The sequence below is a fragment of the Paenibacillus whitsoniae genome (assembly GCF_003955665.1).
GTDB classification, from domain to species: Bacteria; Bacillota; Bacilli; order Paenibacillales; family NBRC-103111; genus Paenibacillus_E; species Paenibacillus_E whitsoniae.
Map to the genome: position 1 here is coordinate 1 of NZ_RXHU01000013.1, position 57,671 is coordinate 57,671.

The following is a 57,671-nucleotide window of genomic DNA, read 5'->3' on the forward strand; positions in this document are numbered from 1 at the left end:
CGGCGAGTATCGATACGGACACAGAGCTGAAAATCCAGGAAGCGCTCAAAACGCTGCTTGCGGGACGCACGTCCTTCATCGTCGCGCACCGTCTCTCGACGATCCGCGGAGCCGACAAAATCGTCGTGCTGGACCACGGCCGGATGATGGAAATCGGCAATCACGAAGAGCTGATGCGCGAAAAAGGCATCTATTACGGCCTGATTCAGGCGCAATATAAATTTTTGCAGGATGCGGTGTAAGCCGCAGATTGCCCAGGGAAGCTGCCCGGCCGCTGTTGCGGTTGGGCAGCTTTTTTATGTATACTCGCCGCCATCATTCGCACGGTTTGCAAATTCCGACAAGAAGCTATACTCTTAAAATGAAAAGTTTGACAACGAACGCAGGAGGGATCGGCTTGAAATCATCTCGCTTCATCTGGGGAGCTGTCGGGATTACGGCTTCTCTATCGACATTGCTGTTTGCGGCGGGCTTCGTATATGCGGCCAATCAGATCTGGTTCCCGAAAGCGTCCGGCGACTTTCAGCTTGCTACGCCGGCCCCGAAGAAGGAATCGATGATTGAGAGCGCGAGCAAGCTGCAAATCGTGGCGCTAGGCGACTCGCTGACGGCCGGCACCGGCGATAACACAGGGCAAGGGTACGTTGGCCGCGTGCGCGAGAAGCTGGAGAAGGACACGGGCAAGCCCGTCTTCGTACTGAACAATCTGGCTGTTCCCGGCTACAAAACGGATCAGCTCCTCACGCTGCTTACGCAGCAGAAAACGAAAGACGCACTGTCACAGGCGAATTTAATCTTGCTGACGATCGGCGGTAACGATATTTTTCAACGGGGCGAAGGGCTGTTCTCCGATGAGAATCAGACCGAATTTAACCCGGCTGCAGCCGCGTCGCGCGTAGCGCCGGCACTCAAGAAAGTGGAGCAAATTTTGGCGGCCATCGGGCAAGCGAATCCGAAGGCAACCGTGCTGTACCTCGGGCTGTATCATCCGTTTCTGGATCTGGACCCGTCCCGTGAGGGATCGGTGATTGTCCAACGCTGGAACGACGGTATTTTCCAACTGGTCAATAAGTATCCGAACATGCTGGTCGTCCCGACTTATGATTTATTCGAGCAAAATTTGATCAAATATTTGTCTTCCGCGGACCATTTCCACCCCAACGGTGATGGATATGAGCGCATTGCCGACCGCATCGAGCAAATTTTACAATAGGAGGGCTTGCGCCCATGACTGTTACCTCTCCGCCTCAGGTCGTCTTATCCGTGCATAATTTGAAAAAACGTATCAAAAATAAGGAAATTATCAAAGGCATTTCTTTCGAGGTGTATGCCGGCGAAATTTTCGGGTTTCTGGGACCGAACGGGTCGGGTAAAACGACGACCATTCGCATGCTGGTCGACCTGATCAGGCCGACGGAAGGCACGATTCACATTTGCGGCCACGATGTCCAGAAGGAGCATAACGAGGCGATGCGACATGTAGGCTGCATCGTCGAAAATCCCGAACTCTACGGCTATTTGACCGGCTGGGAAAATCTTGAGCACTTTGCCCGCATGCTGCCGGATGTCGGCGACGATCGCATCGAGGAAGTGGTGCGCATCGTTGGCATGGATCAACGCATTCACGATAAAGTGCGGACGTATTCGCTCGGCATGCGACAGCGACTCGGCATCGCGCAAGCGCTGCTCGGCCGCCCGTCTCTCTTGATCTTGGACGAGCCGACGAACGGGCTGGATCCGCAAGGGATCAAGGAAATGCGCGATTTTATCAAGCGCTTGGCGGCAGAAGGACTGAGCTTGTTCGTCTCCAGCCATCTGCTGAGTGAATTGCAGCAAATGTGCGACCGCGTCGCGATTATCGCGCACGGGCAGGTGATTCAGGTCGGAGCGGTCGATGAACTGGTCGCACAGGGCGGCAGCGTCGTATGGACCGTGTCTCCGGCAGGACGTGCCGAGGAGGTGCTTCGCACTGCCAAACTGGTCGACAGTCTGCTCCCAACGCTTTTGGAACCGGCGCCTAATGTGCCCGCCGAAGCCAAAGTTATCGCGACGCAGATGGACGCAGCACATATCCCGGACGTTAGTCAACTTTTGATCGAAGCAGGAATTCGCCTTTGGGCTGTAGAAATCAAAAATCCGACGCTGGAGGATCTGTTCTTGCGCCTGACGGAAGGCGAGAGAATCCAGTAGAAAAGGTGAACGATATGGCAGGCTTGTACGCACTGGTTAAAAACGAATGTATCAAAATGATCAAGAAGAAGCGGTTTTACGTCATTCTGCTCATTCTGCTCGCCTTGATTCCCATGTTCACATACGCGCAAATGCGCGTGGCGCAGCATACGCAGAAGCAATTCGGCACCTCGGACTGGCGGGCGGACCAAAGGCAGAAGGTCACCGATTGGGAGAAGCGTCTGAGCTCGGCTAGAACGCCGGACGAGTGGAAGCAGCAGCTTCGCGTGCAGATTCAAATTGCGAACTATTATTTGGACAAAAACGTCGATCCGAGCTCGCCAAATGCGGTGACCTTTACCCGTGAATTTGTGAAAAATGCCGTCGGACTTTTTATCCCTCTTATCGTGATGGTCATTTCTGCCGATATCGTATCATCGGAGCATTCTACGGGGACTATTAAATTATTGTTGACAAGACCCGTGAAGCGGTGGAAAATCCTATTGAGCAAATTAATTACCGTTATTTTCTTCACTTCCCTGACGGTTTTGTCGACAGGCGCGCTCTGTTACTTGATTTCAGGTGCCGTTTTTGGTTATAACGGATGGGAGATGCCGGTGTTTGTAGGGATCCAATTAAGCGGTTCCGATGTGGACTTTTCGTTGGTCCGCGCTGTGGATCAATGGTTTTACCTGTTGATGGAATTCGGCTTGGTGTGGTTCGCAGCCGTCGTTGTGGCCATCATGTCGTTGATGCTTTCCGTGCTGATTCGTTCCACCGCAGCAGGGATGGGCGTGATGCTTGCCGTATTAATATCAGGTACCATTTTATCGAATATGGTTTCTTCTTGGGAGACGGCAAAATATTTATTCATGGTCAACCTCGATTTGACAAAATATTTGACCGGAGGCATGCCGCCGATCCAAGGCATGGATCTAACGTTTTCCTTGAGCGTTCTAAGTGTTTGGGCGCTGGGTGCGTTATTCGTATCATTCGCGGCTTTCTCGCGTAAAGATATTTTAAATTAAGATTTGCAAGTATGTTAAGCGCATGCTTCCGAAGTCAGTTTTTTAGCAAAAACTTGAAGGAGGGCTCCAATGGCTGAGCAACTAGAATTTGCTAGTGGGAGTGCCGCAAACCCTGTTTCCAATTACGAAGCGGACGACATTCAAGTCCTTGAAGGGCTGGTGGCTGTTCGCAAAAGACCTGGGATGTACATCGGCAGCACGTCGTCAGCAGGTCTGCATCATTTGATTTGGGAAATTGTCGACAACGCTGTCGATGAGCACTTGGCGAAGCACTGTTCCAAAATTAGTGTCACCATACATAAAGATCAATCGATCACTGTTCAAGACAACGGCCGCGGCATCCCGACGGGGATGCACAAAACCGGAGTACCGACGCCGCAAGTCGTGTATACGATTCTTCATGCGGGCGGGAAGTTTGGCGGATCCGGCTACAAAAAATCAGGCGGTCTGCACGGCGTAGGCGCGTCTGTGACGAATGCGCTCTCCGAGTGGCTGGAGGTTGAGATTTACCGCGAAGGCAAAATCCATCGGATGCGCTTCGAATACTGGATGGACGATGCGGGCGTCGAGCACGTAGGGGAGCCGGTCACAGGGCTTGAAGTGCTTGGCAACACGAACCGCACGGGCACGAAGGTTACGTTCAAGCCGGATAAGCGCGTGTTCCAGGGGGGCACGACGATCAATTATGATACGCTGGCTGAGCGCCTGCAGGAGATTGCATTTTTGAACTCAGGTCTTCAAGTTCTCTTGAAAGACGAGCGCACGGATAAGCAGGACGAATTCCTATATGAGGGCGGCGCGAGCCAGTTTGTCGAGTTTTTGAACGAGGAAAAAACGGTGCTTCATCCTGTCATTCACTTCGCGGCGGAGCGGGACGAGATTGAAGTTGAGGTCGCTCTGCAATATAATGACGGATACACCGAGACGATCGCCTCGTTCGTGAACTCGATTCCGACACGTGGCGGCGGTACGCATGAGACCGGTTTTAAAACCGCATATACGCGCGTCATGAATGAATATGCCCGCAAAGGGGGCATTCTCAAGGAAAAGGATAAAAACCTTGACGGCACTGACCTGCGTGAAGGCATGATGGCGGTTATTAACGTGAAAATGGGCGAAGTGGAATTCGTCGGCCAAACGAAGGATCAGCTCGGCAGCGCGATTGCGCGAAGTGCCGTTGATGCGGTGGTGTCCGACAAAATGACCGTCTTCCTCGAGGAAAATCCGCAAATCGCGCAGATGATGCTGAAAAAAGCGGTGCAAGCGGCGCGAGCGCGCGAAGCGGCCCGGAAGGCGCGGGAAGAAATCCGCACCGGGAAGAAAGGGAAGAGCGAAAGCTCGAACCTGAACGGGAAGCTGACGCCTGCCCAGTCCAAGGACTTGCAGCGCAACGAGCTGTTCATCGTGGAAGGCGATTCCGCCGGAGGCTCTGCGAAGCAGGGACGCGACTCCAAGCATCAGGCGATTTTGCCGCTGAAGGGCAAGCCGATGAACCCGGAGAAAGCGAAGCTGCTCGACATCATGAAAAATGACGAGTACAAGGCGATTATTTCCGCTATCGGCGCCGGTGTCGGCTCAGAGTTTGAGCCGGATGAAATGAATTACGGTAAAATAATTATCATGACCGACGCGGATACGGACGGCGCGCACATTCAAGTGCTGCTCCTGACGTTCTTTTACCGGTACATGAAGCCCCTGATTGACAGCGGAAAGGTGTATATCGCGCAGCCGCCGCTTTACAAAGTGACGCGGAAGGGGAAGAACGCGACGTATAAATACGCGTGGACGGACGATCAACTCCAAGCCGTCGTTAAAGAGCTTGGTAAAAATTCCGAGCTGCAGCGTTACAAAGGACTAGGCGAGATGAATCCGGAACAGCTGTGGGAGACAACAATGAATCCGGAATCTCGTACACTGCTGCAAGTGCAGATCGAGGATGCAGCGAAAGCCGAACGGCGTGTCACGACCTTGATGGGCGATAAAGTGGATCCACGCAAAAGGTGGATTATCGAGAACGTGGATTTTACGGAATATGTAGAGTAGACCAAAAAAAGTGGTGATGTAAGGTTGAGTATTCTAGAAGAATTTTTGCCTGCCTATCTGGAGGAGATCGTTGGCGATCGCTTCGGGCGTTATTCCAAATATATTATTCAGGATCGCGCGATCCCCGATGTGAGGGATGGGCTTAAGCCGGTGCAGCGCCGCGTCCTGTACGCGATGTATGACTCAGGCAATACCCCAGATAAACCATATCGGAAATCGGCGAAAACGGTCGGAGACGTTATGGGGAACTACCATCCGCATGGCGACTCTTCGATTTATGACGGCATGGTGCGGATGGCGCAGCCGTGGAAAATGGGACATACCCTCATCGACGGACACGGGAACTGGGGTTCCTTGGACGACGATCCGCCGGCGGCGATGCGGTATACCGAGGCAAGGCTCTCGGAAATCGCGATGGAGCTGCTTCGGGATATTGAGAAGCGGACCGTGCTTTTTAAAGATAACTTTGATAACTCCACGAAGGAACCGGTCGTGCTGCCTGCCCGTTACCCGAATTTGCTGGTGAACGGGGTCAGCGGGATCTCGGCGGGCTTTGCAACGGAGATTCCGCCGCATAATCTGCGCGAAATCATTGACGCCTGCACGGCGATGATCGATAAACCGGATATAACGATTGAAGAGTTAATGACGATTGTGAAAGGACCGGATTTTCCGACCTCTGGCATCATTATGGGCGAAGAGGGCATACGCGATGCGTATCGCACAGGGAAAGGGCGCATCTATATCCGCTCCAAAACAGCGATTGAAGATTTGCGCGGCGGCCGCCAGCAAATCGTAATTACGGAAATTCCGTATCAAGTGGTCAAATCGCGCTTGGTGACCTCCATCGAGAACATTCGTCTGGAGAAAAAAGTTGAAGGCATTGCCGAAGTTCGCGACGAGAGCGGACGGAACGGCCTTCGCATCGTGATTGAGCTGAAGAAGGAAGCGGATGCGCAGGGGATTTTGGCGTATTTGCTCAAGAAAACCGATCTGCAAGTAACCTACAACTTCAATATGGTTGCCATCGTCAATAAAGCGCCGCGCCAGCTCGGCATTCGCGAGATTCTGGAAGCGTATATCGAGCACCAGAAGGAAGTTGTTACGTTCCGCTCGCAGTATGAATTGGAGAAGGCAGAGGACCGCGCGCACGTGCTCGAAGGGCTTGTCAAAGCGCTAAACATTCTGGATGAGGTCATCGCGACGATCAAAGCGTCCAAGAACCGCCAGGATGCGCAGAACAATCTCGTGGAGAAATTCCATTTTTCCGACCGTCAAGCCGATGCGATTCTCGTGCTCCAGTTGTACCGTCTCACGAATCTTGAAATTACAACTCTCGAAAAAGAGCTCAAAGATGTCGAGAAAACGATCGCCTACTTGCGCGGCATTCTCGGCAGCTTGAAAAAGTTGCTTGGCGTCATCAAAGACGAGATGGGCGAAATTCGCAAAAAATACGGCATTGACCGCCGTTCATCCATCCAAGGCGAAGTCGAGGAGCTAAAAGTCAATCTTGAGGTACTTGTCACGCCGGAGGATGTGCTGGTGACGCTGTCGAACGAAGGCTATTTGAAGCGGACGAGCAAGCTCAGCTTTACCCGATCGGGCGGCGAGCTGGAAAACACCGGGTTGAAAGAAGGCGACTACCTCCGCTATTTGCTGGACGTCAATACGATTGAAAGTCTGCTGATCTTTACGAAGAGAGGCCAGTACTATTTGCTGCCTGTCCATCAAATTCCCGAGTACAAGTGGAAAGAAAACGGCACGGCGATCGTCAACGTTATTCCGATTGCGAAGGAAGACCGCATCGTGAGCGTCATACCGCTCAAGAGCTTCGACGATCCTGGCAAGTCGCTCGTGTTCGTGACGCGCAAAGGGCAAGTGAAACGGACGGAGCTTAAGGAGTACATGACGAACCGCTCGAACGGGATTGTCGCTTGCAAAGTCGGAGAGAATGACGATGTCATTCACGTCCAGCTCAGCGATAATACGAAGGAAATCCTGCTGGTCACAAAGCTCGGTATGAGCATTCGCTTCCGGGAGGAGGAAGTGAACCCGATGGGACGTGCGGCCGCAGGCGTTCGCGGCATCCAGCTGCGAGAAGACGATGAAGTCGTCTCCGCCGAGTGGATTTATGGGGATGAAGGGGAAGTACTCGTTGTCACGGACCTCGGGTATGCGAAGCGATCTCTCGTCGTCGATTATCCGATTCAAGGTCGCGGCGGCAAGGGGATTATCACCTTCGAATTCAAGGAAGGCAAACGTGTCAAACCGAACGGCTCCGCGCTCATTCGTTCGTTCATCGTGAAGATGGACTATGTGATTACGGCTGTCATGAGTCATGGCGAGAAGGCGAAATTCTCAACAGAGACAGCGCCCCTTGAAGACCGCAAATCGCAGGGCAAGCCGCTGATTCCTGTAACCAAAACCGATACGATTCTGGAGCTCCTCCGTTTCCCTCAGTCGTAACTGACGGTCGGCGGGTCCAGCTTTTCCATCAAATTCAAAGCAAGCTCAAGCAAGACCCACAACGGCATCGGTTCATCCAACCGATCCAGCCATTGTGGGTCTTTTAGCATGCCGGCGTCCAGTGCCCTTTGACCAAGCTCGAGTTTCCATGATTCCACGTGGATCACTCCCTTCTGATTCAGGTGTCACCCCAACAGTATATGTAAGAGGTGGGCGGGATGTTCGAAGAAGTCGAACGGCTTGGCTGTTTCCGGCACGGACTGACAGCGGTGCGAAGGAATCGACAGCATGCCGCAGCATGCGGCAGGGAAACGGGCGGCATCGCGTTTTTTGTAGGAAAATATTAATGGCGTTAACCTTTAAATGGGCGATTGTCCATGCTATACTGACACTATCTAGGAGAAAATGGAAGCGAGTTGATGAGGATTGTATTCCGACGAATTTGGCAAGCTGTGGCTGAAATTAACCAAGGAATTGAAGAGTCAGATGGAGGAACGCTTGGCCCCGACGATTACGGAAGGACAGCTCAATGTTCTGGAACTGCTGCTCGGTCATGACCGAATGAAGCCGTCCGATTTGATCGAATATTTGTCCACGACGCCTGCTGCTGTGACGACCTTGCTTGACCGGATGGAGAAAGCGGAGCTGATTGTCAGGGAACGCGACGAGAAAGACCGCCGCATTGTCTGGATTCATGTGACGGACAAAGGAAAAGCGGAATGCGACCGAGGCAGAGGTATCCGGGAGCATGTCCTGAATACATACCTGAGCCGCGTATCCGCTCATAATCAGAAGCTTTTTATTTACTTGCTCGGCAAGGTGACGAACGAAGCAAGCCCGTCTGGGGCTGCCGTCATGGCTACAGCGACGGGATCGTAAATGCGTTCCACGGCCGCTCCACGGGCGGCAGTGAACGGAAATGCATCGGCTCTTTGAGCGTCGGATGCTCAAAGGCCAAGGCCGTCGCCCAGAGCGCGAGCTGCTGGCCGGGCTTGTTGACCGCGCTGCCGTAGCGCTGGTCGCCGTAGAGCGGGCAGCCGATGGTCGCCAGCTGCACGCGAATCTGGTGAGGCCGCCCGGTGTGCAGCTTGATCTGGATCAAGCTGAAGCCGCCTTGGCTGCCGAGCAGCTTATAGTCCAGCACCGCCTCCTTGGCGTCCTGCTGGCCGGGTTTCACCACGCTGACGGTATTCGTCCGCGTGTCTTTCCAGAGCCAGTGGCGCAGCGTGCCTTGCGGCTGCGCAGGCTGGCCATGCACGACAGCGACGTACGTCTTGTCGAGCTGGCGGGTCCGTACGGCGTCCGACAGCCGGGACGCGGCTTTTGACGTTTTGGCGAATACCATAACGCCGCCAACGGGCCGGTCAAGCCGGTGTACGAGCCCAAGGTAGACGTTTCCCGGCTTGTTATGCCGAACCTTGAGATCTGCCTTCAAGGCGTTCAGCAGATCGGGATCGCGGGAGTCATCCTCCTGCGTCGGCATGTTGACCGGCTTCTCGACCACCAGGATGTGGTTGTCTTCAAACAAAACCGGGATTTGCGAAGCTGCGCCATCCTTCATCGAGGTTACGCCTCCCAGCGGCCGAGAATGCCGCACGGGAGCATGAGCCCGGAATGCGTGATCGGCAGGCCGATTTCACCGCTGGAGATCGTGCCGCCATGCTTCTTCTTGAGCGTCATGGCCAGGATATTGCTGAGCACCGTTGACGAGATACCGGTCGTGTAGGAATTGATCAAAAGAAACAGCGGGTTGTCCGTCAGAATTGTCTGGCACGTCTGGATAAACGGAAAGAGGTCATCTTCCAGCTTCCACGTCTCGCCGTTCGGTCCGCGCCCGTAGGACGGCGGATCCATAATGATCGCATCGTACTTGCTGCCGCGTCGCTGTTCGCGCTGTACGAACTTGAACACGTCGTCCGTAATGAAACGGACAGGGCGGGAGCCGAGGCCGCTCAGGTGCAGATTTTCTTTCGCCCATTGCACAACGCCTTTGGAAGCGTCCACGTGGCACACTTCGGCGCCAGCGTATGCGCAAGCAACGGAAGCGCCGCCGGTGTAGGCGAACAAATTCAACACTTTGATCGGGCGGCCGGCATTCTGGATTTTCTCGATCATCCATTTCCAGTTCACCGCTTGTTCAGGGAACAGGCCCGTATGCTTGAAGCCTGTCGGCTTAATGTAAAACGACAGCTTCTCATCATAAGTGATGGTCCAGCGTTCCGGAATCTCGGAGTGATTTTGCCACTTGCCGCCGCCGCTGGAGCTGCGGTGATAGTGGGCGTCTGCCTGGCGCCAAGCTTGCGTTTCACGTTCTAATGGCCAAATGATTTGCGGGTCGGGTCTGCGAAGGACAATCGTCCCCCAGCGCTCCAACTTCTCGCCGGCGCCTGTATCGAGCAGTTCATAATCGACCCAATCTGTTGCATAAAACATGGTTCATTCCATCCTTCAACTGATTACTTTTCTAAACATCCATTGTACACCATGTAGGCGCAATCAAACAAATGGGTCTATGATTGCGGGTGGTGCACACGCCTTATTCGCCTAAATCGATCTTTTCAATCAAACTAGGCAGTTCTTTGTCCATAAACTGCTGGAGCTGCGCTTGCTCTAAGCTTCCGCGCAGCTGCTCTTTGACATCGGCGAGCGGCTTCACCGTGCGGGATTCGACTTTGATCACGTGGTAGCCGAACTGCGTTTCAACCGGATCGCCGATCGCACCAACCGTTTGCTTGACAGCAGCGTCTTTGAATTCTTCGACCCACTGACCCACTTCCGCGTTCTCGTACAGGCCGCCGTTCTCTTTGGAGCCCGGATCGTCCGAATACTGCTTCGCCAGCGCTGTCCAATCGCCGCCGCTAGCCAGTTTTGCCTTCACATCCTTGGCGAGCGTCAGCGCTTCGTCCTTCGTGCGAATGGTTTTGCCCTGCTCATCGGTCAGGCCGATCAAAATGTGACGCACGGATGCCGTTACAAATGCGCTCGCATCTGCTTTGCGCAATTCGTCATACTTGGCGGCAAGCTGCGCATCGGTGATGCTGGAAGCGATGGCATTTTGCGCGGCGAACGTACCGACGAGATAATATTGAATCGCGCTTTCGGTGGAATTCACACCTTTCAGATCGCTCTGAAATTTGGCATCGCCCATCGTCTGTTTCCATTGAGACACCTGCTGTGCTGCGCCTTGTTTGGCAGCCTCAATATCCGCTTCAGACGCGCGTCCGTAGAGAATGCGATTCTGGATCAACTGCTTCAGCACCTTTTCCTGATAGCTGGCATCGTCTTTAGAGGCCGCGTGGTTGCTGCCGTTAAACAGACCTTGCAGATTAAAAAACGCATCGAATTCGCCGCGGGTTACCGTGCCGCCTTGGTAAGTCGCCACGACCTGGTTCGGATTGCCGCCGATAAAGACCGTGCTCGTTGCGTCGTCCCAGCTTACTTTTTTCCCGAGCGCATCGCCGACGAAACGAAGCGGCACATACGTCGTGCCTTCGTAGATGAAACCTTTGCCTTGCTCCGGCGCAGGCGCTTTTTCGACACCGTCGAACATATACGTCAAATTGCGAAAAGTGACTTCAATTTGCGTGCTGTTCGCGGCAAATGCGACAGTTCCGCTCAATACGGAACCGATGGTTAAACCTACGATTAGACCTTTTACTTTATCTTTCATCTTCAATATCCACCTTTCATGGTTGGGTCCTATGAGTAATTCACCAAAGGTTCAGTATTTTCCTTTTTTTATTCAACTGGAAAGGAAGGAATTCATTGCCTGTTTGTTGTATTTGTAGAGGTAGAAAGCGATTTTGCACATCCGACACCGGATGACAACATGTCGAAATAAGGGGGGATAGCGTGAGAGCAAATGCCCAAATGCCGAGACCGGAAGATCTGTATCTTTTTCATGAAGGATCCTTGTTCCACAGTTATCACATCTTAGGGGCGCATGTTACCAGCAACGATGAAGGGCAGGAAGGTGTCCGCTTTGCGGTATGGGCGCCGAATGCCACACGCGTCGATGTGCTCGGCGATTTCAACGATTGGCAGTCCGGCAAGCACCGGATGGAGCGAATCAGTACGCTTGGCATTTGGCTGGTTAACGTGCCGGAAGCCGCAGAAGGCGACTACTACAAGTATGAAATTCACAGCCAGAACGGACAAATATTACTTAAATCGGATCCTTATGCGTTCTATTCCGAAGTTCGGCCCGGGACAGCCTCGCGCGTCGTGAATCTGCACGGCTACACCTGGCAGGATCAGGCATGGCAGATGCGCAAGAAGGAAGCGCCGATCTACAACAAGCCGATGTCTATTTATGAAGTCCATTTGGGAACCTGGCGCAAGGCGGACAAGAACAGCGAGGAGCTGTACACGTACGACCAGCTGTCAGACGAATTAATTGACTACGCCGTCGGCATGGGCTATACCCATATCGAAGTGATGCCGCTGGCGGAGCACCCGTTCGACCGTTCCTGGGGCTATCAGGCGACAGGCTATTTTTCCGTTACCAGCCGTTATGGCACGCCGAAGCAGTTCATGCGCTTTGTGGACCGCTGCCATCAGATGGGCATCGGCGTCATCATGGACTGGGTGCCGGGCCATTTCTGCAAAGACAGCCACGGCCTGCGGCAATTTGACGGGAAGCCGCTTTACGAATACCAGGATCCTCGCAAAGCGGAAAAGCTCGAGTGGGGCACACTGACGTTCGATTTCGGTCGACCGGAGGTGCAGAGCTTCCTGATCTCCAACGCGATCTTTTGGATGGAGATGTACCATATTGACGGTATCCGCGTCGATGCGGTAGCTTCCATGCTGCAGCTGAATTTCGGCCGCTGGAACGAAGCACCGGTAAAAAATCAGTACGGCGGGGAGGATAATCCGGAAGCCGTTGCCTTTTTGCGCAAGCTGAACAAGACGGTGTTCGCGTATTACCCCGAAGCGCTGATGATGGCGGAGGATTCGACGGATTGGCCGAAAGTGACCGCACCGATCCATGAAGGCGGGCTTGGCTTCAACTATAAGTGGAACATGGGCTGGATGAACGATATGCTGAAGTACATGAAGCTGGATCCTGTACATCGGAAATATCATCATAAGCTAATTACCTTTTCGTTTATGTACGCTTTTAGCGAGAATTACGTGCTGCCGCTCTCCCATGACGAAGTGGTGCATGGCAAGCGCTCGCTGCTGAATAAAATGCCGGGCGACTACTGGCAGAAGTTTGCGAATCTCCGTGTTTTCTACGGTTACATGACCGGGCATCCCGGGAAGAAACTGCTGTTCATGGGCAGTGAATTTGGTCAGTTCGATGAATGGAAGGATCTTGAAGAATTGGATTGGTTTCTTCTTGAGGGGTACGAGAAACACGAGCAGATGCACGCTTATGTTCAAGCGCTCAACCACTTCTACCTCAGGGAGCCTGCCTTGTGGCAGCTCGATCATCATCCCGAAGGCTTCGAGTGGATCAACCCGCATGACGAAAGCCAGAGCGTAGTTACGTTTATGCGCAAAGGCAATCTGCCTGAAGACGACCTTATCCTGGTGTGCAATTTTACGCCGGTGGTGCATCCCGATTATCGGATCGGCGTCCCGAAGGCAGGCGTGTACGAGCTCGTCTTCAACAGCGATGACAAGGCGTTCGGCGGTTCGGGCCAAGGAAACAAGCTGCCGATCACAACGACCAAACAACCGATGCACGGCCATCCGAATACGCTAGCTCTTTGTATTCCGCCGCTTGCGGCTGTATATATCAAATGTGTGAGTGAAAGCAAGACAGATGACGCTATTGAAGGGGGAAATCAAACATGCGCAGCAAAGAATGTGTCGCTATGCTCCTCGCAGGAGGAGAAGGCCGAAGACTAGGCGTTCTTACGAAAAACTTGGCCAAGCCAGCCGTTCATTTCGGCGGCAAATACCGCATCATTGATTTTACCCTCAGCAACTGCACAAATTCCGGCATCGATACCGTAGGGGTGTTGACGCAGTACCAACCGCTTGTCCTGAATTCGTATATCGGCATTGGCAGCTCCTGGGATCTCGACCGCAAATACGGCGGTGTGACCGTCCTGCCGCCATTTATGGAGCAAAAAGGCGGGGATTGGTATAAAGGCACGGCCAATGCCATATATCGCAATATCGGTTTTATCGAGCAATATGATCCCGAATATGTGCTGGTCATCTCGGGTGACCATATTTATAAAATGGACTACGATCTCATGCTTAATTATCATAAGGAGAAAAAAGCAGACGCCACGATCGCGGTTATCGAGGTTAAATGGGAAGAGACGAGCCGTTTCGGCATCATGAGCGTCGGCGGCAATCAGGAAATTACCGAGTTCGCTGAAAAGCCGAAGCAAGCCAACAGTAACCTGGCTTCGATGGGCATTTATATATTTAACTGGAGCGTGTTGAAATCTTATTTGCTGGAAGATGAAGCGAATCCGGAGTCTTCCAAGGATTTCGGCAAAGACATCATTCCGATGATGCTGAATGACAAGGCCCGCATGTTTGCGTATCCGTTCCAAGGCTATTGGAAGGACGTCGGCACGATCGACAGCCTGTGGGAAGCGAATATGGATTTGCTTGACGATGAGAATGAGCTGAATTTGAACGATAAGGACTGGCGTGTATATTCCCAAAATCCGTATCAACCCGCGCAATATGTCGCCCCGACGGCAAATGTTAAACGATCGCTGGTGAATGAAGGCTGTGCGATCTTCGGAGATGTGGACCATTCCGTGCTGTTCTTCGGTGTGCAGGTCGGTGAAGGTTCGCTGATCAAAGATTCAGTCATTATGCCGAATGCCAAAATCGGCAATAACGTGAAGATTACGAAGGCGATTATTGGAGAAAATACCGTCGTCGAGGACGGCGCAGTGATAGATGGCAACGGCGAGATTATATTGATCGGCGGCAATGAGCACGTGGCAGGTTATGCTAATCAGAAGGGATGATTCAGATGAAACATGTGATGGGTGTCATTAATTTAGTCAATGAACCGGACGATCTCGAGGAGCTCACGTATTTCCGCTGTCCGGCCTCCGTGCCGTTCGGCGGCCGCTATCGCCTCATCGATTTCACGCTGTCGAACATGGTAAATTCGGGCATCGACAACGTCGCCGTTTTTACCCAACATAAATATCGTTCCCTGATGGACCATCTCGGTTCCGGCAAGGAATGGGATCTCGACCGTAAGCGCGGCGGCTTGTTCGTACTTCCGTCCGTGCTGGATGAGCCGACAGGCATTTCTCGCGGCGATCTGTTCCAATTCTACTCCCATCGCGACTATTTCTATCGGGGCAAAGAGGAATTAGTCATTATTTCCCGCAGCCATATGGTCTGCAATCTGGATCTGAACGATGCTGTTCGCTATCATGAGGACACGCAGGCTGATATTACGGTGATTTACAAGCAGACGGATGAAGATGTTCATGGCAAGTTCCGCCGCCTGGCAGTCAAGGAGAATGGCCAAGTGACGCTGATGGAAGACCATACCGGACGGCTTCGCACGAACAACATCTCCATGGAGATGTACATTATGAGCAAGGCGCTGCTCCTTGATATGGTGGAATCTTGCCTGGCGCAAGGCTACGACCATTTGGTGCGGGACGGAATTATGAAAAACATCGACAAGCTCAGCGTCTTCGGCTATAAATTTGAAGGCCACCTGGGTATTGTCAATTCAATCCAAGGCTATTATAAGCACAGTATGCAGCTGCTGAATCCGGCGATTTGGCGGGAGCTGTTCTTCCAGAAGAACAACCTGATCTACACCAAAGTCAAGGATGAGCCGCCTGCGAAATATTACGAGTCCGCCTCGGCCAAAAACTCATTGATCGCCAACGGCTGCCAAATCGAAGGCAAGGTCGAGAACAGCATTTTGTTCCGCGGTGTCAAAATTCGCAAAGGCGCTTATGTGAAGAACAGCATCATTTTGCAAAACTGTGAAATTGAAGAGAATGTTATCATCGAGAACGCAATTTTGGATAAAGATGTCTTCATCTCCCGCGGGCGTGTGCTGACAGGCGATAATAAGGCTCCGTTCATCGCGGCGAAAACGAAAGTCATCTAAGAGAAGCAGAGGGGCACACGAGGTAGCAGCGGAGCTGGAGGCGTACAGAAATGAACATACTGTTTGCGGCGTCAGAAGCCGTACCTTTTATTAAAACAGGCGGGTTGGCTGATGTCATCGGCTCGCTGCCGAAGGAGTTAACGCGTCAAGAGGTAAACGTCAGTGTCATTTTGCCGAAATATGGCGATATCCCCGCGAAATTTCAAGATGAGATGACGCATGTCACGCATTTCGACCTTTATCTCGGGTGGCGGAAACTTTACATCGGGATCGACCAATTGGAGCTTGACGGCGTTACTTTCTATTTCGTCGATAATGAATCGTATTTCAAACGGCCAGGCTTATACGGCTATGACGACGATGCGGAGCGCTTCGGCTTTTTCTGCAAAGGCGTCATTGAAGCCTTGCCTCACCTGAATCTGCAGCCGGATGTCATTCATTGCCACGACTGGCAAGCGGGAATGATTCCGGTGCTGCTCAAGGCGCATTATCAGCATCTGCCGTTTTTTAGCGGGATCAAGACGATGATGACCATCCATAACCTGCGGTACCAGGGCGTGTTCAGCCAAGATCTGTTTAGGGATTACTTCGGCTTGTCGGACGATCATTTCTATGGTACGGCCTTGGAACTGCACGGTGGCGCCAGCTTTCTCAAGGGCGGCCTGCTCTATTCCGATTGGATTACGACGGTTAGCCAGTCCTATGCGGAAGAAATTCAAATGCCGTACTATGGCGAAAATCTGGACAGTCTGCTGCGGCACCGCCAACATCAGTTGACGGGTATTGTCAACGGCATTGACTATGACGTGTTTGATCCGAATACGGACCCGCATTTAACGGTTAATTATCGCGATTCCTTAGCGAAAAAGCAGCAAAACAAGCTCGCGCTGCAGGAGCGCCTCGGGCTGCCGGTGAATGGCGATGTCCCAATGATCGCCTTGGTTACGCGCCTTGTGCAGCAGAAAGGGCTGGATCTGATCCAGCATGTGCTGCGGGAAATGTTGCTGCTCGATATTCAGCTCGTCGTCCTCGGGACCGGCGATCATGTGTACGAGCAGATGTTCCGCGATGCCGCCGAGCAGTATCCGGCTAAGGTGTCGGCGCAGATTTATTTTAACGAAGCGTTGGCGCATCAGTTCTATGCCGCTTCGGATCTGTTCCTGATGCCGTCGCAGTTCGAGCCGTGCGGCATCGGGCAATTGATCGCGCTTCGGTACCGCTCGGCGCCGATCGTCCGCGAGACAGGCGGGCTGCGGGATACCGTGCAGCCGTACAATGAATTTACCGGTGAGGGGACGGGGTTCTCCTTCACGAACTATAACGCGCACGATATGCTGCACAGCATTCGGCGGGCGGTTTTCTTTTACAAGAACGATCGGGACAGCTGGCAGCAAATTCAAAGCAATATGACAAAGTGCGATTTCTCCTGGCGTAAGTCTGCGCAGCAGTATATCGGCTTGTACAAGGAAATAAGCTCGTAACCGAGCGCGAAATCCCTGCTATCCACTGCGATAGCGGGGATTTTTTTGTTTGAAACGATGTTATCGATTTCGGAAACGTGGGAAAATCAGGTATAATAAAAGGCGCAAGTTTGGAGAGACAGGGGTGTCATATATGGATTATTTCTCGCATTTTTTGACTGTACTTTTCGTCGTGAATATTGCGCTTGCGCTGACGGTTGTATTCCTGGAACGACGGAATGTCGCGGCAACGTGGTCATGGCTGATGGTGCTGCTGTTTATCCCGATTCTGGGCTTTGTGCTCTACGTGATGCTTGGGCAAAATTTAAGCCGGCGAAAGCTGTACAAATGGAACAAACGGGTGCTCCAACGGGTGGAGAACGCCACCATGGAGCAGCGCGCGCAGCTCTTGAACGATACGTTTGCGTACGCCGACCCGATGCTCAGGAATTATCGGTATTTGATCGCGCTCAACGCGGCAACGAACAATGCCTATTTGACGCAGGATAACGATGTGCAAATTTTCACAGATGGCAGGGAATTGTTTGACGATTTGCTGGCGAGCATCGAACAAGCGAGAATGCACATTCATGTGCAATATTATATTGTGAAAAATGACGAGCTCGGTCGGCGTGTGCTGGACGTGCTCACCCGGAAGGCCCGGGAGGGCGTGGAGGTCCGATTCTTGTACGACGATATAGGGTCAAGAACGTTACGGGATTCGTTTTTTCGCGAGTTCGTGCAAGCGGGAGGGAAGAAGGCCGCTTTCTTTCCGTCGCGCATTCCTTTCCTGAACTACCGCGTCAATTATCGGAATCACCGCAAGCTGGTCGTCATCGACGGACAGATCGGTTATTTGGGCGGCTTCAATATCGGCAATGAATATCTGGGTCTCAATCCGCGGTTCGGCTATTGGCGGGACACCCATCTGCGGATTACAGGAAGCGCTGTATGGGCACTGCAGTCCCGGTTCATGCTCGATTGGAATCTGGCGTCGCCGCAGCAGCTTGAGGTGGAATCGATGTTCTTCCAGCGCCCGATCCCGCCGGAGCCGAAGGAACGCGTGCCGATGCAGATCATCGCGAGCGGGCCGAATGAAACGTGGCCGCACTTTGTGTTTACCTTCCTGAAGCTGATTCAAATGGCGGAGAGCCGGATATTGCTGCAAACGCCATATTTCATCCCGGAGGAGAGCATTTTGAATGCACTGCGGATTGCCGCGCTGTCCGGCATCGATGTGCGGATTATGATTCCGCAGAAGGCGGATCATCTTTTTGTCCATTGGGCCTCGTTGTACTATGTCGGTGAGCTGCTGCACGCGGGGGTCAAGTGTTACTTCTACGATGCGGGCTTCCTGCACGCCAAGACGATGATTGTGGATGGCAAAGTGGCGTCGGTCGGTACGGCGAATTTCGATATTCGCTCGCTGCGGCTCAATTTTGAGACGAATGCGCTGATGTTCCATGAAGGGACGGCCAAGAAGCTGGAGATCACGTTCTGGCGCGACATGGAAGGCTGTTTGGAGCTGACGCTCGAAGAGTACGAGAAGCGTTCGCTGCGGATCAGATTCCTGGAATCGATCTCCAAGCTCGTTTCTCCGATTTTATGAGAAAAACTTCTATCGAAGTTCTTCGAGGAAGAGCGACCGCGTTTTATAGGTGGTTTTTATCGCCAATAAGAATTTAATTTCCCGGGCCACGGAAACTTATAAATTCTTATGTGGAAAGAAAAGGATTTCGATGTACCGACTGGAAGCCAGACGGAGTCGAAATCCTTTTTTTGTATGGATTACATGTTGAATTCCCCGTTATCGTAACTGAACTGCCAGGTAATGCCGAATTTATCCTCGACAATGCCATAGCATTTGCTCCAGAACGTTTCCTGAAGCTCCATCTGCACTTTGCCGCCTTCTTTCAGCTTGTGGAACGCATTCTGTACCTCATCCAGGTCTTTGCTGACCAGCGCCAGGGAGATGTTGTTCCCCAGCGTGAACGGCATGCCCGGGAACACGTCCGAGAACATGACGTTGCTGCCGCTAATGTTCAATCGCGCGTGCATCACCCAATCCTTCGCTTCCTCCGGGAGCGGGTACTCCGGATTCTGGGGGCCTTCGCCGAATGTCATGATATGCGGAGTAGGGAGACCAAAAACTTCTGCGTAAAAGTTGACGACTTCGCGTGTGTTGCCTTGGAAATTGAAATACACATCAATAGACATTACGATTCTCCTCATTGTTTGGATTTGGATGTTGCTGTCGAGCTACCCCCTATATCTTACCATTTGTGGAGGGGGAAAAGCCAATGTGACAGCGAAGAACTCTGCCGCCGCACATGATCCTGTAAAATGTACAGGCAATTTCGTCATGAAGGCCAGATTGTAGAGGAATCCTGTAAATCATACATTAAATTTCCGGCAAAGCACGTGTGAAAGCGATTACATCGAGGTTTAGCAGATTATTTACTGTAGGAAATGCAGGATTTAACGGAATTCTGACGATTTCATGCCAATTTGCTGTATTTTTTGCAGCTGGTGGACGAAGGTTCGTGTGCATGAGTGGGTGCTAGGCACAACCCAACCCAACTAGCCCGGACACAATGAGCGCGAGCCTAACCCAGCCCGATCGCGCCACCGACCAATCCGTCCCCATCCCCAAGTCACCCAGCCAACGTTTTTTTGTCTTGACACGCAAAGCGGGTCTCCTTTAGAATAACATCCAGTTACTAATTTAGTAAATTAGTAAAATACTAAATAAAAAGGAGCTCTTATGTTTACCAATCCGTACGTTCGCACGATTTTCGTGTCGCGGGTCTTTTTGCAATTGGGCATCTGGATTCGCAATTTGGCGGTGCTGCTGTATGTCACCGATTTAACGCATAACGATTCGTTTTACGTCTCTCTAATCTCGGTGCTCGAGTATGCGCCTATTTTCATTTTTGCACTGCTTGGCGGAACACTGGCCGACCGCTGGCGGCCGAAGCGGACGATGGTGTGGAGCGACGCCATTTCTGCAGCCTCGGTGCTGGCGGTATGGGCCGCACTTGCTCTTGGCAGTTGGTATGCGCTGCTGTTTGGCACCTTTCTCTCTGCAAGCTTATCGCAGTTCTCTCAGCCATCCGCACTCAAGCTGTACAAAAAGCATGTGCCCGCCGAGCACTTCCAAAGCGTTATGGCGTTGTCGCAGTCGCTGGTGGCGGTGTTTATGGTCGTCGGGCCGCTAGTCGGCACATTTATTTTTATTCAGGCCGGGATTCACCTTTCCCTGGCACTGACGTTCGTGTTCTTCCTCTTGTCCGCGCTCACACTGGCGACGCTGCCGCGGGACGTGCAGGAATCCCAAACGGCAGCAAGGGGGACCCTGTTTGCCGAGATGAAAGCCGGTGTCCGTTACATCGCGGCGACACGCGCGCTGCGCGTACTGAGCGCGGCGTTTGCGGCGGCAGGGCTGGCGGCGGGTCTGATCCAGCCCTTGCTTATTTTTATTGTGATGGAGAAATTGGGCATGGAGAAGTCGTTCATCCAGTGGACGCTTATGATCAACGGCGCGGCGATGCTTATTGGCGGCATGGCGATTATGGGCGTTGCCAAGAAGATCAAACCGCAGGTGCTGCTGACGATCGGATTGCTGGTGAGCGCGGTCTGTACGGTGATTGTCGGCGCCTCAACCAGCGTCGTGTTGAGCCTCGCCATGCAAGTGATCAGCGGGCTGTTCTATCCGTGCATTCAGATCGGCATTCAAAGCATGATTATGCGGAACACAGAGGCCGCGTTTATCGGGCGGGTCGGCGGGGCGATTACGCCGATTTTTATGGGGATGATGGTGATTGGCATGCTGCTCGGGAGCTATGTGAAGGAGGCGACTTCGCTCTTCACGGTGTATGCCATTAGCGGAGGGCTGCTTGCGGTTGGCGCGATGCTGCTTCTGCCGCTTCTTACCGGAAGCGGGAAGCGGGTGCTGGAGCAAGGCGATCCTCCGGCGGCGTCAAGCCGTTAAGGCTTGGAATAAAAGGGAGAGTCTCTTCCCATCCTAAAGCCATAGCTTTTATTATTCGTGTTCGTAACGCGACAGGTAGGGGGAACTTCCTTGAAATTGACGTCGGAGCAGCGGGTGACGCTGCATGGCTTTAACAATTTGACCAAATCGCTCAGCTTCAACATGTACGATATTTGTTTCACGAAGTCCAAGGAAGAGCGGGAAGCGTACATCGCGTATATCGATCAACAGTACAATGCGGATCGGCTAACAGCGATTTTGAGAACTGTTGCAGACATCATCGGTGCTTATGTGCTCAACATCGCGAAGCAGGATTACGACCCGCAAGGGGCTAGCGTGACGATGCTGGTGTCGGAAGGGCCGATTGATAAGGCTCCGAACGAGTCGTTCGAGGAGTCGCCGGGGCCGCTGCCTGAAGCGGTGGTGATGCATCTAAATACGAGTCACATCACTGTGCACACGTACCCGGAATATCATCCGGATGAAGGCATCAGCACGTTCCGGGCGGATATCGATGTTTCGACGTGCGGTGAAATTTCTCCCCTAAAAGCCCTGCACTATTTGATACGCTCGTTTGATTCAGACATCATGACGATGGACTACCGCGTCCGCGGTTTTACACGTGACATCAGCGGGTATAAGCTTTTTATCGACCATGAAATCAGCTCCATCCAGAATTACATTCCCGACGAAATCAAGGATATGTATCAGATGATTGACGTGAATGTGTATCAGGAAAACATTTTTCACACCAAATGCAAGCTAAGAGAGTTCGATCTGAACAACTATTTGTTTGGCTACACGAAGGACACGCTGAGTCCGGAGGAGCAGCTCGAAATTGAGAAAAGCGTGAAATGGGAAATGGATGAAATTTTCTATGGTAAAAATATGGTATTCGCGTGAGCGACGCGTCCAAAGAAGCCATTGTTGCCGCCGTTACCAAAGCGGCAGGTCGAAAGACGCTGTATCATTTCACCCGCGTCAGCAATTTGCCGGCTATTGTACGGCTTGATACGCTTTATGCGAGCCATCAAGCAGCTCCGGGGTTAAATGGGGAGCGGCGGGAAACGCCGAGAACAATCAGGCTGGCAGAGGAATGGGTGACGATTAACGCACATCTGCGGATCGCGCCGTCGATGTTTGCACCCGGCGTTACGCCGGAACAGTTTAGGGCATACCTTGATCGGCATGTCTTTTTTTGGCCGACGAAGCGGGACTGCCTCAAGATGCTGGAAACCTACAGCCGCAGGGAGCTGGGAGAACGTTTTGCCGTCCTTGCGTGCGAGGCGGCGGCGTTGATCCTGGCCCATTTTGACCGCGTGAAATTGTCCAAATACGACTCCGGCAGTTCGCCGCGATATCCAAATAGCTGCTCTTATCGGAAAACGCCGGAGATGCTGCTGCCGATCGGGCAATTCGGCAAGGTGTCTGCAAACCTGGTGCCTACCGCTCCTTCGCAAATTAAAGAAGTGCTCGTCGAGGGGCAAGTCACAGGAATGGCTTCATGGGTCCGAACGGTATACGTCGATGAAGGGGATATCCCATTGCCGGAAGAATGGCAGGCAAAGCGGACGTTGCTGCGGGCTTGGACGGCCGAACCTTAGTAACTCGGGAAAGACAGAGAATGTTGTTAGCGGAGATGCTGGAGCATTCGCTATCGCAATGGATGCAACGGTAAACGGCTCCTGTCAAGGATGGGCGCGTTTACAGATGGCATTTAGCCGCTTCGAGGATGCACTTTCTGATATGCTGAAAAAACGGATTCCTGATTTATCCATTTCCGTGTATACTGGTACTTGTTGTAAATTCCAAGTAAGGAGATGGATATTCACATGTCGGAAAACATAAATAAACGTCTCGGCGGCCGACCGGTTCTTTTCTCCATCGGGCTAGGCTTGGCGTTGACCTTATTAGTTTCCATTGCAGCGGCAGCGGCGACGATTGCCGATCTTGGAGATTCGGGCATTATGGCTGCGCAAGGAGCGGCCTTTCTGGTGATGGCGATTATCATCACTGGGCTGATGCGCAAGAATGACCGAACGATGGCTGCTTACGGCTTTAAGCCTTTCGCGATCAGCGATCATCGCTCAGCGCTTTATTACATCCCGCTGCTCGTCATTGCACTGGTACAGCCGATGATGGGGGGGGTTGACACGGGGCTTACGATAGGCAAAGTGATGTTGATCTTTGCATTTTCGCTCGTTGTCGGTTATACAGAAGAGTCGATTTTCCGCGGAGTGATACGGGAGAGATTGAAAGCGCGGGGCGCTGTATTTTACATCTGCTTCTCATCGCTCCTATTCGGTATTCTGCATATCGCCAATGCTCTAGCTGGCAAGGACTGGCTGGCGGTTACGCTGCAAGTTGTCAATGCGTTCCTGATCGGCCTCATTCTCGCGCTGCTCATCGAATTAACCGGCCATATTGTGCCGCTGATCTTGTTTCATTTTGTGTACGACGCGCTGGCTCAGGTCACCAACCCTGCGCTGCAAGACCATGAAGTGCTTGTTGTATCGATCTTAAATGTGTTCTATTTGCTTTATGGGCTTTATTTAGTCGTCATACTGACCCGTAGAAAAAAAGCGAGCTTTCCCGTCACGGTTTAACGTGACTCCGAAACAGCAAAAAAAGCAGTCCCTTAGCGGACTGCTTTTTGCTGTTCCCATAGCGCCTCCGCGAGCACCGGCGCGATATGACGGCGAAAGACGTGCAGCGGAATTTTGCTCTTCTTCCGCTCATCGTGCGTCAGGACGACGACGGTGTCCAGCGCCGGGACGACGTAAATCGCCTGCCCGCCGAAGCCGTAGGCGTTGAAATAATCGAAGGCGGCGCCTCCGCCTTCCTCAGGGGCATAGGTGTCTGTCCACCAATGCCACCCATAAAAGCCGCGGCGCGGCGGCTGCGGCGCCGCCGGAATGGCCGCGCGCGTCGCTTCGCTCACGCGCGCCGGCGAAATCAGCGGCGTGCCGTGCCACGCGCCGCCTTGCAAGAACAGCCGGCCGAACGCCAGCATATCGGCCGGCCGCAGCCAAAGGCCGAACCCGCCGGTATGCACGCCCTGCGGGTCGGTTTCCCAGCGGTAGTCCCGGGTGCCCAGCGGGCCGAACAGCTTCTTCTCGGCATAGGCCGCGACCGGCATGCCGACCGCTTCCGCCAATAGCGCAGCAAGCAGCTGCGAATTGCCGGAATTGTACGACATGCTGGCGCCGGGCTCGTCCGCCAGCGGCTGCTCCAACACGTAGCCGACCCAGTTCGGCGTCCGGGTCATGGCTGGAAAGGAGTTCAGCCCGCCGAACTCCGTCCAGCGAAGGCCCGACGTCATCGTGAGGAGATGGCGGAGGGTGATGGCTGCTTTGCGCGCGTCAGGATCGCGAAGCAGCTGCGGGTAGAATGCCGCTATCGGCGTATCCGGATGCGGCAGCAAGCCTTCGTCCATCGCGATGCAGAGCAGGGCGGAGAGAAAGCTTTTCGTGCACGAGTTCGTGCGTGCAAGTTGGCCCGCAAAGTCGTCGGTGCGATATCGTTCGACGATCATTTCGCCGCGCCGGCTGATCAAGCAGCTGGTGAGATTCAGCGGCGCGAGCGCGTCGGTAATGGAAGCTGTGTGCATAAACGGCGTCCCTTCAATTCCCTTTTTGTCGTATATACTCCATGTGTTACACTATGGCTATATTATGGTATGCTACGAGTATATCATTCGCGAAATGTGTCTTGATATAACAGATAAGGAGTTTTCTTGTCGATGAGAGTGAAAATAACGATGGTCGTTCTCGCGCTTACGGTGCTGATGAGTACGTCAGCTTGCGAAGCTTTTCCCGTATTGGCGAAAGCCAATTACGAGCGCAAGCCAATCCGTGGATATGGCGCTCAGCTTCAGCTAAGCGAACAACGCAGCGCCTTGCAGCAATTTATTACAGGAAAGCTCACGGGGCCGTTCGGCACCTATACGAATTTGCAGGATACAGCGCAAAACGACGCCGCGGCGACGGGGCATGAAGTGCTGAGCGAATCAGCGGGGCTTCTGATGCGCTATTACGCGCTGACCGGGCAGCGGGAGCAGTTTGACAGACAGTTTCAACTGGCCAAGCGCATCTTCGACATCCGATCGGGGTTCAGCTACCGATACAGCCCGATACTGGACAAGAAGTACACGATGAATGCGACGGTGGACGATTTTCGCATTTTACGGGCGCTCGATGAAGCCGGCCAAGCATTTCAGACCGATGCATATCGTGAAGAACTGACACAGTACGGCCAGAAGGTGTACAACTATAACGTTGCGAACGGAAGCCTGCGGGATTTCTACGACGAAACGTATGCGATGACGAATTCTTCTATCACACTCTGCTACATAGATATCGCCTCTATGGAGCTTCTTCCGGTTGCTGCGCGCAAGAAGCGCGAGCTCGAATCCGAGATGCTGCACATCGCCGCCGGGGGCTATCTGTCGGATGCGTTTCCTTTGTATCAGACGAGATACGATTATAAGACGAAAGCTTACGAATCCGAGCGGATTAATACGGTGGAATCGCTGCTGACGATTCTGAACCTCGCCGAAATTGGTGAAGCGAAGCGAACCAGTCTGGATTTTATCAAATCGCAGGTGCAAGCAGGAACGCTCGTCGGCGCTTATTCCTTGGACGGCAAACCGTTGAATGATGTGCGCTCTACCGCCGTTTATGCGATTGCCGCAATGATCGGCTCCGTGACGGAAGATCAGGAATTGTATCAGCTTAGCATCTCCAAAATGAATGCCTTTCAGATTCATAACACCGGCAGCGTGCTGAACGGCGGTTTTGGTGACGTGATGAGCGGGCAAGCCTATTCTTTCGATAATTTAATGGCTAATCTTGCCTATGTCTACTAAGTAATAAAGGAGGTGAGCTGCCGTGACAAAACGCATCATGGAAAACCTGCTTCGCGTCATGACACCGGCGACCGCAGCCGCCGCGGGCGTGCTGATCATAACCGTGATCGCACTGCTGATGCCTCCCTATATTGGTATGGCGGATAACGGCGACTTTTTCCGGATATTGTACAGCAATGGGATGTATTTCAATGACCCTGCCTATGACAGTCAATATCTCGGATATTTCGTCAAAACGTACGGAATTTTTCAATATTACAATGAAAACGGCGCAACCTTATTCTCCACACAATCGTCTTTTATTCAAATCGCCGTTTTTTTGTATAAGCTGCTTCATCCAGGAACAACGACGTTCGATATCCGTTTTCAGGCGATACTCTACACCTTGTTGTACACACTCGCGATTTATTTGCTGGTCGAGGCGTTGACCTGGAAGCAGCCGAGGCTGCGCGGCTACATCATTGCGGGTATCGTTATTTTTGTATTTGGGGATACGGGTTATACGGCGTATTTTAACTCCTTTTACGGGGAAAGCGTCATGCTGATCATGACCATATTCATGGTGGCCAGCGGGTTGCTGCTGTACAGGGGGCGTTTCAACGATTATGTCATGCTGGGGCTGTTTGCGGCGAGCGCTATGATCCTGACAGCCAGCAAGCAGCAAAATGCGCCAGTTGGCATTGTGATGGCCTTATTCGGCGTCTCGCTGATCTTTATTCGGAAAAAGCGCTCCTACCGAGCAATTACCGCGTTCCTGCTTGTAGCTTTCATCGGCGTCGGGATTAGCACCTACGTCCTGATTCCCAAGGAGTTCGTCAATATCAATAAATTTCATGCAATGACGCGCGGCGTGCTGATGGGCTCGACCAACCCGGAACAAACGCTGGCAAGCTTCGGCATTGACAAGCAATATGCGATATTGAACGGGCAAGAATACTTCGAACCTTACAAATCAATGGATGTCGAATCCAAGGAATTTGAGGAGCAGTTTTTCAGCAAATACGGATTCGGCTCCATCTTGACGTACTATGCGACACATCCGGGACAAGCGGTGCAAATGCTGAATATTGCGGCCCGTGACGGTTTCAGCATTCGGCCGAATGCGATGGGGAATTACGAGCAGTCGGTGGGCAAACCGTTCGGGGCGCACACGACGTTTTTCTCAGGATACAGCTTGCTGAAAGAAGCTCTTGCGCCGAAAACGTTCGGTTTTATTGCGCTCTGGATTATGCTCGTCGTCGGTTTGTACATTCCTTCTTTCGTGACGGCGATTCGTACCCGCCAATTCCGCTATGCGATTAAACTTCCGCTTATGCTGGCTTTAATTCTCATTGGCCTGTCAGGCATTGTTGTATCGATTATCGGCGCCGGCGACGCAGACTTGGCCAAACATGAATTTTTATTCACGCTTGCTTTCGATCTGGTGACGCTGGTGACGGTGAGAGATCTGATTGTCAAGCAGCTGTGGACTGTGAGAGAGTCACCACCTGTACAAGCGGCAATGTAGCGGATGAAAGGGGGAGTTCCTGTTGAAATCGAAAATCATGGCGCTGCTATTGGTATTGAGCTGTCTGCTAAGCATCCCGCTCCAGGCTGCGGCCGACACGGCGGCAACCGCTTCGCAACCCAAGTCGGTGCTGATGCTATACGACAGTTTAGCGATTGGCACCCCACAGGAGGGCAATATCGAAGCGATGCAGAGGCTGTTTGCCGGATTCAGCGTTTCCGTGACGGCGATGAGCTTGGAAGCTTACAAGCAAGGCGACATCAACGGCTTCGACCAGGCGGTGCTTGTCCGCAATAAAGCGGATGAGATCCCGGATTTGCCGGCGGACTTGGCGAGAGATTGGAACGGCTTCACTGGTAGCTTGCTGCAGATTGGGGGAGGGCTTACGGATCGGGTGCGCCAAGCGCTGCATATTCAGGACAAGCGACTTGATCAGGATTATGCGAGCATTCGAATCGACGAGCTCCAGCAGGTTCTGATACCGGTTAACGACATTTCCTATCTGACCTCCTACGAAGGGCAAGCATACGGATCATTGACGTCGGAAAAGCTGAATCTGAAGGCGCCCTTCGGGGTTCGGAGCGGGCTGTTCGCTTATATCCCGTATATGACCAAGGGCAATTTGACGGAATGGTCGGCCGCTTATCTGCTCCGAGATTGGCTTGGCGTTCAAACCGCCTCGCAGGCCTATGTGATGATAGAAGGGATCTATCCGTTCTCCAATCTTGCACTTGTCAATCAGATGGCTGATCGCTTGTACGATGCGGGCATTCCGTTTATCGCGGGCGTGCAGCCCACGTTCGGCAACTGGGATTATCCCGCTATGCAGCGGTATATGGAAACCCTCAAGCATATTCAGGCGCGCAACGGCAGCATCGTTGTCCAGACGCCGATCGTGGATTCGACGAGCCCGCCGGCCGCGCTCAAGCTTCCGAATGAAATGAGCAGCTTTCTGAATCAATTGGGCTCATCCGGTATTGCGCCTTTAGGCATCGCGACAGAAATGTATTGGAGCTATGACAAGCAATATACCGCAGATGCCCTTTCGTTTTTTGACTCCGGCATTGTGTATCCCAATAAAAAGGCTTGGTATCGCGAAAAGACCAATACGTCTTCGACATTCGCCTCCGCGGCCTATACGATAAGCGAGGCGGAGCTTGCAGCCTATGGAGGCAGCCGTACGGCAACGAATCTATTGCCGCTCAACACAACGCTTGTCTACACATTTACCGATGATACGGATGAACTAAACAAAAGGCTCGATGCGATCACGTCCAATTGGACGACCTTTGCTGATTATAAAAACGAGGTGCATACGGTTCATACGCCAACTAACGTCTTCTCTTCAGTAAGCGGTCATCTAGCCATAAATGGAACGGGGGTTCATCTTAACGATCAGGTTCAGGACGTAGACAGCGCACATGTGTATGTGCAGGAAGGCCCGCAAAGTTTAACAACGCTTTTTTCCGTACAGAATAATATTTTGATTGTGCTGATCGTAGTGACGCTGCTCCTCTTTGGCATTTTTATCATTATCGGACATCGGCTTTACAAACGAAAATACGAACAACCCTGGAGATCCTGATGACACTTGCAGACATTTTAATGCTCATCGCGGTTATTTGTATCTGGTCACTCTTGCTGATTAATATTATCCTGATTGTGGCAGGCTATCTGTATTACATGCAAATTGAGAACAAACCGGTTCCTCCGATCGTAGGGGAACCTCCTTTCGTTTCGATCATGGTACCTGCCCATAATGAAGGCAAAGTTATCGTTCAGACGGTGGAAGCGCTGCTCGCGCTGGACTATCCGCATGACCGGTATGAAATCATCGTCATTAACGATAATTCCTCCGACAACAGCAGCGAGCTGTTGGCGAAGCTGAAATTGAAGCATGTCGGACGCAATCTGATTGTCCTCAACACCGATGCCGTTACCGGCGGCAAAGGCAAATCCAATGCGCTAAATCTGGGTTTTGGGCTAAGCAAGGGCGAGTTGATCGCGATTTATGACGCAGACAATACGCCGGAGAAGACAGCGCTTCGCTATCTTGTCGCGGAGATTACGCAGGATTCAAGTCTTGGCGCGGTCATCGGCAAATTCCGTACGCGGAACCGCGACGCGAGTCTGCTGACGCGTTTTATCAATATTGAGACGTTGTCCTTTCAATGGATGGCGCAGGCCGGGCGCTGGAAGCTGTTTAAGCTGTGCACGATCCCGGGCACAAACTTCATTATGCGCCGCCACATTATCGAACATATCGGAGGGTGGGATATTAAAGCGATCGCGGAGGATACGGAGATTTCGTTCCGCATTTATTTGATGGGATATCGCATTAAATTTCAACCGAAATCCGTCACTTGGGAGCAAGAGCCTCAGACCGTGAAGGTGTGGTTCAAGCAAAGAACGAGGTGGGCGAAGGGGAACATTTACGTCATTGTCAAAAACATTCCGCTGTTGTTCCATCCCGCTGCCAAGCGTATACGTTTTGATATTTGCTATTTTTTATCTATTTATTTTCTGCTCTTAACGTCTCTGGTGATGTCGGACAGTCTGTTGATTCTTCACGCATTAGGCTATGTGACAACGACCCTTGCCAGCTTCAGTTCGTTTCTTTGGATTCTCGCCATCACGCTGTTTATTGTCGGCACTTTCATTACATTAGTTACGGAAAAAGGGGAAATGCGACTTTCCAACCTATGGATTATTGTGCTGATGTATGTGTCGTATTGTCAGATGTGGATGGTTGTGGCCGCTTACGGCATGTACGCCTACATCAAAGACGTCATTTTTAAACGAGAAGCAAAATGGTATAAAACTGAGCGTTTCTAGGGCATGATCGATCGGAGTTGAACATGATGTTGCATCGAAGCATACTGAGAACGACCCTTTGTTTGTTATTATTGACGCCATTATGGATACCTGCAGCATGGGCAGAGGCAGATGCCAACGACCTCAAGCAGATGCAGACACACCTGTCGGATACTTCGCTGACAGGCGGTTATACATATGCTCAACAATTTTTTCGCGTTGAGAGCTATTGGAACGTGGCTAGTGCCGACCTTCATCTGGATTACAAGTTTTCTCCTCTTATGCAAAATGAACGTTCTTCCATTACGTTATATGTGAACGATACCCCGGTGTATTCTTTCCGGCCCAAGCTTGCCGACAAGCCGGAGCAGCAGCTCGATGTGTCGGTTCCTGCTTCTCTCCTCGTGAATGGCGTGAACTCGCTGAGTGTGCAGGGGCACTTGGAGACAGCGGCTCCCGCTGCGCAAAATGCATGCTTGCCGACGGATTATCGGGACAGCTGGCTGCAAATTGCTAAATCGTCGCGGATTGCCGTCAATTATACGATCAAACCGGTTTCGGACAGCATACGGGACTTTCAGCTTCATTTTATCGGGCAGGATACCGTCACGAACGGTCTCAATGCCATTGCCGTGATGCCGGACAGCACCCCAACCGAGTTGGAAGCTGCGACGTATGTGCTCTCTGGCTTTGCGAAATCGAATCAGGTCACGGACAAGCCGATTCCGCTTGTAACGTATACGTCGGATTTGGCGAAAACGAAAGACGCCCTCATACTGCTCAGCAGCTATGACCATCTTCCGGCAGAGGTCAAGGCGGCGATTCCGGCAGAGGACTTGACGAAGAAAGCCATCTTGCAATTGGTTGTACTGAACGGGCACAAAATACTTGTCATCACGTCCGCAAACGAAGCGCTGCTGATTAAAGCGGGGCGACTCGGTGCAAATCAGGAGCTGCTGAGCCAAATCGACAATCCCCGCAAAGAAGTTGTGGACAGCACGGAAGTGGATACGCCCGCGGTTACGATCAGCCGCAATGTGCCATTGACGGAAACCGGCGACAAGCTTACCGGAGACCGCCATCGGGAGAAAGCGTATTTTATTACCTTACCCGGGAATCGCTCCATCGCGGACGCTAGTAAAATGCGGATCAATTTCCGTTACGCGCGCAATCTGGATTTTGACCGCTCGCTCATCACGATTCTGGTCAACGATACGCCTATCGGCAGTAAAAAGCTGACCAGCGAACTGGCCGACGGCGATCACATGGATTTGACGATTCCGAAGTCGCTCAATATCAGCGGCAATTTTACCGTGAAAGCGGCGTTTGATCTCGAAATGAAAAATGCAGGCTGTATCACGAACGAAGATCAAATGCCTTGGGCATTTATCGAGAAAGATTCGATGCTGCAGCTCAACACGAAGGACCGGACGGAACTGCTCTTCAACAACTATCCGTATCCGCTTCTGCGCGATGGCAGCTACAATCAGGTGACGGTAGTTCTGCCGAATTCCCGCGACACGTACTTATATGAGACGCTGACCAATGTGTTTAACTTGCTGGGCCGCTACGCGCAAACGAATACAGGCTCGATCCGCTATGTCGAGGGCGGTGCTACTGCCGATCAACTGAAAGGGCGCCAAATTATTGCTATTGGCAGCTACAAAGACAACGAAGTGATCGCCGCGAACAACGATAAGCTGTATTTTAAATATGATGGGTCCGGGCAGGGCATTGTCTCTAATGAGAAAATGAGCATTGAATCCGGTTACGGTCAGCGGATCGGGACGCTGCAGCTGATCGATTCGCCTTACGAGCAGGGGCTTGGCTTTCTCGCGATAACTGGAAGCAAGCCGGAATATGTATATATGGCTTCCAAGCTCATCGGCTCGGAAGGATCGCTGTGGAAAGTGTACGGAGATGGGGCGGTGACGGATGTCGACGGCAATATTCAAGCGTTTCGCTTCAAAAAAGAGGCTTCAGCCGCGCCATCCTCAGCGCTGAACAATGTGCTCGCGCGAAGGGACGTCCTCGGCTTTATGATCGCAGCAGGTCTTGTTGCCTTGCTCGTTATTCTCTCTCTCATTCTCATGATTCGCAAATACGCGAACAGGAAGCGGAGGGATCAACGATGAGCCGTTTTCGAAGCAGTATCGTCTCGGACGCTGCATTTTTGCTGTTTATTTTAGCTGCCTTGATCAGTATCATGTTTACGTCAAGTAATCCAAACCTTTACTTGGCCAATATTATTTTCTTGAATATCGCGTTTCTCATTGCGGTCATTACGTATTTCACCACCATGACGACCGGGTTGATCCTGAACATCCTGTTCATTTTTGGTTATGGTACGTACACGTTATACCAGACTGTTGTGGTCGGCGGCGTAATTGGCACGCAAAATTACTTTTGGCTCATCATGACGCCCATATTCACCGTTTCGACCTGGCTGCTCACGTTAGGCAACCGTCAACTGCAAGCGGAAAACGAGCAATTGCAAAAGGAAAACGATTCGCTCGCGACTGTCGATCCCAAGACAAGCCTGAAAAATACACTTTCTTTCCAAACGGATGCGACCATTTTCATGGCGCTTTCCGTACGCTACCAGATCCCGCTGACCCTCATGGTCATCAGCGTGAAGTATTGGGATGAAATCCGGCGTATGATCGGCGTCGATCAACTGATGGAAGCGATTCATGACCTGTCGAAAATCAGCCAGACCAGCATTCGGACGAACGACTCGCTTTATTTATTGAACAAAGACAACCCGATGTGGGGCATGCTGCTGTTCACGGATCGAGCGGGTGCTTCCATTGTAATCGAACGTCTCCGTAAAACCGTCGACGAGTGGAACCGCGGCGAATATGCGGAGAAATACCGTGTCGGACTCATCTTGAAAATGGGTGCTGTCGAATACGATCCTGAGGTAATCACGAACCCCCTCGAATTTATCGTCCAAGCGAAAAAGCAGCTCGAATACGATGTGTAAAAGAGAAAGAAGCCTCAGCGTAGCTGGGGCTTTTATTTTTGGAGGCATGTGCTGCACTCGACATCTCATTTTACTCAATTAAGAAAGCGACTGCTGCTGTAGAAGGTGATGGTACATCCCTTGTTGGCGAACAAGCTGCTCATGCGTGCCGCTTTCCACAATGGAGCCTTGGTCCAAAACAACAATCAAGTCCGCTTGGCGGATCGTGCTGAGCCGATGCGCAATGATGAGTGTCGTGCGGCCCAGCAGCATCTCGCTCATGTTCGTCTGGATGATCCGCTCCGACTCCGTATCGAGGGCGCTTGTGGCCTCATCGAAGATGAGGATACGCGGATTGTGAACGAGCGCTCGCGCAATGACGATGCGTTGGCGCTGGCCGCCGGAGAGGCGGAGGCCTCCTTCGCCGATCATCGTATCGTAGCCGAGCGGCAGCGATTCAATGAACGCATGCGCGCCTGCCAATTGCGCTGCCCGCCGGACTTCCTCCAGACTGATTTCCTCGCCGTTCATCGCAATATTGTCCCTGACAGACCCTTTGAATAAGACGGTCTCCTGCTGAACAACACCGACCTGCTTGCGGATGGAAGCCGCATGAACCGAGCGCAGTGGGTAGCCGTCTACGTAGATTTCGCCGCTCGATGGCTCAAGCAGCTTGAGCAGCAGGTTTGCAAGCGTTGATTTGCCGGAACCGCTTCGGCCAATCAGGGCAACCGTCTGTCCCGGCTTCAGCTCAAGATCAAGGTTTTGCAGGATCATGCTGCTGCCGCGGTGATAGCGGAAGGACACTTTGTCAAATCGAATATGACCCTGGATCGATGGCAGCATGCGCATTTGCTCAGGGTGCGGATGTTCGGGCGTCGATTCAAATACATCGTTTAGCCGTTCCATGGAAATACGAGCTTCGGCGAGCTCGCCGCCGCGTTGGGAAATCAGTTCCAGCGCGAATTGGTAGGACGTAAACAGCACGGTATAAGCGACTAACTCCCCGATGGAGAGTTGACCTGTCAGCACGTAACGTGAACCTAAATAGAGCAGGGTGACATTGCTAATCGAACGCAACCCCGAAGAGCAAGCTCTGGTAACAGCTTCCAGTCGGCTGCCCTCCAGGCGGAGCGTGAACAGGCGGTTGAGCTTGGCCATCAGCTTGCTGCGGATAAACGATTCCAGGGAGAGCCCTTTCACTGTTGCAATCGCGTTCACGGCTTCCACAATTTGCGTCTGAGACTCGCCTTCCGCAATCATCTGCTTGCGAAAATTGCGGCGCATTTGTGGCAGCATCACAGCATAGAGGGTGAAATATAACGGCATGAGCGCAAAGGAAACAAGGGCAAGAATCGGATGATAATAAACCATGAGCCCACCATACACGAGCAGGGTCAGCCCATCAAGCACCATTTCAATCGCATGCTCCGTCATCATTCTGCGAATTTTTTCATTCTCGTAGACTCTCGTGAGAATATCTCCTGAGGTTCTTTTGAAGAAATAGGAGAAGGGGAGACGGAACAGCTGACGATAGAAGCTCTCCAGCATGGAGTGATCGACCGCGTAGGCCAGCTTTCCGATTAGCTTCTGCCGCAGGAAGATAAAGCCGGCGTTGAATAGGACGAGCGTGAGCATCCCCAGCAGCATGACATGAAACAGTGACCAATTTGCGGTGTCCAGCACGCGATCGAAGATTTGCTGCGACATGACAGGAAACACCAGCAGCAAACATTCGGTCAAGATGGATAAGCCGAGTGTAGACAGCAGCAATTTGCGGGAAGGATTCAGATGTGCGAGATACCGTTTCCACAGCACTTCTGTATCGTCCAGATTAGCCAGTGGCTCGTTCGGTTCCAAGGTAATGACGAGTCCTGTCCAATGGTTGTTGAACGTGTCCAGCGGCACCGTGTCGAGGTAGCCCATTGCCGGATTGGCGACAAGCAGGTGATTCTTTCCGACTTCATAAACAACGGTATAATGGTTGCCGTTCCAATGGGCGATAAACGGTATTTTTAGCTCATGCAGGACGCTGCTTGTCGTTTTTAGCCCTTTGGCTGAGAAACCAATCGATTCGAGTGTTTCGATCAATCCCAGCATGGAAGTGCCTTCCGCACCGACGTTGCAGCGCTCTCGCATCCGGTTCACGCTGGCATTCAGTCCGTAATAACGGGCGATCATCGTCAAGCAAGTCGGACCGCAGTCCATTTCGCTTTGCTGAAGCAGCGCAGGGTATTTTTGTCGGCGCTTCCAGGAGAACCACGTGCTGAGGCTCATTCTTGGCGACGGCTCGGAATGGTCCGGTAGCGGCATAACGTTTGCCGACTGGACGTTCTGCTCGGCCTGCTCGGGCGCATGGATCACCGTCATCGCTTGGGTCGAGTAGTGAGAGGCGATCGGGCGGATCGCTTCCAAAATTCGCGGAAATTGTGTAACCAGCGCGCCAAAGTCGTCACGGCCCAGCCGAAAGGCAGTGACGGGTTCAGCAGCGCGGATTGTCGCTTTCCGCGGTTCTCCGGTCAACAAAGCCAGCTCGCCAAAAAAGTCTCCAGGATACAGCTGATTGACAATAGCGGCCTCCGCTCCGCGCTCAACAAGCGCTGTTCCGGTTTTTAGAATATAGAAAGCGTCCCCGGGGTCGCCTTCCCGTACCAGACAAGCATCGGGTTCATACGTGCAAATGTCCAGACGATCGAGCAGCGAGCGCAATGCAGCTTGGTCGACGTGCGTAAACAGCGTATTGTTTTTCAGAAACGTACGAATGACGTCTGAATCGATATATTTTCGGAAATACGCGCCAAGTTCGTGATGTCTTTCAACAAGCTCTTTAAACTGGTCTCGGTTCAGGCGAAGCACTTCGAGCGGGGTTGAAGCACGGATCGTGATGGCAGTAGGCGTCTCACTGCCGAAGAGGCTGTTTTCTCCGAAGTGGTCCCCGGGCTGCAGCAAGCCGAGATTCGTTTCTTTTCCTGCCTGATTGAGACCGATCTTCCTGGCCCTGCCTTCGACAATGATGTATAAAGCGTCAGGCGGCTCTGATCTATCTATGATCGTCTGCCCCATTGCATAAGAAGCAGGCTTCAACTGCCGGGAAAGCAGTTTCAATTCCTCATTGGTTAACATATCGAACAATGGAATATGGTGTAAATCAGAAGCATTAGTTTCGGTCACATGCGTCATTCCTTATCTTAATCTTATACAAATTCCTGAATGTCCAGTGAAGCCTGGTAGGTGGTAAACTGCTCCTGAAAGAGCTCTTCACGAATCCTGGCTTCAACGTCCGCGTTCAATTCAGCTGGAGATAGGGCTTCGACATAAATGAGAGTAAATTCGCGTTTCCGTTCAAAAGGACCCAGTATGTCTCCCGGTGCAGCGCTGAATACGGCAGCCGCCACTTCAGACTCCAGATCAGCCCGACTTACAACTCCCGCGTAGCCTCCGGATTTGGCTGTGGCCAAATCAGTTGAATACTTGCGCGCAAGGACATGAAAGTCAGCGCCGTCTTCAACTTGAAAAAGCAGCTCCTGGGCGATCCCGAAATCATTCGTCGCGATGCGGGAGATTTCAGCGGTGTCGTAGAGGGGCGCTGTTTCTATGAATCGCCGTCGAATACGATCTTCCGAGATAACATGACGGGCCAAATCCGCGTGCAGAACTTGAGGCTTCAAGATGTCGATGAGATCCTCCAAACGCATACCGTGAGTTTCCAGCCATGCACTTGCTTGTGCTGTGGTATATAGCTTGTTCACTCGACGAAACTGTGTGATCGCCGCTTGCAGATCGGGGTTCGCCGCTGTGAGCCCTTCCGATTCGGCCCAGCAAATAAGAACAAGATCGCGCTTGCAGCGATCAGGGTCCGCCCAAGCGGGATTGATGCGCAATCGTTGAAGCAACTGCTGCAAGCTCATCGTTTTATTTTGAACTTGAATGGCTGTATAAGTTGTCGTATCCAAGCATCCATCCCTCGCAATTTTCGCTTTTGTAGTGTCATTCTAGCATGTGGGCTGGTGAATGGCGATTCATTTATTTTTGAGGAATTAAACAAAACTTAAACTTCTTGAAGTATAATCTGGCCATTATGAGAGGGGGGTTAGACATGGCTGAAAATACGGAAAAGAAACTGGATCAGGTGGAATCTGTCGAATTGACTGACTTGTCAGAAGAGTTGTCCGAGCAGCAGCTTAAAGATGTGCAAGGTGGAGATTTGCACACAGGCACAAAACCTATCATCAAGAAAGTAACAATTCGTCCGTAATCTGGCCAAAGTAAAGCCCCGCGCCTTTTTAGAAAAGAGGCCGGGGCTTTTTCAGCATGTCAATACGTTTATCCTTGCAGTCCGCCGAACTTGTATCCAAAGCCGCGGATCGTCTTGATGTAAACGGGATGTGCGGGGTCTTTTTCGATCTTCTTGCGAAGATTGTGAATGTGAACCATCACTGTGCGCTCATCGCTGATGCCGTCAAGGCCCCAAATCCGCTCGTAAATTTGGTTAACGCTGAACACTTGCGAAGGTCGCTCCAGCAGCATGAGCAGCAGTTGAAGCTCTTTGGCCGGAAGCGCAATCGGCTTGTTATCCACAAGGACCTCCAGCTGATTTTTGTGGACAGCCAGCCAGCTGTCCTTCCATACGTCGCCGCCGCTGTGTTCGGAGGCGGTCGCCGTACGGTAACGACGAAGTCCGGCTTGCACCCTGGCCACAAGCACTTCCGGTTCGAACGGTTTTGTCACATAATCGTCGCCGCCGATCTGAAGCCCTGCGATAATATCCTGCGGTTCCTTCTTGCTGGTCAAGAAAATGACGGGAAGGTCGGAGTGTCTGCGAATCTGCTTTACAAACTGCATGCCGTCCATCCCCGGCAGCATAATGTCCGAAACAACCAGGTGATACACCGATTGCTGGAAAAGCGCCAGCGCTTGCTCCGCATGCATAGCGACGTCAACGCGCATGCCTTCATTTCGTAAATAAATGGCGACAAGATCACAGATGTCCGGGTCGTCTTCAACGAGCAGAATGCGTGTGTCCATGTGCGTCTCCTTCCTTACCTTCATTAGAATCGTCGGTGATTGCCTCAAATGCGGCCGGAAATTTGATGTAAAAATCGCTTCCTACACCTAGCGTACTGTTCACACGAATTTCGCCGCCATGTCGAGCCACAATTTCCTGGCAAATCGCGAGCCCAAGTCCGCTTCCAGCAGCGTTGTTACTTCCGGGAACCCGGTAACGATGCTTGAAGATATGCGGCAATTCGGCTTCAGGGATGCCGATGCCGGAATCGCTCACATGGATGATCGCGTGCCCTTGCTCATGATCGTCATAGCCTGATTGAAATTCGGCCCATACGCGGACAGCCCCATTGCCCGGTGTGTATTTGACGGCATTTGAAATCAGATTGGCAAATACTCGTTCAAAGCGAAACCGGTCCAGCCGGACGACCAGCTCCTTGCTCGGTGGGGTTGTGAAGCCCGGCTCCTCCCAAGTCAAGGTCATGTGCTGTGCGGCGGTTTCCGGGGCATAGCGATGCGTTAGTTGGTGCAAGAAAGGCAGCAAAGGGACTTTTGTTAGCTGCAGTTGAACTTCCCCCGTTCTTAAATTGCTGAGTTCAATGACATTGTCAATCAGCCGCTCAAGCATCAAGCTGCGCTCGTAGATTCGCCCTGCATAGGTGGGCGCCTCTTCCCGGGGAATGACCCCAGCTTTAATCCCTTTCGATAAACCTTTGATCGCTGTAATCGGCGTGGACAAGTCATGGTACACTTCGGCTAGCAGTGTACTGCGTGCAAGTTCGATGCGGCCTAGCTCCTGATTGCCCTGCTCCAGTTGGAGGTTCAACGCTTGCAGAGAGGAGGTGCGCTGTTTAATCGTCGCTTCTTGCGATGCAATGACTTGATCGAGTTTGTTCGAAAGCAGCTCCGACTGAGTAACCGCCCTTGTAAACAACAAGGATAAATTCAGCAATTGCGTGAGCAGGAAGAAGAGTAGTCCGAAGGATACGAGCCCGCCGAACCGGAGATACCCGACATAGTACAGGATCTCCTCAATAACAGCGGCAAAAAATACGATAAAGCCAATCATATTCGTTCGCGAGCCTGTTCTTCGACGCAAAGCGGCACGCAGGTAGACGTACATCGCATAGAGGAAAACGGGAAGCAGCAGCATGATAACGTAGGGAACCATATATTGCGTATATATTTTGGCAGGTGTCACTAGCACAAATACGGCAAACCCGCTTAAAGCGACAGTGGAAAGAGGCAAGCTGCGGCGGATCGCTTCTTCGGGATACTGCTTATTCACAAAAGCAGCTAAGCTAAGGATCGTGGCAATTTCGGACAAGTACTCCAGCTTCACGCCCCATTCCCAGGACAGCCATGGGAACAGCACATAAGCGTAGGATTCTCCAAGCAGCGATGACCTCAAGCAAATCGCCAGGCAGATGACGCCGAACCATAAAGCGGCACGGTCTTGTTTGCGGGCAAGATACAGGAAGGTGGAGAACACGGCCATCAGCAGCAAGCAGCCGGTAATCAAGGTCCAAATCATGACCTTCCCCCGATGCTTGGAAGCGATGACTTCTGCGTCGCCAAGATGAATACTTTCCCAGAGCCCGCCCGTTCTTTGAGCAAAATTGGATACCTGGATGACAATCTCATTGTCCCCGCTGTGGGGCACGAAGAACTGCACCTTGGGGTAGCTTCTTGCAACCATAAGGGAGGCATCTGTACCGACGATGCCGTTGCCGTTCAATTCTTGGCCATTGACCCAGAGACGATATGCGGAAGCTACATTGTTCACATACAATCCGAGCGGCTGCTGCGCAGCCTCTTGGGATAATGTAAATATCATTCGATACGTCGCATACCCCTCATTGGATAAAACTTGTCCGTTCATCGTGTAAGACTTCCACTGGGCTGGGATGGAAACCGTCAATGCGTTTAACTGGGGAGCGTTTGCAATACGCTCCGGAGTAAGCAGTTGCTGCCAATACAAAGTCCAGGGCCCGTTCAGGTCGACAATTTCGCCTTCCCGCGGCTGCCATTGCCGCAAGTCTTTTTTTGACGTGAGCGTGGGGGTTGCCGCCCCTGCTTCCGCGGCCCAAGCTGCAACTGCCGTGCTGTAGCATAAGAGGAGGCTGAACAGCAAGCTTGCGAGAATTCTCATTTGTCTCCTCCGAATGGTCTAGTATTCAATGTGTATTATCTGAGAAGTTGGGAGAGATTTCAAGGGGAGAGTTGGGCCGAAGAATCAAACGTGAAGCCAAGAGGAGTATCGGCGGATAGAGGAAAGTTGAGGCTTGCGAGCGTGGATTGTAAGAGTAACTGAACAGGGTGGTAAGCCGGAACGCATGAGGGTGTGGTCCGGCTTGTTTGTTCTTAAAGGATCTGGATTTGAGCTTGCATTTCGGGAGAAAGGCTATTGATTTCCGATTTTAATACATACACCAATTCTTCATTGCCTTTAATCCCGCGAACTTCAATTTTGATCATTTGATATTTTTTAAATACATTCTCAGCGAAGAAATCCTTGTCAAACCCCCGGGCAGAGAAAGCGAAGGTAAAATTTGGTGGGACTTTTTGAAGCCGTGATGCAATGTTGATGGATGGACCAACATAGTCATTGCCGTCGCCTAACTGGACAATAGATCCTCTTGCGATACCGCAACGCAGTTTTTCTGGAACATTGACAAACTTTTTGTTAATTATTGGTAAAAAATCTTTTACATAAGATTGTGTAACATTTTTTAAAATACAAACAACGTTCCCCATTTCGGTCTCGGACATGCCATCCGTATCCCAAATCATAAGTAGCCCGTCACCTAAAAATTTACAAAAAATTGGAAGTCTAGAGTATAAAGGCGTTTTTCCTTCAAATGCGTTTTCTATTTTTACAATAAGATGTTCTTGAGCGATTTTTTCTAAGATCCAACTTAGAAATTCCTTTAAAAATCTGGGAACAACCAAGTGTGGTTCCATTTGATTGCAGAAGTTTGTAAATCCATCTAAATCAAAGACCGCGGATATGGCCTCGACTCGTTTCCCGCCTGTATTGAGATTTCCTAAACTTAACAGATCTGAATTAAATGTAGCGAAATCTTCATTGCTTACAACAATAGCCCCAGTACCATCTTTACCAGGATAGCTCAAACTTTCAAAAGGAATATTGATCTTCATATAAAGTCAGCCTCTATCTCTATGAATAAATTAGTAGAACATTCGATATTTTAACAGATTTTTCAAGAATAATCGAGAATTTTCAGCAGCGTTACATGCGCCGACGATTTTTAATGCCGGACAGATTTTTTTTATACAGTCCGTCTTTTCTTACGAAAGTACAACGGAAGTGAAAAGAAGGAAGTAGGCAAGCTCTGCGCTTGAATATACAATGATTCAGAATCCGTTTGGAAAAAATTCTGAAAGTGGAGGAAAGGCACATGAAAAATCGTTTCGTAAGAGCCATATTCGCGATTACATTCTCATTGCTTCTATTCACATCTCTATCTGCATGGGCAAACGCAGAACAAGCTGCCACGATTATCCCCAAACCAGTCACCTATACAACCGGCTCCAGTACCTTTACTTTAACGAGCAGCACGTCCATATACGTCCAAGGTACCAACGCAGCTCAAACCGATGAAATATACAAGATCGGTCAATACTTGGCAGGCAAATTAAGTCCAGCCACCGGCTTTGCCTTCAATGTGGTGAAATCGAGCACGCCTCCTGCGGGGAGCATCTATCTAACCACGATAGGCGGAAACGCCGCTTCAGGCCAAGAAGGCTATACGCTGAATACGTCAATAAGTGGTGTGAACCTAACGGCGTATACCCCGGAAGGGCTCTTCAGAGGCATCCAAACCTTGCGTCAAATGCTTCCCCCTGACATTGAGAAGAGCAGTCTAGTGACAGGCGTTCCTTGGATTATTCAACAGGCTGCGATTACCGATGCGCCCACTTATCCGTGGCGTGGCCATATGCTTGATGTTGCCAGACACTTTTTTACAGTTGATAATGTCAAGCGCGTAATTGATCTTATGGCTCAGTACAAAATGAACATCTTACATCTCCATCTTACCGACGACCAAGGTTGGCGAATTCAAATTAATTCCTGGCCGGATTTGGCTACGATCGGCGGCAGCACGCAAGTTGGCGGCGGTGCAGGCGGCTATTATACGCAGGCACAATATACGGATATCATCAATTACGCCAAAGACCGCTATATCACGGTTGTTCCCGAAATCGATTTGCCCGGACACGTTAACGCAGCGTTAGCTTCGTACGGCGAGTTGAATCCGGATGGACAGAAGAAATCTTTGTATACCGGAACAAGCGTAGGCTTCAGTACGTTAATGACCCAAGCGGAAATTACATATACGTTCATTGACGATGTCATAGGTGAGCTTGCCGACATCACGCCTGGACCCTATATTCATATCGGCGGCGATGAGGCCAGTTCAACCAATCAGGCTGATTATGACTATTTTATCGGCAGAGTGAAAACGATCGTTGCTAATCATGGGAAAACAATGATTGGCTGGAATCCAGCCCTTCGTCCGGATTTAGCTACTGCTGGTTCTTTGCTGCAAAATTGGTCGCCTACCGTTGCTACGGATACAGGGATCGATTACATTCTCTCCCCTAAAACAAAGGCTTATATGGATTACAAATACGATAGCAGCAATCCGATTGGTCAAACGTTTGCCGGTTACAATCCGACAGATGATGCTTATCAGTGGGATCCGACTGATTTCGCTCCCCAAAGCTCAGTCAAGGGCATCGAAGCTCCCTTATGGACAGAAACGATCAGAACGATGGCCGACATTGAATATATGAGCTATCCAAGAATACCTGGCCATGCTGAAATAGGCTGGACGCCTAAAAGTATGAGAGATTGGAATGAGTACAAATACCGGCTTGCAGCGCAAGGGCCGAGAATGACCAATGAGGGCATCCATTATTACCCGGACCCGGTTGTTCCATGGTCCAGTTCGTTGGGGGCAAATATTGCGCTAAACAAACCGGTAACCGCCTCCTCGACAGAAACAAGTTCGTTCCCTGCGGCTTACGCAGTGGACAGCAGCTCAAACACGCGTTGGTCCAGTCTGCGAACTGATCCGCAATGGCTGCAAGTGGACTTGGGGGCGACTTACACGATAAACCGCGTGGTCTTGAATTGGGAAGCCGCCTATGGGAAATCTTTTCAAATCCAGGTTTCACCCGATGCTTCAAATTGGACCACGATTTATAGCACGACAACGGGTACTGGCGGCATACAGGATTTAACAGGTCTGAGCGGAAGCGGCCGTTACATTCGCATGTACGGTACGGCGCGCGGTACGCAGTATGGATATTCGCTTTATGACTTCCAGGTTTACGGTGTGCTTACGAGTCTTTCATTAAATCAACCGGTAACCGCTTCGTCGGTAGAAACCAGCGCATTTCCCGCGGCCTATGCAGTAGATGGTAATTCGAGCACGCGTTGGTCCAGCTTGCGTACGGATAGCGAATGGATATATGTGGACTTGGGCAGCTCGAAAAGTGTGAAACAGGTGAAGCTGAACTGGGAAGCGGCTTATGGAAAAGCCTACAAAATACAAGTATCCAACGACGCGGTAAATTGGACGGATGTTTTTACGACGACGACAGGCGATGGTGGCATGGATGATATATCCTTTACTCCTGTGTCTGCGAGGTATGTGAGAATGGTAGGATCACTGCGGGGTACTGCGTATGGGTATTCACTCTGGGATTTTGAAGTGTATTAAATTGTTCATTCAATTTGTTTCGTGAATGGGTGATAATAATTATCATTATTGGTTACACTACGATATAGAGAAAGAAAAAGAGGCCGGAAGGGCCTCTTTCCTGGAAGCGTTAGATTTTTGGCTCAAACGTTTTACAATCGGTTTCTTCGGAATTTCGGGCTTGGTTATTATTGTGGCGGTTTACGACATAAATGGAGCTGGCGTTGCATTTGTTGCCGTTCGCCCAGTACTTGCAGGAATTCACTTCGCACAGAACATCTTTGGCCATGTCTCTTTCACCTCCTCCTCTAGGAGAACTTTCTGAACATGCGGTCACTTCAGAAAGCTTCCATACCTCCTAGGGTGGGCGAAAGAGGCCTATTTTTATACATAGACCTGAACATTTCTTCCCCCTATTCCCATCCTCCGCCAAACTTCATATATATGAAGAGAGCAGTTACTCTTCTGCAAGAATGGATGATGAAGGCATGGCGAATAAAAATGAGCTTCAAACGTGTGTCCGGTGCGGCTATGTCGCGGACAAAGATGATCGATATTGCATACGCTGCGGCGCACCGCTCAAAAATAGATGCACCAAGGAGAAGACGCTGCTGCACAAGGGCTGCTACAAAGTGAACAAGCCGGACGCGAAGTATTGCGCCGATTGCGGGACCGAAACGACGTTCAGCACGTGGGGATTGTTGTGACAAAAAGCCTGGAAGAACCGAGGCGCTGCCGATAGGCAGGCGCCTCGCTCATCTTCCAGGCTTTATTTGTTTTGCAGGACCGTTGTCCACAGGTCCTTCTGGTCGTATCCGAGCCGCCATGCGGCTACGCCGGCGATGTCGTACTTCTTCGCCAGTGCCATGCGCGCTGCGACGGTGGATGCATCCTCCAGCCAGAATACATAGGTGGAGCCATTCTCTTGATACGAGACGCGGTATTGGCCAAATTCGTTGTCCCAGGTTTGCGTCGCTTTCTTCGCGGCGATCAGCGCAGGGATGTCTTTCATCAGCACGGTCCGGTTGCTAACCAGAGCGCCGCTGGCGTCGAGCTGCCATTCCCGCACGTAGTACGGGATGCCGAGAATGATCTTGTCCCGCGGAATGCCATAGGACAGAAATTCCTGAATGCCGCCGTCCGTCCAAGGAAGACCGGATACGGAGCCTGCCGACGTGCTGCCGCGGTAATATTGGTCATAAGCCATGATGACCATATAGTCGACCAGCGCGCCTAATTTTTCATGATCATATGCTGTCAATTGATTCCATTTGACGCTGCCGCGCGGCAGATCCATGGAGATAACCAGGCCTTTGGCATGGGCGGCGGTCGTCAGCTTGGCGATAAACGCGGTAAAGGCATTGCGGTCGGAGCCGGCAAGGCTCTCAAAATCGACGTTGATGCCCGGCACGCCTAATTGCACGGAGCGATCAACAAGCTTCGCAATGAACGTATCCTGTGCGGTGCTATTCGCCAGAAATTGAGTCGTCAGCGCCGCGTTAAACTGATTGCTCACCAATGGATAAACGGTGTAGCCGCTCTTTTGCAGCCATTTGACTGTATCGGCATTGGAGCTGTCCTTCAAATTGCCGTTGGCATCGGCCAGTTCAAAATAGCTCGGGGAATCAACATCGAGTCCCAATGTATTTCCAACTTGCGCTTTAATCGCGTCCGAGCCGGACAAGCCGTTCCAGCCCCAGACTTGCAGCTTTTTGAAATTATCCCACAGCATCCGGTGCTGCAGCGTCTGAATCGAAGCGTTGCTGTACTGTTTCGCGTAAGCGAGAGCGCCGTCCAGCGTGTTGTATTCGCCGATCAAGTTGGTGCTTTGATACACTTGATAAGACGCGTAATTGTTCCAGATTTGCCGTCCTTCCTTAACGATCGAGCTGTGTCCCCAAAGACGGGCGTAGCCAATGGCATCGTCGAGTGAAATGAAATCTTGGAGGAATGCATCGTTTTGATACACTTTATACGATTTAAGATTGCTGTATACGGTTTGTTTCGTCTGGGTGTTAACAACCGTGGAATTGCTCCATTTGATCGCTTCCCCTACGGCATCCTCAAGAGAGGCAAACGACCAGTTGTCTGCGGAAAACGTTCCTTGATACACTTTGTAGATAGGTGGACCTGACTTGGCAGCTGCTTTTTCACTTGCCGACAAATTATCCCAAATCCACGCATTGCTGTTCAAATCGATGATATGAGCGTTGCCCCATTTTTTGGCTTCGGCGACCGCTTCCGCCAGCGTGCCGAATTTCCAGGCATCCATCGTAATGTCGCCTTGATACAGCTGGTAGCGGGCGTAATTGTTCCACACCCAGCCTGTCGATTGCAAATCGCGCACGCTGGCGTTGGACCACTTCTTCGCCTCGGCGATGGCGGCATCTAACGTAGGGAACTGCCACTCCGGCAAGGTGACGTCACCTTGAAATACTTGATAGCGCGGGAAATTGTTCCACAGCCATTGGCGGGTTGCAATTTCTTCCACGTGGGCATTGGAGAACCACTTGGCGTAAGCTTGCGCTTCATTATAAGAAGCGAATTCCATCAGAACTTGGTTGTATTGGTAAACCCTGTACTTCGTTGTTTTATCAACTTGCGGGCTGCTTGCCGCATAGGCTGTGCTCGGAAGCGTTACCGCGAGGAGCAGGGTGCCGCTCAGCAGCCATTTTCCCATTTTCATCGTCTTAACCGCCTCTTTCTTGTAAACTACTCTATTTGACGTCGGAGATGATAGAATGGTTGCGGTATTGCTAGGTTGGAAGTTCATGGTTGGCAGATTGAAGTTGGACGATTTCGCTACTTTTTAGTAACATGAGAAAAGAAGTTCTAGCATGAATCCATCAGGAGAGGGAGAAGGAGCAATGGGGCAATATCCCGATGCCTATGTGCAGTATTTAGTGCATTTTCATGGCGACCGTGACTATTTTGAGTGCCATGAGGTGATGGAGGAATTTTGGAAGGCGCATCCCGAAGATCCTCGCAGCGCGACCTATGTGGGGTTGATTCAAATTGCTGTCGGATTGTATCATAGCCGCAGAGGCAATCGGGCGGGGGCTGTAAAAATGCTGGTCAGCGCATTAGCCAAACTGCAGCCAATGGATGTCCGTACACTCGGGTTGGATGCGGAGGAGCTGGAGCGCCGAATCAGAAATAGGCTTGCAGATGTGCAAGCTGAAAATGATGGGTATACAGATATAAATTTGCCGATTATGGATCCCGGTCTGTTGCATCGGTGCCAGACGATATGCAGGGACAAAGGGCTTGTGTGGGAGGCGCCGAGCTCACTCGAGAATGACGCGTTAATCCATAAGCATACACTGCGGGACCGGGCGGATGTTATAGAAGAAAGAGCCAGACAATCACGTTTACGAAAGGAACAGGGTGAAGCCCGATGAGCTCGGAAGGAAAAATTTTAGTCGTAGATGATGAACCGAATATTTCAGAGGTCGTAAGACTATATTTGGAGCATTCGCAGTATGAGACGATTTTGCTTTATCGGGGACGCGATGTGATCAAGACCATTACGGAAGAAAGACCCAATCTGGTGCTGCTTGATATTATGCTGCCGGACATTTCCGGTTACGAGTTGTGCGAGCAGATTCGCCGGATGGACACGCCGTTCAACCATACACCGATCATTTTCCTTACCGCGAAAGGCGAGTCCATCGATAAATTGAGGGGCTTTAATCTCGGTGTCGACGATTATCTGGTGAAGCCGTTCGACCCGAATGAGTTAGTCGCCCGCATCAAGGCGGTGCTGCGCAGAGCAGTGCACATTCCGCATGAGCCGGCCCCACCGCAGAGCTCCCCGCGTAAATGGCTGGAAATAGGTAACATTGTGATCGACTTGGAACAGTACCGGGTGACAGTAGACGGCAAGCGCGTCGAATTGACGCCGAAGGAAATCGAGCTGCTGTTTTTCCTGATGAGCAATCCGGGGCGGGTGTTTACACGGGAGGATTTGCTCGGTTATGTGTGGAATTTCGATTTTACCGGGGGAACGCGCACGGTCGACGCCCATGTGAAAAATCTGCGAAAAAAACTTGGCCAGCACGAGTCATGGAACATTCAAACCTTATGGGGGATCGGCTACTCGTTTGAGGTGGTCCAGCATGTTTAGGCGCTTCCTCAAGGGGAAGTACAACAGTCTGTATATTAAAATATTTCTATCTTTCCTGGCGACGTGCGTGCTCTTTTTTGCGGCGCTGTTCGCTTTCTGGAATTATTACTTTACAGGACTCTTCTATAAGGATAAAGTCGCGATTCTTGCCAAGCGGAGCGCCGAGGTAGCTAGCCTGATGGATTCCTACCAGGAAGGCACCATTACGATGCGCGAACTGAAATATACGATGCGTATCGTCGCCAGAAGCTTCAACGGCCAAGTATGGATCGTCGATGAGAAAGGCATCATTTTCACCGGCTCTTCCGACAGTGAAGGCAGGGCGATTCCAAAGCAAATGGACGCTTTGTTTATCGATGGACTCCATGGGAACACCGGCTATGGTATGATTTCGCTGAAACCGGAGGAAGGGCCGAGAAATTCGTTCGCTTACCACACGCCGTTCGAATTGAACAGCCAGCCGATGGTCATTATTTTGCAAATTCCGGCCGGGGATATCAGCGAGGCCGTTTCCGCGGTAAGGCTTAATTTAATGCTGCCGCTGCTGTTTTCCTTGCTTGCGGTAGGCGTGATCCTGTTCATCATCTCTCGCAAGCTGGCAGGACCGCTTCAGCAGATGAACCGTGCCGCACTGGAACTTGCCCACGGTGATTTCACAACCAGGGTGCCGATCAAGTCGCAGGATGAAGTCGGTCAACTCGCCGCCAGCTTCAACTTCATGGTGGAGAAGCTGGAGGAGTGGGAAGGGACGAGGCAGGAATTTCTGACAAATGTGTCCCACGAGCTGCGTTCTCCCTTGACGACGCTGCGCGGCATGATCAACGCCATGAACGATAAAATTATTCCCGAAGCGAAATACCCGCACTATTTGCACATCTGCGATCAGGAAGTCCAGCGCTTGCAGCGCTTGGTAACGGATTTGCTCGATCTGGCCCAAATTCAGAACGGCATCGATGTGTTCAAGCTGCGGCCGGTCGACATCGCCGATCTGCTCGAAGATACGATGGAATTGCTGCAGGCGGTGATCGCGAAACAGGGCGTCATTCCGCAATTGATTTTGCCGGAATTGGATCAGGAACCGAGCCAAGTGGACTTGGATCCGGACCGCTTCGTGCAAATCATTCATAATCTGGTGTATAATGCGCTTAAATTTACACCGGAAGGCGGATCGCTGATCGTTGCCCTTGAGAATCATCCGGGTCGCGTCCACGTCTATGTGCGGGATACAGGGGCAGGGATGCCGCAATCAGAGCTGAATCGAATTTGGGATCGCTTCTATAAAACGGATAAAGCCAGAACGTCCAGCGAGGAAGCGGGGACTGGACTCGGTCTGACCATTGTGAAACATCTGGTCACCGGGATGAAAGGCGATGTGCAGGTGCAAAGCCGCCTGGGAGAAGGGACGGAATTCCGCATAACCTTCCCTCGTTTGCGATAATTCGACGCAAAATTCACGCGTTGTTCACAATTATTTTACAATCCGTTCACACTTTATTCATAAACATCCCCTAATCTGTTGGAGATAGACAGGTTTTTTGGGGGTGTTTTTTTTGATCCGGCATGCACGCAAGCGAATCGTGTGTATGACAATGATGGCCTTATTGTTAGTCGGATGCAGTACACAGCCCAGCTCAGAGCCTCCGCCTCAAAGACTGGAGAGCGACGCGGGGAATCAAGCCCAGCAAGAATCGGTTACTGAGCAGGCTGAAGATGTGCAGAATCCGCGAGAACTGCAGCTTGTCATGCTGTTCAAGGGGCTGATCCTTATGGATAGGCTCGAGGGACTTCAATTGACGGCCAAGCAGTCCGAAACGATGCTCCCGATCATTCGCAACTGCGCGAAAGAAGGGAAGCTGGACGAGAGCGAGCGCAAGGCACTCTTTTTTATGCTGACGAAGGAGCAGCAAGCTTTTGTTAACGCCTACTTCGACAACATGAAGGAACAAGTCAACGAGTCGAGGCACGACAGAGCGAAGTCGGTTTCCAAAGAAGAGCGTGAAAGGATTGTAAACGCTTTCGTAAAGAAGAGGAGGGCGGAGCGTGAAGCGGAGGCAAACGCGGCAAGCGTCAATCAGACGCCCAGGCCGTCTTCAGATGGATCCGCCGGGGCAGGGCTGAGCGTCGAGCGGCAGCTTGAAAATTTGCTAGTAGTAAGGACAGGAATCGGCAAGTAGTGGAGAGGCGCACACGCGAAAGGGGAAGTTACAAGCATGAAGTGGATTCGCAGCAAATGGTTCATTGGCCTTATCGTGGTTTGTGTTTGCGCGGGAGGCACTTATTTGTATGTGACAAAAGGCAAGAAAACGAAAACGGCGGAAACGAAAGAAGTGACCGTCGAAGTTCGAAAAGGCAACATTCGCTCGTCTGTGTCCGGAACGGCCCAATTTGAGCCCAAAGACACCCAGACGATCACGGCGACGGAAAATGCCAACATTAAGGCGATTCACCTGACCCGCAACCAGGCGGTTAAAGCCGGCGATGTGTTGATTGAGCTTACAAGCACCCAGATTGAGAACGATTTGGAAGATGCCAAGTTGACGTATGAGCAGCTTCAGAAAGATTTGGACTCGCTCCAGCAGCAAAAAGGGCTTATGGGCGTGACTGCGCCGATTTCAGGCAAGCTGACGTATGCCAATATCGATCTTGGCTCCACGATTAATAAGTCTACCAAAATCGCGACAATCGGCGACGACAGCACGTTGACCGTAACACTGCCGTTTTACGTGGAGACGGCTTCGCAATTACATAAAGGCGATCCGGTCGATCTGACCGTAGATGGCTTCTTAATTACCAAAACCGGCACGATCCAAGCGATTGCCTCCAATCCGAAAACGGACGGAAAAGGCGGCAAAGTCGTCGATGTCGATATTACTGTGAAAAACGACAACTCGCTGGATGCCGGTCAGAATGTGCAAGGATCGGTCGTGATTGGCGGTCAAAGCGTGGATTCCACGGCGAAAGCGGCGCTGCAGTATGCGAAGGTGTCGACTGTGCTAGCGGGTACAACGGGCAACATCTCGACCCTGCCGTTCAAGACAGGCAATACGGTGAAGCAGGGCGACATGCTCGCGACCATTGTCAACGACACCCTTGACGACGATATCCTTACGAAGCAAAAAGCGCTGGAGCGCCAGCAGCTGGCAGTTCAAGCGGCGCAGGATAAAGTGGATGCGCTGAAAATTACAGCGCCGTTTGACGGCGTGTTCTCGACGGATTTTGTAAATAAGCGGAACGATATTCTCAGCGCCTTCCGCGTTGGCAGCAAAGTGACGAGCGGCACGCAATTCGGTGCGGTTGCAAGCTTTGCGAAAATGCAGCTGCCTGTGCAAGTCGACGAGCTCGATCTGCCGAATATCAAGGTCGGGATGAAAGCGGAAATCAAGGTGGATTCGTTCCCTGGACGCGTATTCCCGGCGGAAGTGACACAGGTGTCCTCCGTGGGTACGACAACGAATGGCGTGACGTTCTATGATGTCGTACTAGCGACTGAGAACAAAGACAATGTGCTCAAAATCGGGATGACCGCAACCGGCGAAATCCTGGTTCAGGATAAGAAGGATGTGCTTTACATTCCGCCGGAAGCCCTGCAACTGCAGCGAGGGAAGCGTGTCGTGTCTGTGAAGAAAGAAGATGGCACCGTGGAAACGGAGCATGAAGTGAAGATCGGCATTCGTTCCGCCACGCAAATTGAAATCACGGAGGGCTTGCAAGCCGGAGACAAGGTTGTCGTGCCGCAGGCTGTGAGAAGACAGCAGAACCTGAGTCAAGACGAGATCAACCGACTGAGACAGCAGTTCCAGCAAAACGGCGGGGGCGCAGGCGGCTTTGGCGGAGCCGGCGGCGGCAACTTCCAAGGCGGAGCTGGTGGAGCTGGTGGAGCGGGTGGAGCTGGTGGAGGCGGTAACGCGGTCCGAATTAACGGCGGCGGAGGCGGAGGCGGTGGAAGATAGCCAGGCCGGGAGAGGAGTTATCGCGAGATGAATATCATTGAACTGAAAGATATTACGAAAACATACAGGCGCGGAGAAGAGGACCTCCCGATTTTGCGCGGCATCTCGCTTTCGGTGGAAGAAGGGGATTTTGTCGCTATCATCGGTCCTTCCGGTTCGGGCAAATCCACACTGATGAATACGATCGGTCTGCTGGACGTCCCATCCTCGGGCAGCTACACGTTGGACGGTGTCATCACGGAGAAAATGAACGATAACGAGCTGGCGACGCTGCGTAACCAGAAGATCGGCTTTATTTTTCAGCAGTTTAATCTGCTGCCTCGCTTAACGGCGATGGAGAATGTGGAGCTGCCGATGATTTATGCAGGTATTCCCAAAAAAGAACGCAGAGAGCGCGCACAGGCGATGCTGACGATGCTCGGCATGGGGCAGCGCGGCCATCACAAGCCGAGCGAGCTGTCCGGCGGCCAGCAGCAGCGTGTCGCGATCGCCCGTGCGCTGGCGATTTCGCCTTCGCTTATTCTCGCCGACGAGCCGACAGGGGCACTCGATTCCCGCACCGGCGAAGAAGTTTTGGAGCTTATCCTGCAGTTGAATGCGCAAGGGAACACCATCGTGCTCATCACGCACGATCATCATATTGCGGACAATGCGAAGCGAGTCGTCGCTTTGAGAGACGGCGTCATCATCGATGACTACCGCAACAGCGAGAAGCGCCGCCAGGGGCAAGAGGTGAGCGTATGAGGCTGAGCGAACTGATCGGCATGTCCATGCGGACCATTATTTCCAGTCCGCTGCGGACTTTTTTAACGATGCTCGGCGTGATTATCGGGGTGAGCTCGGTCGTGACGCTTGTGTCGATCGGCCGGGGAACGTCGGAGCAAATCGCCAAGCAGTACGAGAATATGGGGACGAACCTCCTCGTGGTCACAGCAACAGGAACCGGGCGAGCTACCCAGCTCAGCTACGACGATCTGATGAATTTTGAGAACTTTCCCGAATTCAAATCGATCGCGCCGACCATGAGCAAGAACGGTTCCAACATTAAATATGACCGCAAACAAGAGAAGTACAACGTACTCGGCACGAATGACCGTTATTTTGACATCATTAAAGCGAAGATCGATAAAGGCCGCAACTTGTCGCCGACTGATCTGGAGTTTCGCTCAAATGTGGCGGTGCTCGGCAGCGAGGTCGTGAAGACGTTTTTCGGGCAACTTGATCCGGTCGGCGAAACGATTAACATTGACGGCGTCGTCTTTACCGTGATCGGAACTCTGAAAGAGAAGGGCTCCAACATCGGCGGCGCCTCCGTCGACAGCTCGGTCATCGTGCCGCTCGAGTCCGCCCGGAGGCAGTTTAAGCTGGGCCAAATTCGGACGACTTACGTCGAAGCGCCGACGAAAGACGATATTTATGCGGCGCAAGAAACAATGAAGCAGTACTTGACGTATAAATTCAAAAGCGATTCCGGCTTTGTCCTGACGAACCAGGACGAGTTGCTCAAGGCACGGACGGAAGCAACCAATACCCTTACGAATCAGTTAGTGGCGGTTGCCTTGATTTCCTTGCTGGTCGGGGGCATCGGAATTATGAACATTATGCTCGTCACTGTCAGTGAAAGAACCCGGGAAATTGGGATTCGCAAATCGATCGGGGCCAAGCGACGCAATATTTTGCTTCAATTCCTTGTCGAAGCCGTTGTGATCAGCGGAATGGGGGGATTGGTCGGACTTGTTCTGGGAATCGGGTTCGCCTATTTCCTTCCCTACTTCAGCCCGAAACAGACCACAAGCATCTCGGTCGATGTCAGCTTGTATTCGTTCCTGTTCTCTGTGCTGGTCGGCGTCATCTTCGGCCTGTATCCGGCGAACAAAGCATCCAAGCTGCGTCCGATCGATGCGCTGCGTTCCGATTGATGCCACAGCTCGGCAACCATTCATCTATGAGACTGCGAGGAAAGCAGCGGTACTTCCTTTCGTCGCAGTCTCCAAGGAGGACTTTTCGTGAATCAACCACGTACGATGAAACGCTTGCTCAGCCGTTCCGCTTTGCTGATGACGGCTGCAAGCTTCCTGACCTTGCCTCTTGCCACGAGCGCATTTGCCGGCAAAGAAGGCGTCTTTCTCAGCGATTCCGTTTACTTTACGCTGGACCGGGTTCTGCTTTCGACCGGGGCGGACGACAGTTCGCTGCGCTTCACGCTCGATCTGACCAACAATAGTCCCTATACGGTCGATTTCAATAACTACGGGGTTAAAGTCGTTGACGCAAACGGCTATTCGTATACCGCACGGTTAAGTGAAAAGGTGAACGCGCGCGTAAAAGCCGGCGATATCGGCGCTTTCAAGTTCGCGTCGGAGCTTCCGGCAAGCGTGTCCGCCTCCGATTTGAAAGTCGATATTTTCCGCTGGAACGATCGTTCCACCGCTGACATCGGTGTTTTGTCGGTTGAAGCGGCGATGGCGGAGGCCGGGCAATCGGCTCAGCAGCAAGCGGTTATTAATTTAAAAGACATTGATTCCACGCTGGCGGAAGACAGCTATGTGACCGCACAGCTTGGTCGAAGCTACAAAGTGTTTAAAGACAATGCCTGGATGGTCTACACCGAGGTCGTTCTGGAAAACTTAGGAACCTCCAATGTGAAGCTCCCGGATGGTCTGGAAACCAATCTGATGGACAACAAAGGGTTAACGTATACGGCGACCTTCTCTTCCGGCGGCGTGCCGTCGCTGCTGCCGCAGCAGCCAATAAAGGCGATGCTGGCCGCAGCCGTTCCCGCTTCGCTGGATACCGGCAAGCTGAATCTGTTGTTCTCGCCGAAAGGCAAGGTCAAGTCGACGGTGCTGGGCTCGCTGAATGTGTCCAAGACGTTCGGTGTTGCCGGTATCGGCGACAAGACGGCGTATCCGCCTGCTGACGCAAATCAGGATGTGTCAGGCCTGGTCCTTAGCACGACGTGGGCCGCAGCCAGCAAGCAGCCGGACGGGCTGCACGTGCAGGCGAACGTGACGCTCACGAATACGAGCGACGGCATCTTGACGCTGCCGTCGCTGTCCGGGCAGTTTCAAGCGGTGCGCAGCAGCGTGATCGTTTCTTCGAGCGACAACGCCTCGCGCTCCACGTATTTGTCCCCGAACGAGTCGACGACGTACCGATTCTCCGGTATTTTGCCGGCGAGCCTGGGCGCGGATGCGCTCCAGCTCGTCGTGCTGGAGAAGCAGGCCGCCGCGGCTGCTGGGGGCCAGCAGGGCGCGGGACAAGCGAACGCCGCGCAAACCGCGCTGCCGGTCGCGGTCACGTCGCTCGCCGGTGCTGGCAGCGGTGGAGAAGTGACGTCTTACGCGTCCGCGCAGGATTATACGATCGGCACGGTGATGCCGATCTCATCGAATACGGCGATGGATTCCAACGTCGATCTATCGCTGGTTGAGATGGGCATGAGTGAAAGCGCCGATTTTGGCTATAAAACGATCGTTGCGAAGTACAAGCTGACGAACAAAGGCACGTCGTCCGTGACACTGCCGGACTTCCAATCGGAGTTGACGAATGCGGACGGCTACACCTATACAGGTGTTCGTCAGACGACGACTACGAAAACGATCGCACCGAATACGAGCTACGTGCTGAGCTACTCGTACATGGTGCCGGGCGAAGAGAAAGCGGAGAAGCTGGCGCTCCAGCTGTACGACCCGAACCGCATGTCCATGGGGGCGTACAAAACGGCGGTACAGCCGATCGCCGAAACCGGCCCAATGTCGATCTATCCGTTTAGCGTCGATCTCAAGGATTTCTCCGTCAGCGCGACGTACAACAAGGATTCTTCCTATGCATACCGGATGCGAGTAGACCTCAATGTGACGCGTCAAGCTCAGGTGATTACGGATGCCAACTTCTCGTCACTATCGTTTGAGGTTGTCGACACGGAGGATCGCTTGCTTAGTTCGAAGGTGATGACGTTTACCGGTCAGGGCAAAATCTTGTCCGGCATCCAGTTCATCGAGTTCGGCAACATCCGCAACGATCAATTGAACTCGGATGTTCGCATTAAGATTTATGAAGTTGTCACTACGCCGAACGGCGACGCGAAGCGTCTGCTGCGGACGTTGGAGCCATAGTCAAAAACGATGTGAAACGAGACAAAAACAGCCCGAAGGGTCAACTGACCTTTCGGGCTGTTTGTTTATTAGTTATTTTGGATGGCCGCGTAACCTTCGTCGATGAGATCGAGTCGGCCGGTTTCCGGATCGATAATGAGGCCGTGAACGGGTAAGTTTTTCGGAAGCAGAGGATGATTGCGAATGATGTTAACGCTTTTCTCAATGCCGTCGCGCACATGATTGAAGCCGGTCAGCCATTGGTCCAGGTCGATGCCCGCATGGCCCAGCGTTGCGATGACGTCGTCCGAGATGCCGCGGCTTTTTACTTTTTCCAGCACGTTCGCGGAATTGAGGCCCGTCATCCCGCAATCGTAATGGCCAATTACGAACACTTCATCCGCTTCAAGCGCATAGACCGCTACGATGATGCTCCGCATGAGGGAGCCGAAAGGGTGAGAAACGATCGCTCCGGCGTTTTTAATAATTTTCGCATCGCCATTGTGCAGGTTCATGGCTTTCGGAAGCAGTTCGGTCAGCCGCGTGTCCATGCAAGTGACGACGACCATCCGCTTGTCCGGGAATTTGGTTGTCAGAAACTCCTGATACTGCTTCGTTTCTACGAAATCCTTGTTGTAATCCATGATTTGATTAATTAAAGACATCCGATTTCCCTCCACCATTGTGATAGTATCGCTGCTGGTTATGGTCTGTGTGCAGCAGCCCGTCGATCGACCAGGCTCATAGTTGCATTATAAATTTGGTTATTACTCTTTAGTATATAAGATTTTGTTGCTTCGTTAAAGTCGAGTTTCATGTGCTCCTCGAAAAAGATTTCGTCCTTCGCCTTGTAGTACACCGGTACGAAGTTGGTTGCAGCGCTTAAATCGCCGGCCGCCGTTTCGGACACAAGCCACAGCGTCGGAACGCCGTTGACGGAGCAGCCGCAGCCCTCGGTATCGAAGACAAGCCTCAGGAACGTGCCCGGCTCTTTCAGCGAAGGGGTCAGCCTGGCGACTGCAGATTCGGTAAACGTGATGTTCATCGTAGTCATCTCCTTTTCGCGATTGGAATATGTTTAGCCTTGTAGAAGCATTCTTACTATTTTAGCATACCCGGAAGGGATTTGCTTCTGTTTCATTCGCGAAGTATGATAAAACAAGAAACTTTTGGGAGGGATCGAGCTATGTCAGGACAAGACGCAGCAGCGAAATTGCAGGCATTTAAAGCCTATATTCGGAAAATGAAGCAGTATGAAGAGGCGATTGCCTTGATCTATTGGGATATGCGCACAGGCGCGCCGAAGAAGGGGATCGAAACCCGCTCCGAGGTTGTGGGCGAGCTGTCCACAGAAGTGTTTCGAATGTCGACATCCGAGGAAATG

49 protein-coding genes and 1 pseudogene (1 of these 50 running past the window's edge) are annotated in these 57,671 nt (G+C 51.9%); 35 read left to right on the forward strand and 15 right to left on the reverse strand.

Annotated elements, in window-relative coordinates; all coding sequences use genetic code 11:
- The 6 genes and pseudogenes from EJQ19_RS03765 to gyrA form a co-directional block, all read left to right on the forward strand.
- Nucleotides 1-242 (forward strand): annotated as a pseudogene (locus EJQ19_RS03765) (ABC transporter ATP-binding protein); the annotation flags it as partial.
- Between the two features lie 155 nt (nt 243-397).
- On the forward strand, nt 398-1,213 hold the full coding sequence (locus EJQ19_RS03770) for a GDSL-type esterase/lipase family protein (protein ID WP_206438360.1): 816 nt from the start codon (nt 398-400) through the stop codon (nt 1,211-1,213).
- Nucleotides 1,214-1,227: 14 nt separating this feature from the next.
- Complete coding sequence (locus EJQ19_RS03775; RefSeq protein WP_126139866.1) at nt 1,228-2,190, forward strand: ABC transporter ATP-binding protein; 963 nt, start codon at nt 1,228-1,230, stop codon at nt 2,188-2,190.
- Nucleotides 2,191-2,204: 14 nt separating this feature from the next.
- The gene (locus EJQ19_RS03780; RefSeq protein ID WP_126139867.1) at nt 2,205-3,197 is read left to right on the forward strand and encodes an ABC transporter permease; all 993 of its coding nucleotides are present in this window, start codon (nt 2,205-2,207) and stop codon (nt 3,195-3,197) included.
- Between the two features lie 69 nt (nt 3,198-3,266).
- On the forward strand, nt 3,267-5,240 hold the full coding sequence (parE, locus tag EJQ19_RS03785; RefSeq protein WP_126139868.1) for a DNA topoisomerase IV subunit B: 1,974 nt from the start codon (nt 3,267-3,269) through the stop codon (nt 5,238-5,240).
- A gap of 24 nt (nt 5,241-5,264) precedes the next feature.
- Nucleotides 5,265-7,706, forward strand: a complete 2,442-nt coding sequence (gyrA, locus tag EJQ19_RS03790) for a DNA gyrase subunit A (RefSeq protein WP_126139869.1) — start codon at nt 5,265-5,267, stop codon at nt 7,704-7,706.
- Here the strand turns inward: gyrA and EJQ19_RS31700 are convergent.
- Entirely contained in the window at nt 7,697-7,864 is a 168-nt protein-coding gene (locus EJQ19_RS31700) for a hypothetical protein (RefSeq protein ID WP_164716296.1), read from the reverse strand. The genes gyrA and EJQ19_RS31700 overlap by 10 nt on opposite strands.
- A 60-nt stretch (nt 7,865-7,924) precedes the next feature.
- On the opposite strand from EJQ19_RS31700, the gene EJQ19_RS32775 reads away from it, so the two are divergent.
- Together EJQ19_RS32775 and EJQ19_RS03795 are read left to right on the forward strand one after the other, a co-directional pair.
- Nucleotides 7,925-8,053: a hypothetical protein gene (locus EJQ19_RS32775; protein ID WP_277600920.1), complete on the forward strand. Its 129-nt coding sequence runs from the start codon at nt 7,925-7,927 to the stop codon at nt 8,051-8,053.
- A gap of 79 nt (nt 8,054-8,132) precedes the next feature.
- Nucleotides 8,133-8,585: a MarR family winged helix-turn-helix transcriptional regulator gene (locus EJQ19_RS03795; RefSeq protein ID WP_126139870.1), complete on the forward strand. Its 453-nt coding sequence runs from the start codon at nt 8,133-8,135 to the stop codon at nt 8,583-8,585.
- Here the strand turns inward: EJQ19_RS03795 and EJQ19_RS03800 are convergent.
- The 3 genes from EJQ19_RS03800 to EJQ19_RS03810 form a co-directional block, all read right to left on the reverse strand.
- The gene (locus tag EJQ19_RS03800) at nt 8,566-9,267 is read right to left on the reverse strand and encodes an RluA family pseudouridine synthase (protein ID WP_126139871.1); all 702 of its coding nucleotides are present in this window, start codon (nt 9,265-9,267) and stop codon (nt 8,566-8,568) included. The two genes, EJQ19_RS03795 and EJQ19_RS03800, sit on opposite strands and share 20 nt — an antisense overlap.
- A 5-nt stretch (nt 9,268-9,272) precedes the next feature.
- Nucleotides 9,273-10,139, reverse strand: coding sequence for a class I SAM-dependent methyltransferase (locus EJQ19_RS03805; protein WP_126139872.1), 867 nt, complete (start codon nt 10,137-10,139; stop codon nt 9,273-9,275).
- Between the two features lie 103 nt (nt 10,140-10,242).
- The gene (locus tag EJQ19_RS03810; RefSeq protein WP_126139873.1) at nt 10,243-11,376 is read right to left on the reverse strand and encodes a peptidylprolyl isomerase; all 1,134 of its coding nucleotides are present in this window, start codon (nt 11,374-11,376) and stop codon (nt 10,243-10,245) included.
- A gap of 200 nt (nt 11,377-11,576) precedes the next feature.
- Here EJQ19_RS03810 and glgB point away from each other — a divergent pair, with 200 nt between their 5' ends.
- The 5 genes from glgB to cls all read left to right on the forward strand — a co-directional run bounded on the left by glgB (nt 11,577) and on the right by cls (nt 18,843).
- Nucleotides 11,577-13,565, forward strand: coding sequence for a 1,4-alpha-glucan branching protein GlgB (gene glgB, locus EJQ19_RS03815; RefSeq protein WP_126139918.1), 1,989 nt, complete (start codon nt 11,577-11,579; stop codon nt 13,563-13,565).
- Complete coding sequence (locus EJQ19_RS03820; RefSeq protein ID WP_126139874.1) at nt 13,508-14,656, forward strand: glucose-1-phosphate adenylyltransferase; 1,149 nt, start codon at nt 13,508-13,510, stop codon at nt 14,654-14,656. Before glgB ends, EJQ19_RS03820 begins: the two co-directional genes overlap by 58 nt.
- A gap of 5 nt (nt 14,657-14,661) precedes the next feature.
- The gene (gene glgD / locus EJQ19_RS03825; protein WP_126139875.1) at nt 14,662-15,774 is read left to right on the forward strand and encodes a glucose-1-phosphate adenylyltransferase subunit GlgD; all 1,113 of its coding nucleotides are present in this window, start codon (nt 14,662-14,664) and stop codon (nt 15,772-15,774) included.
- 50 nt (nt 15,775-15,824) lie between these two features.
- Entirely contained in the window at nt 15,825-17,255 is a 1,431-nt protein-coding gene (gene glgA / locus EJQ19_RS03830) for a glycogen synthase GlgA (protein ID WP_126139876.1), read from the forward strand.
- 133 nt (nt 17,256-17,388) lie between these two features.
- Nucleotides 17,389-18,843 (forward strand): cardiolipin synthase, encoded by a 1,455-nt coding sequence (cls, locus tag EJQ19_RS03835; RefSeq protein ID WP_126139919.1) that lies wholly within the window; start codon nt 17,389-17,391, stop codon nt 18,841-18,843.
- Nucleotides 18,844-19,022: 179 nt separating this feature from the next.
- Here the strand turns inward: cls and EJQ19_RS03840 are convergent, their stop codons facing one another.
- Entirely contained in the window at nt 19,023-19,451 is a 429-nt protein-coding gene (locus EJQ19_RS03840; RefSeq protein ID WP_126139877.1) for a VOC family protein, read from the reverse strand.
- Between the two features lie 547 nt (nt 19,452-19,998).
- On the opposite strand from EJQ19_RS03840, the gene EJQ19_RS03845 reads away from it, so the two are divergent.
- The 4 genes from EJQ19_RS03845 to EJQ19_RS03860 all read left to right on the forward strand — a co-directional run bounded on the left by EJQ19_RS03845 (nt 19,999) and on the right by EJQ19_RS03860 (nt 23,831).
- Nucleotides 19,999-21,225 carry an MFS transporter gene (locus tag EJQ19_RS03845; protein WP_126139878.1) on the forward strand — a complete coding sequence of 409 codons (1,227 nt, stop codon included), beginning with the start codon at nt 19,999-20,001 and terminating at the stop codon, nt 21,223-21,225.
- Between the two features lie 90 nt (nt 21,226-21,315).
- The gene (speD, locus tag EJQ19_RS03850; protein WP_126139879.1) at nt 21,316-22,128 is read left to right on the forward strand and encodes an adenosylmethionine decarboxylase; all 813 of its coding nucleotides are present in this window, start codon (nt 21,316-21,318) and stop codon (nt 22,126-22,128) included.
- On the forward strand, nt 22,125-22,829 hold the full coding sequence (locus EJQ19_RS03855; protein ID WP_126139880.1) for a DUF7002 family protein: 705 nt from the start codon (nt 22,125-22,127) through the stop codon (nt 22,827-22,829). The genes speD and EJQ19_RS03855 overlap by 4 nt, the downstream gene beginning before the upstream one ends.
- Nucleotides 22,830-23,057: 228 nt before the next feature.
- The gene (locus EJQ19_RS03860) at nt 23,058-23,831 is read left to right on the forward strand and encodes a CPBP family intramembrane glutamic endopeptidase (protein ID WP_164716297.1); all 774 of its coding nucleotides are present in this window, start codon (nt 23,058-23,060) and stop codon (nt 23,829-23,831) included.
- A 32-nt stretch (nt 23,832-23,863) separates the two neighbouring features.
- Here EJQ19_RS03860 and EJQ19_RS03865 read toward each other — a convergent pair whose 3' ends face one another.
- Nucleotides 23,864-24,835 carry a serine hydrolase domain-containing protein gene (locus EJQ19_RS03865; RefSeq protein WP_126139882.1) on the reverse strand — a complete coding sequence of 324 codons (972 nt, stop codon included), beginning with the start codon at nt 24,833-24,835 and terminating at the stop codon, nt 23,864-23,866.
- Nucleotides 24,836-24,967: 132 nt separating this feature from the next.
- Here EJQ19_RS03865 and EJQ19_RS03870 point away from each other — a divergent pair, with 132 nt between their 5' ends.
- From EJQ19_RS03870 to EJQ19_RS03895, 6 genes are read left to right on the forward strand one after another with little or no spacing between them, the layout of a single operon-like run.
- Nucleotides 24,968-26,092: a hypothetical protein gene (locus EJQ19_RS03870; protein WP_126139883.1), complete on the forward strand. Its 1,125-nt coding sequence runs from the start codon at nt 24,968-24,970 to the stop codon at nt 26,090-26,092.
- A 22-nt stretch (nt 26,093-26,114) separates the two neighbouring features.
- Nucleotides 26,115-27,599 (forward strand): glycan biosynthesis hexose transferase WsfD, encoded by a 1,485-nt coding sequence (wsfD, locus tag EJQ19_RS03875; RefSeq protein ID WP_206438361.1) that lies wholly within the window; start codon nt 26,115-26,117, stop codon nt 27,597-27,599.
- A gap of 22 nt (nt 27,600-27,621) precedes the next feature.
- Nucleotides 27,622-29,184: a hypothetical protein gene (locus EJQ19_RS03880; protein ID WP_126139884.1), complete on the forward strand. Its 1,563-nt coding sequence runs from the start codon at nt 27,622-27,624 to the stop codon at nt 29,182-29,184.
- Nucleotides 29,184-30,434, forward strand: coding sequence for a glycosyltransferase family 2 protein (locus EJQ19_RS03885; RefSeq protein WP_126139885.1), 1,251 nt, complete (start codon nt 29,184-29,186; stop codon nt 30,432-30,434). Before EJQ19_RS03880 ends, EJQ19_RS03885 begins: the two co-directional genes overlap by 1 nt.
- A gap of 23 nt (nt 30,435-30,457) precedes the next feature.
- Nucleotides 30,458-32,548: a cellulose biosynthesis cyclic di-GMP-binding regulatory protein BcsB gene (locus EJQ19_RS03890; protein ID WP_241242721.1), complete on the forward strand. Its 2,091-nt coding sequence runs from the start codon at nt 30,458-30,460 to the stop codon at nt 32,546-32,548.
- Complete coding sequence (locus EJQ19_RS03895; RefSeq protein WP_126139886.1) at nt 32,545-33,399, forward strand: diguanylate cyclase domain-containing protein; 855 nt, start codon at nt 32,545-32,547, stop codon at nt 33,397-33,399. The genes EJQ19_RS03890 and EJQ19_RS03895 overlap by 4 nt, the downstream gene beginning before the upstream one ends.
- A 78-nt stretch (nt 33,400-33,477) precedes the next feature.
- Here the strand turns inward: EJQ19_RS03895 and EJQ19_RS03900 are convergent, their stop codons facing one another.
- Nucleotides 33,478-36,549: a peptidase domain-containing ABC transporter gene (locus EJQ19_RS03900; RefSeq protein ID WP_164716298.1), complete on the reverse strand. Its 3,072-nt coding sequence runs from the start codon at nt 36,547-36,549 to the stop codon at nt 33,478-33,480.
- A 23-nt stretch (nt 36,550-36,572) separates the two neighbouring features.
- Nucleotides 36,573-37,331: a peptidylprolyl isomerase gene (locus EJQ19_RS03905; protein WP_126139888.1), complete on the reverse strand. Its 759-nt coding sequence runs from the start codon at nt 37,329-37,331 to the stop codon at nt 36,573-36,575.
- Nucleotides 37,332-37,474: 143 nt separating this feature from the next.
- Between EJQ19_RS03905 and EJQ19_RS31705 the strand changes: the two genes are divergently transcribed.
- Nucleotides 37,475-37,633: a hypothetical protein gene (locus EJQ19_RS31705; protein ID WP_164716299.1), complete on the forward strand. Its 159-nt coding sequence runs from the start codon at nt 37,475-37,477 to the stop codon at nt 37,631-37,633.
- A 68-nt stretch (nt 37,634-37,701) separates the two neighbouring features.
- On the opposite strand, the gene EJQ19_RS03910 is transcribed toward EJQ19_RS31705, so the two are convergent.
- From EJQ19_RS03910 to EJQ19_RS03920, 3 genes are all read right to left on the reverse strand, one after another.
- Nucleotides 37,702-38,403 (reverse strand): response regulator transcription factor, encoded by a 702-nt coding sequence (locus EJQ19_RS03910; RefSeq protein WP_164716300.1) that lies wholly within the window; start codon nt 38,401-38,403, stop codon nt 37,702-37,704.
- Nucleotides 38,378-40,534, reverse strand: coding sequence for a sensor histidine kinase (locus EJQ19_RS03915; protein WP_126139890.1), 2,157 nt, complete (start codon nt 40,532-40,534; stop codon nt 38,378-38,380). Before EJQ19_RS03915 ends, EJQ19_RS03910 begins: the two co-directional genes overlap by 26 nt.
- Before the next feature lie 212 nt (nt 40,535-40,746).
- Complete coding sequence (locus EJQ19_RS03920) at nt 40,747-41,544, reverse strand: hypothetical protein (RefSeq protein WP_126139891.1); 798 nt, start codon at nt 41,542-41,544, stop codon at nt 40,747-40,749.
- A gap of 260 nt (nt 41,545-41,804) precedes the next feature.
- Here EJQ19_RS03920 and EJQ19_RS03925 point away from each other — a divergent pair, with 260 nt between their 5' ends.
- Nucleotides 41,805-44,135: a family 20 glycosylhydrolase gene (locus EJQ19_RS03925; protein WP_126139892.1), complete on the forward strand. Its 2,331-nt coding sequence runs from the start codon at nt 41,805-41,807 to the stop codon at nt 44,133-44,135.
- A gap of 109 nt (nt 44,136-44,244) precedes the next feature.
- Here EJQ19_RS03925 and EJQ19_RS03930 read toward each other — a convergent pair whose 3' ends face one another.
- Nucleotides 44,245-44,403 (reverse strand): DUF1540 domain-containing protein, encoded by a 159-nt coding sequence (locus tag EJQ19_RS03930; protein ID WP_126139893.1) that lies wholly within the window; start codon nt 44,401-44,403, stop codon nt 44,245-44,247.
- Nucleotides 44,404-44,602: 199 nt separating this feature from the next.
- Between EJQ19_RS03930 and EJQ19_RS03935 the strand changes: the two genes are divergently transcribed.
- Nucleotides 44,603-44,821, forward strand: coding sequence for a double zinc ribbon domain-containing protein (locus EJQ19_RS03935; RefSeq protein ID WP_126139894.1), 219 nt, complete (start codon nt 44,603-44,605; stop codon nt 44,819-44,821).
- Nucleotides 44,822-44,883: 62 nt separating this feature from the next.
- Here the strand turns inward: EJQ19_RS03935 and EJQ19_RS03940 are convergent, their stop codons facing one another.
- Entirely contained in the window at nt 44,884-46,800 is a 1,917-nt protein-coding gene (locus EJQ19_RS03940) for a glycosyl hydrolase family 18 protein (protein ID WP_126139895.1), read from the reverse strand.
- 151 nt (nt 46,801-46,951) lie between these two features.
- On the opposite strand from EJQ19_RS03940, the gene EJQ19_RS03945 reads away from it, so the two are divergent.
- From EJQ19_RS03945 to EJQ19_RS03980, 8 genes are all read left to right on the forward strand, one after another.
- Complete coding sequence (locus EJQ19_RS03945; RefSeq protein ID WP_241242722.1) at nt 46,952-47,515, forward strand: DUF309 domain-containing protein; 564 nt, start codon at nt 46,952-46,954, stop codon at nt 47,513-47,515.
- A complete protein-coding gene (locus tag EJQ19_RS03950; protein WP_126139896.1) occupies nt 47,512-48,240 on the forward strand; it encodes a response regulator transcription factor in 729 nt (242 codons plus the stop codon). The genes EJQ19_RS03945 and EJQ19_RS03950 overlap by 4 nt, the downstream gene beginning before the upstream one ends.
- Nucleotides 48,233-49,678 (forward strand): sensor histidine kinase, encoded by a 1,446-nt coding sequence (locus EJQ19_RS03955; protein ID WP_126139897.1) that lies wholly within the window; start codon nt 48,233-48,235, stop codon nt 49,676-49,678. Before EJQ19_RS03950 ends, EJQ19_RS03955 begins: the two co-directional genes overlap by 8 nt.
- 112 nt (nt 49,679-49,790) lie before the next feature.
- The gene (locus EJQ19_RS03960) at nt 49,791-50,414 is read left to right on the forward strand and encodes a hypothetical protein (RefSeq protein WP_126139898.1); all 624 of its coding nucleotides are present in this window, start codon (nt 49,791-49,793) and stop codon (nt 50,412-50,414) included.
- 36 nt (nt 50,415-50,450) lie between these two features.
- Nucleotides 50,451-52,190 carry an efflux RND transporter periplasmic adaptor subunit gene (locus EJQ19_RS03965; protein WP_126139899.1) on the forward strand — a complete coding sequence of 580 codons (1,740 nt, stop codon included), beginning with the start codon at nt 50,451-50,453 and terminating at the stop codon, nt 52,188-52,190.
- A 27-nt stretch (nt 52,191-52,217) separates the two neighbouring features.
- Nucleotides 52,218-52,934, forward strand: a complete 717-nt coding sequence (locus EJQ19_RS03970) for an ABC transporter ATP-binding protein (RefSeq protein ID WP_126139900.1) — start codon at nt 52,218-52,220, stop codon at nt 52,932-52,934.
- On the forward strand, nt 52,931-54,109 hold the full coding sequence (locus EJQ19_RS03975; RefSeq protein ID WP_126139901.1) for an ABC transporter permease: 1,179 nt from the start codon (nt 52,931-52,933) through the stop codon (nt 54,107-54,109). Before EJQ19_RS03970 ends, EJQ19_RS03975 begins: the two co-directional genes overlap by 4 nt.
- Nucleotides 54,110-54,196: 87 nt before the next feature.
- Nucleotides 54,197-56,308, forward strand: a complete 2,112-nt coding sequence (locus EJQ19_RS03980) for a hypothetical protein (protein WP_126139902.1) — start codon at nt 54,197-54,199, stop codon at nt 56,306-56,308.
- Nucleotides 56,309-56,376: 68 nt separating this feature from the next.
- Here the strand turns inward: EJQ19_RS03980 and EJQ19_RS03985 are convergent, their stop codons facing one another.
- Both EJQ19_RS03985 and EJQ19_RS03990 read right to left on the reverse strand, forming a co-directional pair.
- Complete coding sequence (locus EJQ19_RS03985) at nt 56,377-56,952, reverse strand: beta-class carbonic anhydrase (RefSeq protein ID WP_126139903.1); 576 nt, start codon at nt 56,950-56,952, stop codon at nt 56,377-56,379.
- Between the two features lie 38 nt (nt 56,953-56,990).
- Nucleotides 56,991-57,332 (reverse strand): iron-sulfur cluster biosynthesis family protein, encoded by a 342-nt coding sequence (locus EJQ19_RS03990; RefSeq protein ID WP_164716301.1) that lies wholly within the window; start codon nt 57,330-57,332, stop codon nt 56,991-56,993.
- Between the two features lie 141 nt (nt 57,333-57,473).
- Between EJQ19_RS03990 and EJQ19_RS03995 the strand changes: the two genes are divergently transcribed.
- Nucleotides 57,474-57,671, forward strand: partial view of a carboxypeptidase M32 gene (locus tag EJQ19_RS03995; protein WP_126139905.1) — the 5' end (the start) only. It continues 1,320 nt past the right edge of the window; 198 of the gene's 1,518 nt are visible here — the first part of the coding sequence; it begins with the start codon at nt 57,474-57,476; the stop codon falls past the right edge of the window.

Bases quoted from the DNA above. Each gene is read 5' to 3' on its own strand.
- EJQ19_RS03975 (WP_126139901.1), top strand. From the start codon at position 52,931: ATGAGGCTGAGCGAACTGATCGGCATGTCCATGCGGACCATTATTTCC.
- EJQ19_RS03805 (WP_126139872.1), bottom strand. From the start codon at position 10,139: ATGTTTTATGCAACAGATTGGGTCGATTATGAACTGCTCGATACAGGC.
- EJQ19_RS03870 (WP_126139883.1), top strand. From the start codon at position 24,968: ATGAGAGTGAAAATAACGATGGTCGTTCTCGCGCTTACGGTGCTGATG.
- EJQ19_RS03985 (WP_126139903.1), bottom strand. From the start codon at position 56,952: ATGTCTTTAATTAATCAAATCATGGATTACAACAAGGATTTCGTAGAA.
- EJQ19_RS03915 (WP_126139890.1), bottom strand. From the start codon at position 40,534: ATGAGAATTCTCGCAAGCTTGCTGTTCAGCCTCCTCTTATGCTACAGC.
- EJQ19_RS03930 (WP_126139893.1), bottom strand. From the start codon at position 44,403: ATGGCCAAAGATGTTCTGTGCGAAGTGAATTCCTGCAAGTACTGGGCG.
- EJQ19_RS03780 (WP_126139867.1), top strand. From the start codon at position 2,205: ATGGCAGGCTTGTACGCACTGGTTAAAAACGAATGTATCAAAATGATC.
- EJQ19_RS03865 (WP_126139882.1), bottom strand. From the start codon at position 24,835: ATGCACACAGCTTCCATTACCGACGCGCTCGCGCCGCTGAATCTCACC.
- EJQ19_RS03845 (WP_126139878.1), top strand. From the start codon at position 19,999: ATGTTTACCAATCCGTACGTTCGCACGATTTTCGTGTCGCGGGTCTTT.
- EJQ19_RS03895 (WP_126139886.1), top strand. From the start codon at position 32,545: ATGAGCCGTTTTCGAAGCAGTATCGTCTCGGACGCTGCATTTTTGCTG.
- EJQ19_RS03945 (WP_241242722.1), top strand. From the start codon at position 46,952: ATGAATCCATCAGGAGAGGGAGAAGGAGCAATGGGGCAATATCCCGAT.
- EJQ19_RS03940 (WP_126139895.1), bottom strand. From the start codon at position 46,800: ATGAAAATGGGAAAATGGCTGCTGAGCGGCACCCTGCTCCTCGCGGTA.
- EJQ19_RS03890 (WP_241242721.1), top strand. From the start codon at position 30,458: ATGATGTTGCATCGAAGCATACTGAGAACGACCCTTTGTTTGTTATTA.
- EJQ19_RS03920 (WP_126139891.1), bottom strand. From the start codon at position 41,544: ATGAAGATCAATATTCCTTTTGAAAGTTTGAGCTATCCTGGTAAAGAT.
- EJQ19_RS03775 (WP_126139866.1), top strand. From the start codon at position 1,228: ATGACTGTTACCTCTCCGCCTCAGGTCGTCTTATCCGTGCATAATTTG.
- EJQ19_RS03970 (WP_126139900.1), top strand. From the start codon at position 52,218: ATGAATATCATTGAACTGAAAGATATTACGAAAACATACAGGCGCGGA.
- EJQ19_RS03910 (WP_164716300.1), bottom strand. From the start codon at position 38,403: ATGGACACACGCATTCTGCTCGTTGAAGACGACCCGGACATCTGTGAT.
- glgA (WP_126139876.1), top strand. From the start codon at position 15,825: ATGAACATACTGTTTGCGGCGTCAGAAGCCGTACCTTTTATTAAAACA.
- EJQ19_RS03955 (WP_126139897.1), top strand. From the start codon at position 48,233: ATGTTTAGGCGCTTCCTCAAGGGGAAGTACAACAGTCTGTATATTAAA.
- glgB (WP_126139918.1), top strand. From the start codon at position 11,577: ATGCCGAGACCGGAAGATCTGTATCTTTTTCATGAAGGATCCTTGTTC.
- EJQ19_RS03885 (WP_126139885.1), top strand. From the start codon at position 29,184: ATGACACTTGCAGACATTTTAATGCTCATCGCGGTTATTTGTATCTGG.
- EJQ19_RS03810 (WP_126139873.1), bottom strand. From the start codon at position 11,376: ATGAAAGATAAAGTAAAAGGTCTAATCGTAGGTTTAACCATCGGTTCC.
- EJQ19_RS03990 (WP_164716301.1), bottom strand. From the start codon at position 57,332: ATGAACATCACGTTTACCGAATCTGCAGTCGCCAGGCTGACCCCTTCG.
- EJQ19_RS03925 (WP_126139892.1), top strand. From the start codon at position 41,805: ATGAAAAATCGTTTCGTAAGAGCCATATTCGCGATTACATTCTCATTG.
- EJQ19_RS03840 (WP_126139877.1), bottom strand. From the start codon at position 19,451: ATGTCTATTGATGTGTATTTCAATTTCCAAGGCAACACACGCGAAGTC.
- EJQ19_RS03860 (WP_164716297.1), top strand. From the start codon at position 23,058: ATGTCGGAAAACATAAATAAACGTCTCGGCGGCCGACCGGTTCTTTTC.
- EJQ19_RS03800 (WP_126139871.1), bottom strand. From the start codon at position 9,267: ATGAAGGATGGCGCAGCTTCGCAAATCCCGGTTTTGTTTGAAGACAAC.
- EJQ19_RS03965 (WP_126139899.1), top strand. From the start codon at position 50,451: ATGAAGTGGATTCGCAGCAAATGGTTCATTGGCCTTATCGTGGTTTGT.
- parE (WP_126139868.1), top strand. From the start codon at position 3,267: ATGGCTGAGCAACTAGAATTTGCTAGTGGGAGTGCCGCAAACCCTGTT.
- glgD (WP_126139875.1), top strand. From the start codon at position 14,662: ATGAAACATGTGATGGGTGTCATTAATTTAGTCAATGAACCGGACGAT.
- EJQ19_RS03935 (WP_126139894.1), top strand. From the start codon at position 44,603: ATGGCGAATAAAAATGAGCTTCAAACGTGTGTCCGGTGCGGCTATGTC.
- EJQ19_RS32775 (WP_277600920.1), top strand. From the start codon at position 7,925: ATGTTCGAAGAAGTCGAACGGCTTGGCTGTTTCCGGCACGGACTGACA.
- EJQ19_RS31705 (WP_164716299.1), top strand. From the start codon at position 37,475: ATGGCTGAAAATACGGAAAAGAAACTGGATCAGGTGGAATCTGTCGAA.
- EJQ19_RS03950 (WP_126139896.1), top strand. From the start codon at position 47,512: ATGAGCTCGGAAGGAAAAATTTTAGTCGTAGATGATGAACCGAATATT.
- EJQ19_RS03820 (WP_126139874.1), top strand. From the start codon at position 13,508: ATGCGCAGCAAAGAATGTGTCGCTATGCTCCTCGCAGGAGGAGAAGGC.
- cls (WP_126139919.1), top strand. From the start codon at position 17,389: ATGGATTATTTCTCGCATTTTTTGACTGTACTTTTCGTCGTGAATATT.